The 50,295-nt window shown below is 65.5% G+C and carries 45 protein-coding genes, 1 tRNA gene, 1 pseudogene and 1 riboswitch; of the genes and pseudogenes, 17 read left to right on the plus strand and 30 right to left on the minus strand.

Annotated elements, in window-relative coordinates:
- A partial coding sequence (locus M9H71_RS22075) for a JAB domain-containing protein (RefSeq protein ID WP_455407071.1) occupies positions 1–581 on the minus strand: 581 nt, incomplete at its 3' end.
- Between the two features lie 99 nt (positions 582–680).
- The gene (locus tag M9H71_RS22080) at positions 681–923 is read right to left on the minus strand and encodes a hypothetical protein (protein WP_455407029.1); all 243 of its coding nucleotides are present in this window, start codon (positions 921–923) and stop codon (positions 681–683) included.
- A gap of 108 nt (positions 924–1,031) precedes the next feature.
- Between M9H71_RS22080 and ku the strand changes: the two genes are divergently transcribed.
- On the plus strand, positions 1,032–2,024 hold the full coding sequence (gene ku, locus M9H71_RS22085) for a non-homologous end joining protein Ku (protein ID WP_455407030.1): 993 nt from the start codon (positions 1,032–1,034) through the stop codon (positions 2,022–2,024).
- A gap of 274 nt (positions 2,025–2,298) precedes the next feature.
- On the opposite strand, the gene M9H71_RS22090 is transcribed toward ku, so the two are convergent.
- Positions 2,299–3,126, minus strand: coding sequence for a helix-turn-helix transcriptional regulator (locus M9H71_RS22090; RefSeq protein WP_455407031.1), 828 nt, complete (start codon positions 3,124–3,126; stop codon positions 2,299–2,301).
- A 98-nt stretch (positions 3,127–3,224) separates the two neighbouring features.
- Here M9H71_RS22090 and M9H71_RS22095 point away from each other — a divergent pair, with 98 nt between their 5' ends.
- A complete protein-coding gene (locus M9H71_RS22095; RefSeq protein ID WP_455407032.1) occupies positions 3,225–4,130 on the plus strand; it encodes an SDR family oxidoreductase in 906 nt (301 codons plus the stop codon).
- 117 nt (positions 4,131–4,247) lie between these two features.
- Here the strand turns inward: M9H71_RS22095 and map are convergent, their stop codons facing one another.
- On the minus strand, positions 4,248–5,072 hold the full coding sequence (gene map, locus M9H71_RS22100) for a type I methionyl aminopeptidase (protein WP_455407033.1): 825 nt from the start codon (positions 5,070–5,072) through the stop codon (positions 4,248–4,250).
- Between the two features lie 204 nt (positions 5,073–5,276).
- Here map and M9H71_RS22105 point away from each other — a divergent pair, with 204 nt between their 5' ends.
- Positions 5,277–7,070: a potassium/proton antiporter gene (locus tag M9H71_RS22105; RefSeq protein ID WP_455407034.1), complete on the plus strand. Its 1,794-nt coding sequence runs from the start codon at positions 5,277–5,279 to the stop codon at positions 7,068–7,070.
- A 21-nt stretch (positions 7,071–7,091) separates the two neighbouring features.
- Here the strand turns inward: M9H71_RS22105 and mepA are convergent, their stop codons facing one another.
- Positions 7,092–8,054 carry a penicillin-insensitive murein endopeptidase gene (gene mepA, locus M9H71_RS22110; protein WP_455407035.1) on the minus strand — a complete coding sequence of 321 codons (963 nt, stop codon included), beginning with the start codon at positions 8,052–8,054 and terminating at the stop codon, positions 7,092–7,094.
- A 378-nt stretch (positions 8,055–8,432) separates the two neighbouring features.
- Here mepA and M9H71_RS22115 point away from each other — a divergent pair, with 378 nt between their 5' ends.
- Entirely contained in the window at positions 8,433–10,667 is a 2,235-nt protein-coding gene (locus tag M9H71_RS22115; protein ID WP_455407036.1) for a putative bifunctional diguanylate cyclase/phosphodiesterase, read from the plus strand.
- Between the two features lie 15 nt (positions 10,668–10,682).
- Here M9H71_RS22115 and M9H71_RS22120 read toward each other — a convergent pair whose 3' ends face one another.
- From M9H71_RS22120 to M9H71_RS22155, 8 genes are all read right to left on the minus strand, one after another.
- The gene (locus M9H71_RS22120) at positions 10,683–12,440 is read right to left on the minus strand and encodes an alkaline phosphatase (protein ID WP_455407037.1); all 1,758 of its coding nucleotides are present in this window, start codon (positions 12,438–12,440) and stop codon (positions 10,683–10,685) included.
- Between the two features lie 152 nt (positions 12,441–12,592).
- Positions 12,593–13,930 (minus strand): argininosuccinate synthase, encoded by a 1,338-nt coding sequence (gene argG / locus M9H71_RS22125; RefSeq protein ID WP_455407038.1) that lies wholly within the window; start codon positions 13,928–13,930, stop codon positions 12,593–12,595.
- A 100-nt stretch (positions 13,931–14,030) separates the two neighbouring features.
- Positions 14,031–14,810 (minus strand): phosphatase PAP2 family protein, encoded by a 780-nt coding sequence (locus M9H71_RS22130; RefSeq protein WP_455407039.1) that lies wholly within the window; start codon positions 14,808–14,810, stop codon positions 14,031–14,033.
- Positions 14,807–15,307, minus strand: coding sequence for a hypothetical protein (locus tag M9H71_RS22135; RefSeq protein WP_455407040.1), 501 nt, complete (start codon positions 15,305–15,307; stop codon positions 14,807–14,809). The genes M9H71_RS22130 and M9H71_RS22135 overlap by 4 nt, the downstream gene beginning before the upstream one ends.
- The gene (locus tag M9H71_RS22140; RefSeq protein WP_230766810.1) at positions 15,307–15,900 is read right to left on the minus strand and encodes an HD domain-containing protein; all 594 of its coding nucleotides are present in this window, start codon (positions 15,898–15,900) and stop codon (positions 15,307–15,309) included. The genes M9H71_RS22135 and M9H71_RS22140 overlap by 1 nt, the downstream gene beginning before the upstream one ends.
- Positions 15,901–15,903: 3 nt before the next feature.
- The gene (gene rlmN, locus M9H71_RS22145; RefSeq protein WP_455407041.1) at positions 15,904–17,103 is read right to left on the minus strand and encodes a 23S rRNA (adenine(2503)-C(2))-methyltransferase RlmN; all 1,200 of its coding nucleotides are present in this window, start codon (positions 17,101–17,103) and stop codon (positions 15,904–15,906) included.
- Positions 17,104–17,287: 184 nt separating this feature from the next.
- Positions 17,288–17,863, minus strand: coding sequence for an invasion associated locus B family protein (locus M9H71_RS22150; RefSeq protein ID WP_455407042.1), 576 nt, complete (start codon positions 17,861–17,863; stop codon positions 17,288–17,290).
- 152 nt (positions 17,864–18,015) lie between these two features.
- Positions 18,016–18,852: an SDR family oxidoreductase gene (locus M9H71_RS22155; RefSeq protein WP_455407043.1), complete on the minus strand. Its 837-nt coding sequence runs from the start codon at positions 18,850–18,852 to the stop codon at positions 18,016–18,018.
- A gap of 231 nt (positions 18,853–19,083) precedes the next feature.
- Between M9H71_RS22155 and M9H71_RS22160 the strand changes: the two genes are divergently transcribed.
- A complete protein-coding gene (locus tag M9H71_RS22160) occupies positions 19,084–20,058 on the plus strand; it encodes an NADPH:quinone oxidoreductase family protein (protein ID WP_455407044.1) in 975 nt (324 codons plus the stop codon).
- Positions 20,059–20,189: 131 nt separating this feature from the next.
- Here the strand turns inward: M9H71_RS22160 and M9H71_RS22165 are convergent, their stop codons facing one another.
- Positions 20,190–22,325 carry an FAD-dependent oxidoreductase gene (locus M9H71_RS22165; protein ID WP_455407045.1) on the minus strand — a complete coding sequence of 712 codons (2,136 nt, stop codon included), beginning with the start codon at positions 22,323–22,325 and terminating at the stop codon, positions 20,190–20,192.
- A gap of 142 nt (positions 22,326–22,467) precedes the next feature.
- On the opposite strand from M9H71_RS22165, the gene M9H71_RS22170 reads away from it, so the two are divergent.
- Positions 22,468–23,088, plus strand: coding sequence for a TetR/AcrR family transcriptional regulator (locus M9H71_RS22170; protein WP_455407046.1), 621 nt, complete (start codon positions 22,468–22,470; stop codon positions 23,086–23,088).
- 19 nt (positions 23,089–23,107) lie between these two features.
- Here the strand turns inward: M9H71_RS22170 and M9H71_RS22175 are convergent, their stop codons facing one another.
- Together M9H71_RS22175 and M9H71_RS22180 are read right to left on the minus strand one after the other, a co-directional pair.
- A complete protein-coding gene (locus M9H71_RS22175; RefSeq protein ID WP_455407047.1) occupies positions 23,108–23,479 on the minus strand; it encodes a YkvA family protein in 372 nt (123 codons plus the stop codon).
- A gap of 82 nt (positions 23,480–23,561) precedes the next feature.
- Positions 23,562–23,864: a 4a-hydroxytetrahydrobiopterin dehydratase gene (locus tag M9H71_RS22180; RefSeq protein ID WP_455407048.1), complete on the minus strand. Its 303-nt coding sequence runs from the start codon at positions 23,862–23,864 to the stop codon at positions 23,562–23,564.
- Between the two features lie 135 nt (positions 23,865–23,999).
- Here M9H71_RS22180 and M9H71_RS22185 point away from each other — a divergent pair, with 135 nt between their 5' ends.
- Complete coding sequence (locus tag M9H71_RS22185) at positions 24,000–25,436, plus strand: TAXI family TRAP transporter solute-binding subunit (RefSeq protein ID WP_455407049.1); 1,437 nt, start codon at positions 24,000–24,002, stop codon at positions 25,434–25,436.
- Between the two features lie 9 nt (positions 25,437–25,445).
- Here M9H71_RS22185 and M9H71_RS22190 read toward each other — a convergent pair whose 3' ends face one another.
- A complete protein-coding gene (locus tag M9H71_RS22190; RefSeq protein ID WP_455407050.1) occupies positions 25,446–26,891 on the minus strand; it encodes a PepSY domain-containing protein in 1,446 nt (481 codons plus the stop codon).
- A gap of 4 nt (positions 26,892–26,895) precedes the next feature.
- Entirely contained in the window at positions 26,896–29,175 is a 2,280-nt protein-coding gene (locus M9H71_RS22195; RefSeq protein WP_455407051.1) for a TonB-dependent receptor, read from the minus strand.
- Positions 29,176–29,283: 108 nt separating this feature from the next.
- Positions 29,284–29,479: riboswitch (cobalamin riboswitch) on the minus strand.
- Between the two features lie 426 nt (positions 29,480–29,905).
- On the opposite strand from M9H71_RS22195, the gene typA reads away from it, so the two are divergent.
- From typA to M9H71_RS22220, 5 genes and pseudogenes are all read left to right on the plus strand, one after another.
- A complete protein-coding gene (gene typA, locus M9H71_RS22200) occupies positions 29,906–31,729 on the plus strand; it encodes a translational GTPase TypA (protein WP_455407052.1) in 1,824 nt (607 codons plus the stop codon).
- A gap of 176 nt (positions 31,730–31,905) precedes the next feature.
- Positions 31,906–33,174: a flavin monoamine oxidase family protein gene (locus M9H71_RS22205; protein WP_455407053.1), complete on the plus strand. Its 1,269-nt coding sequence runs from the start codon at positions 31,906–31,908 to the stop codon at positions 33,172–33,174.
- Positions 33,175–33,349: 175 nt separating this feature from the next.
- On the plus strand, positions 33,350–33,859 hold the full coding sequence (locus M9H71_RS22210; protein WP_013500092.1) for a GNAT family N-acetyltransferase: 510 nt from the start codon (positions 33,350–33,352) through the stop codon (positions 33,857–33,859).
- Between the two features lie 76 nt (positions 33,860–33,935).
- Positions 33,936–34,484, plus strand: a complete 549-nt coding sequence (gene ppa, locus M9H71_RS22215; protein WP_455407054.1) for an inorganic diphosphatase — start codon at positions 33,936–33,938, stop codon at positions 34,482–34,484.
- A 30-nt stretch (positions 34,485–34,514) separates the two neighbouring features.
- Positions 34,515–36,002, plus strand: a pseudogene (locus M9H71_RS22220) (M20 family peptidase); the annotation flags it as partial.
- Positions 36,003–36,119: 117 nt separating this feature from the next.
- Here M9H71_RS22220 and folD read toward each other — a convergent pair.
- The 3 genes from folD to M9H71_RS22235 all read right to left on the minus strand — a co-directional run bounded on the left by folD (position 36,120) and on the right by M9H71_RS22235 (position 37,835).
- The gene (folD, locus tag M9H71_RS22225) at positions 36,120–37,007 is read right to left on the minus strand and encodes a bifunctional methylenetetrahydrofolate dehydrogenase/methenyltetrahydrofolate cyclohydrolase FolD (RefSeq protein WP_455407055.1); all 888 of its coding nucleotides are present in this window, start codon (positions 37,005–37,007) and stop codon (positions 36,120–36,122) included.
- Positions 37,008–37,209: 202 nt separating this feature from the next.
- Positions 37,210–37,533, minus strand: a complete 324-nt coding sequence (locus tag M9H71_RS22230) for a DUF167 domain-containing protein (protein ID WP_455407056.1) — start codon at positions 37,531–37,533, stop codon at positions 37,210–37,212.
- Between the two features lie 11 nt (positions 37,534–37,544).
- Positions 37,545–37,835, minus strand: a complete 291-nt coding sequence (locus M9H71_RS22235; RefSeq protein WP_455407057.1) for a YggT family protein — start codon at positions 37,833–37,835, stop codon at positions 37,545–37,547.
- 202 nt (positions 37,836–38,037) lie between these two features.
- Here M9H71_RS22235 and M9H71_RS22240 point away from each other — a divergent pair.
- Positions 38,038–38,113, plus strand: a tRNA-Ala gene (locus tag M9H71_RS22240).
- Between the two features lie 311 nt (positions 38,114–38,424).
- Here M9H71_RS22240 and M9H71_RS22245 read toward each other — a convergent pair.
- The 7 genes from M9H71_RS22245 to M9H71_RS22275 form a co-directional block, all read right to left on the minus strand.
- Positions 38,425–39,237, minus strand: a complete 813-nt coding sequence (locus M9H71_RS22245) for an enoyl-CoA hydratase (RefSeq protein ID WP_455407058.1) — start codon at positions 39,235–39,237, stop codon at positions 38,425–38,427.
- A gap of 78 nt (positions 39,238–39,315) precedes the next feature.
- The gene (locus M9H71_RS22250; RefSeq protein WP_455407059.1) at positions 39,316–39,810 is read right to left on the minus strand and encodes a nuclear transport factor 2 family protein; all 495 of its coding nucleotides are present in this window, start codon (positions 39,808–39,810) and stop codon (positions 39,316–39,318) included.
- A 96-nt stretch (positions 39,811–39,906) separates the two neighbouring features.
- On the minus strand, positions 39,907–40,704 hold the full coding sequence (locus M9H71_RS22255; protein ID WP_455407060.1) for a glutamine amidotransferase: 798 nt from the start codon (positions 40,702–40,704) through the stop codon (positions 39,907–39,909).
- Between the two features lie 121 nt (positions 40,705–40,825).
- The gene (locus tag M9H71_RS22260) at positions 40,826–41,605 is read right to left on the minus strand and encodes an SDR family NAD(P)-dependent oxidoreductase (protein ID WP_455407061.1); all 780 of its coding nucleotides are present in this window, start codon (positions 41,603–41,605) and stop codon (positions 40,826–40,828) included.
- Between the two features lie 171 nt (positions 41,606–41,776).
- A complete protein-coding gene (locus M9H71_RS22265; RefSeq protein WP_455407062.1) occupies positions 41,777–42,307 on the minus strand; it encodes a tellurite resistance TerB family protein in 531 nt (176 codons plus the stop codon).
- Between the two features lie 135 nt (positions 42,308–42,442).
- A complete protein-coding gene (locus M9H71_RS22270) occupies positions 42,443–43,828 on the minus strand; it encodes a cytochrome P450 (RefSeq protein ID WP_455407063.1) in 1,386 nt (461 codons plus the stop codon).
- Positions 43,829–43,948: 120 nt separating this feature from the next.
- Complete coding sequence (locus M9H71_RS22275) at positions 43,949–44,950, minus strand: 2-hydroxyacid dehydrogenase (RefSeq protein WP_455407064.1); 1,002 nt, start codon at positions 44,948–44,950, stop codon at positions 43,949–43,951.
- 234 nt (positions 44,951–45,184) lie between these two features.
- Here M9H71_RS22275 and M9H71_RS22280 point away from each other — a divergent pair, with 234 nt between their 5' ends.
- A complete protein-coding gene (locus M9H71_RS22280) occupies positions 45,185–45,709 on the plus strand; it encodes an SH3 domain-containing protein (RefSeq protein ID WP_455407065.1) in 525 nt (174 codons plus the stop codon).
- A 119-nt stretch (positions 45,710–45,828) separates the two neighbouring features.
- On the opposite strand, the gene irrA is transcribed toward M9H71_RS22280, so the two are convergent.
- Entirely contained in the window at positions 45,829–46,293 is a 465-nt protein-coding gene (gene irrA / locus M9H71_RS22285; protein ID WP_455407066.1) for an iron response transcriptional regulator IrrA, read from the minus strand.
- A gap of 284 nt (positions 46,294–46,577) precedes the next feature.
- Between irrA and fabA the strand changes: the two genes are divergently transcribed.
- The 3 genes from fabA to fabI all read left to right on the plus strand — a co-directional run bounded on the left by fabA (position 46,578) and on the right by fabI (position 49,386).
- A complete protein-coding gene (gene fabA, locus M9H71_RS22290; RefSeq protein WP_455407067.1) occupies positions 46,578–47,105 on the plus strand; it encodes a bifunctional 3-hydroxydecanoyl-ACP dehydratase/trans-2-decenoyl-ACP isomerase in 528 nt (175 codons plus the stop codon).
- 68 nt (positions 47,106–47,173) lie between these two features.
- Entirely contained in the window at positions 47,174–48,400 is a 1,227-nt protein-coding gene (fabB, locus tag M9H71_RS22295; protein WP_455407068.1) for a beta-ketoacyl-ACP synthase I, read from the plus strand.
- Between the two features lie 176 nt (positions 48,401–48,576).
- Positions 48,577–49,386 carry an enoyl-ACP reductase FabI gene (fabI, locus tag M9H71_RS22300; RefSeq protein ID WP_455407069.1) on the plus strand — a complete coding sequence of 270 codons (810 nt, stop codon included), beginning with the start codon at positions 48,577–48,579 and terminating at the stop codon, positions 49,384–49,386.
- Between the two features lie 357 nt (positions 49,387–49,743).
- Here the strand turns inward: fabI and M9H71_RS22305 are convergent, their stop codons facing one another.
- Positions 49,744–50,127: a DUF3060 domain-containing protein gene (locus M9H71_RS22305; RefSeq protein ID WP_455407070.1), complete on the minus strand. Its 384-nt coding sequence runs from the start codon at positions 50,125–50,127 to the stop codon at positions 49,744–49,746.
- Between the last annotated feature and the right edge of the window lie 168 nt (positions 50,128–50,295).

The raw sequence follows: 50,295 nt of genomic DNA on the forward strand, positions 1-50,295 counted from the left end.
CAATGAGTGGGGTGGTTGTGCACCATGATCACCGCGGTCGCCGACAGCTCCAGTCCGCGTTTGACGATTTCCCGCGGGTACACCGGCGTGTGGTCCACGGTGCCGACCTGCTGCAATTCGTCGGCGATGAGCTGGTTGCGCTTGTCGAGAAACAGAATCCGAAACTGCTCCTTGTCGGCGAACGCCATGGTGGTGCGGCAATAGTCGATCACCGCCGACCACGACGACAGCACGGTGCGCTGCTTGACCTGTCCCTTGGTCACCCGCGCCGCTGCGGCGGCGATCAGCTTGATTTCGATAATTGCAGCCTCGCCGAGACCGCTGACTTCGCGCAACCGCTCGGCGGGCGCATGCACAGCCTCGGCGAACGAGCCGAACCGGTTGACCAAGGCTTTCGCCAGCGGTTTGACGTCGCGCCGCGGCAGCGCCCGAAACAACACCAGTTCGAGCAGCTCGTAGTCGGTCAGCGCCTCGGCTCCGGCATCGCGGAACCGCTCGCGCAGCCGTTCGCGATGGCCGTGATAATGCGGCGCCTCGGCAAATTCCGTCTGCTGTGATCGCTCGGCGTTGTCTGTCGGCATGTCCATGGCCGTGCATTTGATGCTACCACAACCATGCCGTGCCGGGCGGCATTTGCAACCCGAATCCGGCCCTTATTTCGGGCGCTTAACAGTTCTGGATCAGTCGGCGCTCGGCAGCCGGCGCATCGTGAATTCGATGGTGTCGCCTGGCAATTCGCGCCAGCTCTCGACGCCGCTCATATAGGCCGCCTTCGGCCACGCCTCGAGAAACGCCTTTGCCTTGGCGCGCGCGGCCGGCCTGGGCAGCACGAAGGTCTCGCGCAGAAAGCCGTCGGCCGGCGTGCTGCGCCGCGCCATCCGCGTCGCAAGATCGCGCGGCAAGTCCCGGGGACGATCGACCATGGCGGTGGCTCCGCTGACGCTCCTCGACACTCAAGATAGTCGGTCCGGGGAACGAATCCGAGTCCTTCCGGCTTTGAGTCCGGTTCGAGTAGCAGTGGAGTATGCGTCATGGCCCCGCGCGCCAACTGGAAGGGTTTTCTGAGGTTGTCTCTGGTGACCTGCCCGGTAGCGCTCTACCCGGCCACGTCGGACTCCGAGAAAATCAGCTTCAACCAGATCAACCGGGCCACCGGCCACCGGATCAAATATCTGAAGGTCGATGCCGAGACCGGCGACGAGGTGCCGGCCGACGGGATTATGAAGGGCTACAAGGTCGATACCGACAGCTATATCGAGATCACCAAAGACGAACTCGACAATCTTGCGCTCGAATCGACCCGCACCATCGAAATCGATCAGTTCGTGCCGCGCGCGGAGATCGACGATCTGTATCTGGTCCGCCCTTATTATGTGGTGCCGGACGGCAAGGTCGGCCACGATGCCTATGCGGTGATCCGCGAAACCATCCGCAGCATGGACAAGGTGGCGCTGGCGCGGGTGGTGCTGACCAATCGCGAGCATGTCATCGCGTTGGAGGCGCGCGACAAAGGTCTGGTTGGAATGCTGCTGCGCTATCCCTACGAGGTGCGCGAGGCCGGCGATTATTTTGACGACATCCAGGACGTCAAGATCACCAAGGACATGCTGGATCTCGCCAAGCATATCGTCGAGCAGAAGTCCGGCCACTTCCAGCCGGATCTGTTCGAAGATCACTACGAAAGCGCGCTCACCGAACTGATCGACAGCAAGATGGCCGGCCAGCCGGTCATGCCGCAGGCTCGTGCGCGCGGTGACAACGTCGTCGACCTGATGGATGCGCTGCGCAAGAGCCTCGGCGAAAGCGGCAAGTCTGCGCCGGCTGCTGCGCCCAAGAGCTCGGCTGCGGACAAGCCCGCCGCCGCAAAACCTGCGAAGGCCAAGAGGCGCAAGACGGCCGCCGGTCAAAAGGAAATGCTGCTTCCGATCTCCGGGCAGGGTGCCGGCAAGGCGAAGGAAGAACCGGCAAAGGGAAAGAAGTCGGCGCGGAGCGTGGCGGGTAGTAAAGCAAGAAAGGCCAGTTAGTTCACCACAGCCTCAGCGCCCGCGTCGCCCTCACCGCGCCCCTCTCCCGCTTGCGGGAGAGGGGCGCGCCGTGCATGGGAAGAGGATGACGGCTTTTTCCATACCTTGTTTGCCAGGACCGATGCCAGAGGATGTATTCCTTAACCCCGCCGGCAGCCGGCTCCCTCTCCCGCTTGCGGGAGAGGGCTGGGGTGAGGGCTGACGCGAGCACTGAGTGACTCCCGAGCGTGAGTGCGACGCGGTCGGCTGCTAACAGCCGGTTGCTAGCTCTCCCTCACTTCGCCAGGATTAGCTCCCGTACCTTCTCGGCCACAGCCGGCGTCGCCGGATTGTAGACGATCATGCCGAGTTCGGGGCGGCCTTCGACTGCGAAGGACGAGAATTCGAAGTCGAGCGGGCCGGCTTCGGGATGATGTATGCACTTGATACCCTCACCGTGGGCGACGATGTCGTTGTCTTGCCACAGCTCAGCGAACTCCGGACTCATCCGGCACAGTTCTTCGACGAGGCCGAAGACTTCGTCACTGCCGCTGGCGCCGGCCCGCGCGACATCGGCGCGGAAGGCGCCGACCACGAACCGCGCGATGGCGCTCCAATCCTCGCGCCGGACGCGCTTGCGGCCGCCGCCGAACATCAGGCGCAAGATGTTGCGTTGGCCGGGCTCTAGCTTGGAGTAATCGGTGAGCAGCGCCGCTGCAGCCCTGTTCCAGCCGACCACATCCCAGGTCGCGGTCTTGATGATGGCCGGGCTCCATTCCAGCGCATCAAGCACGCGCTGCAGCCGCGGCGTGATGCCTTCGGCTGGCCTGTAGCGCACCTCGGGCGGACGGCCGAGGGCGAGCATGAACAGATGCTCGCGCTCCGGCTCGGTCAGCATCAGCCCCTTGGCGATGCGGTCAAGCACAGCGGCCGACGGCGCGCCGCCGCGGCCCTGTTCGAGCCAGGTATACCAGGTGGCGCTGATATTGGCGCGCTGCGCCACCTCCTCGCGCCGCAAACCTGGCGTTCGCCGCCGCCCGGTCGCGAAACCGAAAGCGGTGGGGTCGAGCCTGGTGCGGCGGCTGCGCAGGTACGCACCGAGCGCGTTCGGTTGATCGGCCACGGGCAATCCTATTGAGAGCTATACCAGGATAACGTCACGACTTTAACCGGGTGAGACATACCGCCAAATTCGCCGCCGACCAAATCGGAGGTATCTTGATGCGTGTTTTCCTCACTGGCGCGACCGGCTTCATCGGCTCCCGCGTTCTCAGACAGTTGCTCGGCGCTGGCCACCAGGTGATCGGACTGACGCGGTCCGAGTCCGGCGAGCGCTGGCTCGCCGAAGCCGGGGCCGGCGTCCATCGCGGGACGCTCGACGACCCCGCCAGCGTCGCTCGCGGCGCCGAACAGGCCGACGCCGTGATCCACACGGCGTTCGACCACGAGTTCTCGCGCTACGTCGAAAATTGCGAGAAAGACCGCCGCGTCATCGGAGCGATGGCGCAGGTGCTGGCCGGTTCGAACCGCCCGCTGATCATCACCTCGGCCACGGCGATGGGCGCCACCGGGCCGGGACAGCCGGCCGTCGAACAGGCGGTCGACTGGGACCACCCGCTGCCGCGCGTCGCCAGCGAACAGGCCGGCCGCGACGCCGCCGACAAAGGTGTGTCGGTCGCGGTGGTGCGGTTGCCCCAGGTGCACGATCCGGAGAGGCAGGGCCTGATCTCGCCGCTGATCGCGATCAGCCGCGCCAAGGGCCTGTCGGCCTATGTGGGCGACGGAACGAACCGTTGGTCAGCCGCCCATGTCGACGACGTCGCGCGGCTGTATCGGCTCGCGCTCGACCATCACGAGCCCGGCGCGCGTTATCATGCGGTCGCCGAGGAGGGCATCAGCCTGCGCCTGATCGCCGAAACCATCGGCACCGGACTCGGCGTCCCGGTCCGCTCGCTCGCCCCGGACGCGGTCGGCGATCACTTCGGCTGGATGAGCCCTTTCATGGCTATCGACATGCAGGCGTCGAGCGCCTGGACTCGCGAGCGGCTGAACTGGACGCCGTCGGGTCCGGACCTGATCAGTGATTTGAAGGCGATGGATTACGGACGGGCTGCTGCAGCGAGTTAGTCAGCAAGCATAGGTTGGACAAAGCGAAGCGTGCCCACCGGCTCGCGGAACGCGGTACTCAACGAGCCATTCCGGGTTCGCGCTTGGCGGCGCGCCCCGGAATGACGGCTGATCCGCTCAGCTCTGGAACGGCGGCTTGTCGAGGCCCTTGGGAGAGGCGGTGAAGATTTCGCAGCCGTCTTCGGTGACGCCGATCGAGTGTTCGAACTGCGCCGACAGTGAACGGTCGCGGGTCACCGCGGTCCAGCCGTCGGACAGGATCTTCACATAGGGTTTGCCGAGATTGATCATCGGCTCGATGGTGAAGAACATGCCGGGCTTGAGTACCGCGCCTTGCCCCGGGCTGCCGACATGGATGATGTTCGGCTCGTCGTGGAACAGCCGGCCGAGGCCGTGCCCGCAGAAATCGCGCACCACGCTCATCTGCTGCGGCTCGACGAAGCTCTGGATGGCGTAGCCGATGTCGCCGGTGGTGGCGCCCGGCTTCACCGCCGCGATGCCGCGCAGCAGCGACTCGTAGGTGACGTCGATCAGCCGCTCGGCTTTGCGGGCGATCGGCCCGACCGGATACATCCGGCTGGAATCGCCATACCAGCCGTCGAGGATCATGGTCACGTCGACATTGACGATGTCGCCTTCCTTCAGCGGCCGGTCGCCCGGCATGCCGTGGCAGACAACGTGATTGAGCGAGGTGCAGGTCGAGTAGCGGTAGCCGCGATACATCAAAGTCGCCGGATAGGCGCCGTGGCTGAAGGCGAACTCGCGCACGAAGTCGTCGATCTTCGAGGTCGGAACCCCCGGTTTGACAATGTCGACCAGCTCATCGAGGCAGCGCGCCACCAATTGGCCGGCCTTGCGCATCCCGGCAAAGCCGGCGGGGCCGTGCAGCTTGATCTGCCCGGTCTTGCGCTGGGCGGTTTCGGTGGCGTCGACGTAGCTCATGCGGACCAGTCTTTTGAGGAAGCGGGTGATTTGACGCCAATCTAGTGATCGCGGCCCGTCGCAGCAAGCGCGGGCGCCGGCCGTCTGCGTCGCCTCCCGGACATGGCCGCGGTGAGGCGGCCCCGGCCGCAATGCTCTCTTGGCGACGCAATCCGGCAACGTTAAGGATGAACACGCACACCCTCACCAAATCGCAGAGAGGCAATGGAGTCCCTCGACTCGGTCAGCATCGCCATTCTGCTCGGCTCGGTCCTGGTGATGGCGGGAATCCTGTCGAGCCTGTTGGCTCTGCGGTTCGGTGCGCCGCTGCTGCTGGTGTTCCTGGTCATCGGCATTTTGGCCGGAGATTCCGGCCCCGGTGGGCTCAATTTTAACGATCTCGGCAGCACGTACCTCGTCGGCTCGGTGGCGCTGGCGCTGATCCTGTTCGACGGCGGCCTGAAAACGCGATTCTCCAGCATCAAGGCGGTGCTGGCGCCGTCGATGGGGCTGGCCACTTTCGGCGTGTTGCTGACGGCGCTGCTCACCGCGCCGGTGGCGAAATACATGCTCGATCTGAGCTGGGTCGAGGCGCTGCTGGCCGGTGCCGTCGTCGCCTCGACCGACGCGGCAGCGGTGTTTCTGCTGGTGCACGCCCAGGGACTGCGACTGCGTCCACGCGTCGGCGCCACGCTGGAGGTCGAATCCGGCACCAACGATCCGTTCGCGGTGTTCCTCACCCTGATGCTGGTCGAGCTGATCACCCGTGGTGAAAGCTCGATCCTGCATGTGCTGATCGAGTTCGTTCGCGAGGCCGCGCTCGGTGCGATCATCGGCGTGGTCGGTGGCCGTGTCGTGGTGATGGCGCTGAACCGGGTGGCGCTGCCGCAAGGTCTGCACGCGCCGTTCGTCACGACCGCCGCACTGGTGGTATTCGGCGCCGCGCAGATATCGCACGCGTCGGGATTTCTCGCGGTGTATCTGGCCGGCATGATCATCGGCAATCAGCCGACTCGCGCCCATAATTCGGTCGTGGCATTTCTCGATGCCGCCACTTGGCTGGCGCAGATCGTGATGTTCGTCCTGCTCGGCCTTCTGGTCTCGCCGCAGCGGCTGATGGGCAGCATCGGGCCGGCGGTGGTGATCGCGCTGGCGCTGATGCTGGTGGCACGCCCGATCGCGGTGTTCATCTGCCTCGCGCCGTTTCGGTTCAATTGGCGGGAGCGGCTGTTCATCGCCTGGGTCGGTCTGCGCGGCGCGGTCGCGATCTTTCTGGCGTCGATCCCGATGCTGGTCGGGCTGTCGAAAGCTTACTTGTATTTCGACGTCGCGTTCGTGGTGGTGCTGATTTCCCTGATGCTGCAGGGCTGGACCTTGGCGCCGGCCGCCCGCAAGCTGCACGTCGCGCTGCCGCGTACCGATCGCGGTCCGCGGCGCATCGAGCTGGATCTGCCCGGCCAGCTCGAACAACAGCTCGTCGGCTATGCGGTGCGGCCGAAGAGCCTTTATCTGAAGCGTGGTTTGATCCCGTCCTGGTCCAAACCGACGCTGGTGATCCGCGACGAACGGATTCTCACCCCGGAAGAAGCCGAGCCGATCACTCCCGGCGACTACATCTATCTCCTGGCGCCGCCGGAGAAGGCCGCGGCGCTCGACCGCTTCTTCGTCGACATGCCGCCTTCGGCCGCGCCGGACCCGCATCTGCTCGGCGATTTCATCGTGCCAGGCGAGACATCGCTCGGCGATCTCGCCGCTACCTACGGGATCAGCGTGACGCCCGGCCAGGAGGCGCTGACGCTGGCCGATTACTTCGACATCTATCTCGACCAGGCGCCGATCGTCGGTGCGACACTGCCGCTGGATTCGATCGTGCTGGTGGCGCGCAGCCTCGGCGGCGGCCGGGTCAATGTGGTCGGCCTGCGATTGCCCGAAGATGACGACGAGGCGCCCCCGCCGACCCGGCTCGCCAAAGTGAAGACCAAGCTGTCCGAGGTCTGGTCGTTGCTCGCCGGCGTTTAGCTGCAGCGTTCTCGAACGACCTCAGTCCGGTTTCTTGTCGGGCGCGGCGAGCACCGCCCGGCATTCCGCCGGCAGCTCCGACAGCGTGAGCTGGTGGCGCGGCTTCGGCGGCTTGGTCGGCGGCTTCGGATGCAGCACTGCGTCGCTGAACCAATAGGCGAAGTCGGAGACGCTGCAGCCTTCGCCGGCCGGCGGCTCCGGCTGAGACACGCAACCCTCCAAGCCGGGCGGACAGCTCAGCCGGATGTGGAAGTGGTAATCGTGGCCGTACATCGGCCGCACCTTGTGCAGCCAGGTACGATCGCCTTTCGCCTCTCGGCACAACGCCTTCTTGATCGCCGCGTTGACGAAGATCCGCTCCACCGCCGGCTCGCTGGCCGCGGCGCGGATCACCTTCCAATGCGTCGAGGTCCAGGCTGAGGGTTCGATATCGAGCCGGTCGCGGCGCACCATCATCACCGCCGACATCTCCTCGCGCTCGTTGCGCGACAGCCTCCGGTTCGGCATCGGGGTCAGCCAGATGTCGGCGTCGAGCCCGACCTGATGGCTGGCGTGTCCGGTCAGCATCGGCCCGCCGCGGGGCTGCGACATGTCGCCGACCAGGATACCGGGCCAGCCGGCCTGCATATGGGCCCGCTCGGCGACGCGCTCGATCAGTCGGACCGTGTCGGGCAGCGCCCAGTTCCGGTTGCGCGACAGCCGCATCACCTGCCAGGTCGGGCCGTTGATCGGGAGTGCCTCGCCGCCCGCCATGCAGCCCTTGGCGTAGAACCCGACCGGTTGCGGCGGCATCGCGGCCGGCCGCAGCTTGCCGGCGAACAATTCGCGCGCCGCAAGATGCGGATCGTTGGGATTTGCCAGCGGCGGCAGCGGCTTTGGATCGAGCGTGCCCTTGTCCTGAGCCTCGGCGGTCACCACCAACAGGCTCATCGTCGCCAGCAGCGTGGCGAGCCACTTCGGAGCATCAAGAATCGCACGGCGCATAGAGGCACTATACCGCACGGGGCGCTCGCCCGTGCCGAGGATCGAGCCGGCTGCGACGAACCGGCCGCGCGCGCTCGTGGGGTCTGGTTCGGCATGCATTTAAGGCTCTGCTAACCCTCTCCAATTCTGGCGCAATTTGGGGCGCTCGTGCCCCGCCCGCACATCGCTTAGGCAACGACCGGCCAAACCGGCTGAAAATCCTGTGATTGGGTCCCTCGACGGTCTACCCGCACCGTAGGGTTGCGCCGGAACTGCCTGTCTCGCGGGCAGGTTGGAATCGCCCGCATTTCGCGCGGCTGCGACATCCTTGCGGTTATACAATTTTTTCAGACACTTATTGCACAACAAGGGCGTCATTTGCGTGGTGAGGCGTGGTGAATGCCGCAAGTCCGGCTGAAAAAGAAGAAGACGGCTCCAAACCGTCCGGCCACCGGAGGCAACAAGCGTCGGTGCCATGCGTCCGCACCAAAGCTGACGTCGAAATCGCGGCGATCACCGAAGCCTGACGAGACGGTCGATCGGGAGCATGCGGTCGAGGCCGCGCTCGAAGAGGCGCGGCGGTCGCACGCCCGGCTGCGCGAGGCGATCGACATTCTTCCGCAGGGCATCGTCTTTCTGGATGCGGACGGACGCTACATTCTCTGGAACAAGCGCTACGCCGAGATCTACAAGGCCAGCGCCGATCAGTTCGAGCCCGGCGCGCGAATTCAGGACACGATGCGAATCGGCATCGCGCGCGGCGACTATCCAGAGGCGATCGGCCACGAAGAAGAATGGATCGCCGAACGGCTGCATCGGATGTTCAATCCGGGTCCGAGCCACGAGCAGGTGCTGGCCGACGGTCGTTGCATCCAGATCGAAGAGCGCACCACTTCCGACGGCGGCATCATCGGTCTGCGCGTCGACATCACCGAGCTGAAGCAGCGCGAAGCGTCGTTCCGGCTGATGTTCGACAGCAATCCGGTGCCGATGATCGTCTGTGAGCTGAACGACGAACGCATCCTCGCGGTCAACGACGCCGCGGTCGAGCATTACGGCTACTCGCCCACCGAATTCGCTTCGCTGAACATTCGCCGGCTGCAGGCTTTCGACACCGAGCTGCCATGGGCCGGCGATCGCACCCGCGAGGAACGCGCGGCCAAGACCTGGAAACACGTCAAGGCCGACGGCTCGCTGATCGACCTGGCGATCTACTCGCGGCAGCTCACCTACAACGGCGAGCCGGCGGTGCTGCTGGCGCTGATGGACATTACCGAACGCAAGCGCGCCGAGATGCGGCTCGCCTTCATGGCGCATCACGACGGGCTCACCGGGCTGCCGAACCGCAATTCGCTCCGCAAGCGGCTGGACGAGCTGTTGATCCAGACCCGCCGCACCGGCGAGAAGATCGCGGTGCTGTTCGTGGGCATCGATAATTTCAAGGCCATCAACGATACGCTGGGCCATGCCGTCGGCGACAAGCTGCTGCGTGGCGTTGCCCGCCGGTTGCGCTCGACGCTGCGCGAGGAAGATCCGCTGGCGCGGCTAAATTCCGACGAATTCGCGGTGGTCCAGACGGGTATCAAGCGGTCTGAAGACATCGTTCTGCTCGCCAAACGGCTGCTGCATGCGATCGCCGAACCGTATCTGCTGCAGGGCCACTCGGTGGTAGTCGGCGCGAGTATCGGCATTGCCGTGGCGCCGGGCGACGGCGACGATTCCGAGAAACTGCTGATGAACGCCGACATGGCGCTGTCGCGCGCCAAGAAGGACACCCGCGGCACTTTCAGCTTCTTCGAAGTCGGGATGGACGCGCGCGCCCAGGCTCGCCGCAAGATCGAGACCGATCTGCGCGCAGCGCTACAGCACGAGGTGCTGCGCCCGTATTATCAGCCGCTGGTCCGGCTCGCCGACGGCCGGATCACCGGCAGCGAAGCGCTGGTGCGCTGGCCGCATCCGGAGCGCGGCATGATTTCGCCCGCCGAGTTCATTCCGGTCGCCGAAGACACCGGCCTGATCAACGCGATCGGCGCGCAGATCTTGCGATCTGCCTGTATGGACGCTGCGCACTGGCCCGACGACGTCCGCGTCGCCGTCAATCTGTCGCCGCTGCAATTCCGTGTCGGCAATCTGCTCTCGGTCGTGATGGACGCGCTGAAGCAATCCGGCCTGCCGCCGCGGCGGCTCGAGCTGGAGATCACCGAGACCCTGCTGCTCGAAAAGAGCAGCCAGGTGCTGGCGACGCTGCATGCGCTGCGCGCGCTCGGGGTGCGGATCTCGATGGACGATTTCGGCACCGGCTATTCGTCGCTGAGCTACTTGCGCAGCTTCCCGTTCGACAAGATCAAGATCGATCAGTCGTTCGTTCGCGGGCTGTGCGACAATCGTGAATCCCAGGCGATCGTGCGCTCGATCATTAGCCTCGGCAACGGCCTCGGCGTCACCATCACGGCCGAGGGCGTCGAGAACGAGGCGGAGCTGAGCTGGCTGAGGGCCGAAGGCTGCCAGGAAGCGCAGGGGTTCCTGTTCAGCCAGGCCCGGCCGAACGTTGAAATTGCCGGGCTGCTGGATCTGCAGCAGAGCGGCGCATCGGCCGGTGCACAATTCGCGATGGGGTCGGCGCGGGTCGCGTAAGTTCCGTGCGGCCTGTTACTGTGTGTCGGCGCCGAGCCCGAGCGCGTCAGCCATCACCCGGAATACGTCGGTGTTTTCCATCGAGCCGTGGACGCGGTCGCTGCCGGGACCGGCGGCGGTCAGGATCACATCCTCGCCGGAATGCACGCTGGCGTTCATCATCGCCGGCAGATTGCCGATCCGCAGCACCGCACCCGGCACGCCCTTGTACTTGTCGTTGGCCTTGAAGGTGCCGGGTTTGTCGCCGGCCTCGGTGGGCTGGTTCGGGCCGTCGAGCTTCGGCCGCAGCGTCTCGTAGTGATCCGGCAGGCTGGCCGAGAAGATCGCCAGGCGCCGGCTGACATCGACGCGGTCCGGATAGCCGTCCGCATCGGGCGCTGGATAGTTCGGGAATCCGGCGCGGTCGTAGACGCCGATCCGCTCGCGCAGCGGCACGTCGTCGCCCTCGGCGAGATCGTCGCGCACGGTGCCGACCAGCGCGTTGGGATGGTTGTGATCGGCCACCACCAGGATCAGCGTGTCGTCGCCCCGCGCCTTGGCCCAGTCGCGGGTCTGGCGCACCGCGTTGTCGAGCATGATGGTGTCATAGACGGCGCGCTCCATGTCGAGCGCATGGGCGTACTTGTCGATCAGCCCGGATTCGACCATCAGGAAGAAGCCGGCCTCATTCTTCGACAGCACGTCGAGAGCGACCGCGACCTGCCGGGTCAGATCGGGCTGGTCAGGATTCTTGGCGACGCCGCCGCCTTTGAGAAAACGGCGGTCGAGCACGCCGTCCATATTGCCCGGCGCGAACAGGCCGAGCAGTTTTTCCGGACCGCTTTTCCTCACGGCCTCCAGCTCGGTCGCGTTGCTGGCGACCGAGTAGCCGGCGTCGCGGAATTTCGCCAGGTAATCGACATCGTCCTTGCGTTTGCCACCGGCGCTCTTCGGCAGGAAGTAAGCGGCTCCGCCACCCATCAGGACGTCCGGCTGCGCCGCATAGAACTGTGCGACGATGGCGTCGTAGGCGGCGCGGCGGCGGGTATGGGCGATCACCGCGGCGGGGGTGGCATCCTCGACTTCTGTATTGGTGACGATGCCGATCGCCAGGCCGCGCGTGCGATTGGCGAGCGAGGCCAGCGTCTCGACCTTGGGATCGTCGAGCGGGTCCGGGGTGCGGTCGGCATAGACGCCCATCGCGTTGACGGCGGCCTTGTGTCCGGTCGCATAGGCGCTTGCCGCATTGGCCGAATCGGTGATGATCGAATCGCTGCCCGCGGTCGACACCAGCGCCATCTGCGGCATGTCGTCGATCGCCAGCTTGCCGAGCGCGCGGCCCTGCTGGATGCCTTTCGACAGCAGCCGCGCCGCGACCCGGTGCGCCGGCGACAGGCCGTCGCCGATGAACAGGATGACGTTCTTGGCCTTGCGCGGCCCGGTGTCGTAGACGGTCCAACTCACGCTGCGCCGCGCCGTGCCTTCGCCGGCTTCGATGGTGTAGCGGCCGGGCTTGTTCAGCGTCACGTCGCGCAACAGCAGCGCCGAGTGCGGTTGCCCCGCCTCACGCGCGATCAGTTCCGGGGCCTTGCCGAACACCGACGCGGCGTCGGCGCCATTGACCGTGAGCGTCGCCTTGTCGGCCGCGACCTCGCCGGCAAACTCGACTTTGAGATCGAACTTCGCGCCGGCCAGAATCTCGGCGCGATCGATCGGATAGATCGTCTGGGCTGAAGCGGCAGAAACAACAAACAGCGACGCCAACGCCGCCGCGACAACATGCCTGATCATCATCACGGTCCTGATTGATGCGCGGGACCGTAGGAGCGGCAAATGACGGTTGGATGACAAAGGCGCGAGGCGGTGGCCGCATCGCTGGATGACGCGGAAGCGTCATTCCGGGTTCGCGAGCTGCGCTCGCGCCCCGGAATGACGGTGAGCTGCTATCAGCCCTTGTCGTTTTCCAGCTGCGGGATCGGGGTGCCTTCGCCGGACGACAGCAGGCCGGTCTTGGCGTAGAGGCCGAGCTTGGCGCGGGTGTCGGTGATGTCGAGGTTGCGCATGGTGAGCTGGCCGATGCGGTCGGCCGGAGTGAACGGCGCGTCCTCGACCTTCTCCATGCTCAGCCGCTCCGGCGCGTAGGTCAGGTTCGGGCTGACGGTGTTGAGGATCGAATAGTCGTTGCCGCGGCGCAGTTCGAGCGTCACCTCGCCGGTGACGGCGCGGGCGACCCAGCGCTGCGCGGTCTCGCGCAGCATCAGGGCCTGCGAGTCGAACCAGCGGCCCTGATACAAGAGCCGGCCGAGCTTCATGCCGTTGATGCGGTATTGCTCGATGGTGTCTTCGTTGTGAATTCCGGTGACGAGCCGCTCATAGGCGATGTGCAGCAGCGCCATGCCGGGTGCTTCATAGATGCCGCGGCTCTTGGCCTCGATGATGCGGTTCTCGATCTGGTCGCTCATGCCGAGGCCATGGCGGCCGCCGATGGCATTGGCTTCGTAGAACATCGCGACCGGATCAGTGAAGGTCTGGCCGTTGAGCGCGACCGGCTGGCCTTCCTCGAACCGCACCGTGACGGTTTCGGCCTTCACCGCGCAGTCGTCGCGCCAGAACGGCACGCCCATGATCGGAACGACGATCTTGATGCCCGAGTCGAGGTGTTCGAGATCCTTGGCCTCGTGGGTGGCGCCGAGCAGATTGCTGTCGGTCGAATACGCCTTCTCGGCGCTCATCTTGTAGGCGAAGCCGTGGGCGGTCATGAACGCCGACATCTCGGCGCGGCCGCCGAGCTCGTCGATGAACTGCTGGTCCAGCCAGGGCTTGTAGATCCGCAAGGCCGGATTGGTCAGCAGGCCGTAGCGATAGAACCGCTCGATGTCGTTGCCCTTGTAGGTCGAGCCGTCGCCCCAGATGTTGACGCCGTCTTCCTTCATCGCCGACACCAGCATGGTGCCGGTGACGGCGCGGCCGAGCGGGGTGGTGTTGAAATAGGCGATGCCGCCGGTCGAGACGTGGAAGGCGCCGGCCTGGATCGCCGCGATGCCCTCGTGCACCAGCTGGGTGCGGCAATCGACCAGCCGGGCCTTCTCGGCGCCGAACTCCATCGCCTTGCGCGGGATCGCGTCGTAGTCGGCCTCGTCGGGCTGGCCGAGATTGGCCGTATAGGCGAACACCTTGGCGCCCTTCTGCTTCATCCACAGCAGCGCCGCGCTGGTATCGAGACCCCCTGAGAAAGCGATGCCGACGTTTTCGCCCTTGGGCAGGCTTTTCAAGATCGTAGTCATTGGAAGTCCCAATTGGTTGAAGCAGTTGCGGTTGCTGGGCGAATATCAAACTTCGCGGCCAGCGGCACGCGTTTAATCGCGGCGAAAAGGCGGATGCGGCTCAGGCTGCCGGCGCCGGGCCGATGTCCTGGCCGCGCCATTTCTTCAGCCGCAGCCGGTACAGCGGCCAGAACGCCCGGGTCAGCGCGGCGTCGATCGCCTCGTCCGAGGTCCGGCTCCAGGCCCAGCGGTAGATCAGTGCGTAAAGCAGCCAGATCACCAGGAAGGTGACGAGGCCGGCGATGGCGACGTCGGTAAAGAAATGTCCGCCGAATGCCATCCGCAGGCCGCTGGTGACGGTGCCGAAAACGAAGGCGGCAGCATAGGCGTAAGGCCGTACCGAAGGCGGGGTCAGCGCAGCCGGCGCAAAGGTCCAATAGGCGGTGGCGCCCTCGCCGGAGAAGAACGAGCAGTTCTTCGGGCAGGCGCCGGAATTGTCCCACCATGCCTTGAACTGCCAGGGCCCGTTGAATTCGGTCACCGCGGCCGGCCGCGGCCGGCCCCAATGGCTCTTGAAGGTCATGTTGGTGAGCACGCCCGCCGACAGCGTGATGCTGATCAGCAGAAACGCCACCGTGCGGCCCGGCATCACCAGCGGCCGGTCGGGGCGGATCATCTTGTAGACCAGCGCGAAGATCGAAGGTGCCGCGATCGCCCAGGCGATCCACATCGCGAGGTCGCGGGCGAACTCAAGATCCGCCACCGAGCGCAGCGGGAAAGTCTTGGCGGCGGGGTCGTAGAACAGGCCGGCGAGCCAAAGATCGAGCCCCGGAAACAGCCCGAGCGTCAGCCCGATGACGGCGAACAGCGCCAGCGCGATGAGAAGTCCGTTACGGTTCATGGCGCGCGATTTACCGGAGGCGGTTCGGGTTGGGAAGGCGGCAAGGGCGCGCGCCGGCGCGGCGGATCGCGCCAGACGCCGGCGTTGCGGCCGGCGATCAGCCAATACACCATGCCGCCGACGATGCCGGCCCCGGTCATGATTTCGAGGTGGCGGCGGATGATGCCGTCGAAATGCAGCGTCGCCGGATCGAACGGCACCAGGCCGAGATAGCACGCCACCCCGACCAGCGCGCCGCCGATCGCATAGGCCAGCGCGCTGCGGATCGAGAACGCCTCGGTGATCAGCACCACCAACAGCGCCGGCAGCAGCGCGAAGCCGGACACGAAGATGAAGCCGAAGCCCATGATGATGTTGAGGGCGTCGGGGTCGATCGGCCCGTCGGCGATCTGGCTGAGCTCCGGAAACAGCAGCATCCCGACCACCACCATACCGGCGGCGATCGAGGCGAACAGAAAGCCGATCGCGATCACGAACAGGCGGCCGATCAACGCCATCAGCGGGTCGCTCCGGAAGATTGCTGCGCCGCCATCCGCGCCCTGGTGTCGGTATCGAGCACGGCGCGGATCGTTCCGAGCAGCGGGTGCACCGCGGTCTGCTTGGTGCCGTAGTCGAGGTTGAATGCGTAGTCGAACTCGGCCGGGTTGAGACCCTGCGTGTGCTGCAGGATGGTCTCGAGCTTATCGAGCCCCTTGGCGAGCCGGCCTTCAGGCGAGGCTCCGGTCTCGTAGTCGTGCCACAACCCCAAAATCTCGGCGCGGCGTTTGTCGTCGAGCGGCTGCGTCAGAGTTTCGATATCGGCGCGCTCCCGTGCAGCTCTGTCGTCGCCCTCGACTTGAGCCACGGCCGGCACGTCGCCGTGCAGGGCTTCGCCAAGATCGTGGACGATGCAGATCTTCAACAGGCGCGCGACATCGATGTCGCCGAGCCCGTCGGCCAGCAGCATCGCCATCAGGCACAGACGCCAGGTGTGTTCGGCGGTGCTCTCGGGGCGGCCGGTGGACGTGTACCCGCTGCGGATCACGCTTTTGAGGCGTTCGGCTTCGCGCAGGAAGGCGAGCACGCCTTTGATCTCGTCGGCGGGCAGCATGGATCAGTCCGTCATCGCCATCGCGCGGAGCGCGTTGCGTTCCCGCACCGACAGTTTCTCGGTCTCGGATTTGAGCTGGCCGCAGGCGGCCAGAATGTCGCGGCCGCGCGGGGTGCGCACCGGCGACGAGTAGCCGGCGTTGAAGATGTACTCGGAGAACTTCTCGATCTGGTCCCAGTCCGAGCACTCGTATTTCGAGCCCGGCCAGGGGTTGAACGGGATCAGGTTGATCTTGGCCGGAATGCCTTTGAGGAGCTGAACCAAGCGGCGCGCATCGTCGAGCGAGTCGTTGACGTCCTTGAGCATCACATATTCGAAGGTGATGCGGCGGGCATTCGACGCGCCCGGATAGTCGCGGCAGGCCTGAAGCAATTCCTTCAGCGGATATTTGCGGTTCAGCGGCACAAGTTCGTCGCGGAGTTCGTCGCGCACCGCGTGCAGCGAGATCGCCAGCATCACGCCGATCTCGTCGCCGGTGCGCTTGATGTTCGGCACCACGCCGGAGGTCGACAGCGTGATCCGCCGCCGCGAAATGCCGATGCCCTCGTTGTCGGAGACGATCAGCAGCGCGTCGCGCACCGCGTCGAAATTGTACAGAGGCTCGCCCATCCCCATCATCACGATGTTGGTGATCAGGCGGTTGCCGTTCGGTGTCTCGCGGTCGATCCAATCACCCAGCCGGTCGCGCGCCACCATCACCTGTCCGACGATCTCGCCGGCGGTCAGGTTCCGGACCAGGCGCTGCGTGCCGGTATGACAGAACGAACAGTTGAGGGTGCAGCCGACCTGGCTGGAAACGCACAGCGTGCCGCGGTCGGTTTCCGGGATGTAGACGCACTCGACCTCGTGGGCCTTCTGCCCGTCGTCCCCGCTCGGCAGCCGCAGCAGCCATTTGCGGGTGCCGTCGGCGGAGATCTGTTCGGCCACCACTTCAGGCCGGTCGATCGTGAAATGCTCCGCCAGCGTTGCCCGCATCTCCTTGGAGACGTTGGTCATTTCGGAGAAGTCGCGAGCCCCCCGGACATAGATCCAGTGCCACAATTGCTGCGCCCGCATCTTGCGCTGGGGCGGAGCCACCCCGATTTCGCCGAGCCGGTCGCACAATTGCGCCCGCGACAGGCCGATCAGCGACGGCTTGGCCGGCGGCACATAGGTTTCCAGCGGTGTCTTCTCGACCAGGGCCGAGGCTGCAGAAGGCGTCATCGCATCACGTCAGGTTGGCGGCCGGCTGTTCAGCGCCGGGCATGCAGGGCGGGCGAAAGTCGCCGGTCGCCGTGCATATAGGAACCCGCCACCCGGTTGTCGCCGGTCGGCGGGTCGTGTCTGGCGGAATGCTTTACCGAACGGGACGGCCGTCCTCAATAGTGACGGCCGCGGGGGTAGCGGCTCAGCCGCCGCAGGCCTGCGCCACCTTGTCGAGCGCCTGAGACAGGCCCTTCAGCGAGAACACGTCGGTGCTGGCGGTTCCCCGGGAGGACACGCCTTTCACGGTGATCTCGGCGCCTTTGCGCATCGCCTCGACCAGGCGATCCTCCTCGGCGGCATTCTTGATCCAGATGCCGTCGCCCTGACTGTACATCGCGAACGAGGCACTGCCGACGTCGATCGTCGATTCCGAGCCCGGCTTGAGCGGATAGCCGACCATCACCGACACTTCATTGACGACCTTTTCGGCCGGCCGAGTCGAGATGAAAGCGTAAGCGGGATCGCGCGGCCGGTTCGGCGGATTGGTCTTGGACGACGACGGCTTGGCGAGAGCAAAGCACACCTTCTTGCCGCCCGGCGAGGCGGTGTAGGCGCCCCAACTGCCGAACTGGCCAATCAGAGTCGGTTCGGCACCGCTCGAAGCCGATGCCGGCGTCGCGGCAGATTTGCTCCTCGCATCGCGCGCGTGCGCCGCGTCGGTCGCAGCAACCATCAACGGACCCGCCAGAGCGGCAATCAGCATTCGCCTCAAGATCATGGGCAAGTCTGGTCCCTCATTATTGTGACTGCAACATGGCTCGCGAGGCTCGCCTGTTCACGCTGCCCGGAATAGCCGGGATGGCCGATTCTGTGAAGGCGCCAAAGCGCTGATCATCATCCTCCAAAAGACCGTATGTATATGGCGTACAATCAGGATTTGGCGCGCGTCGCGCGATGAGCGCTCCACTGCTGATCACTCCACTGCAACAGATCCTCGGCGCCGGACGAGCGCAGATGCGCGCCGCCGTCCTGCACCACCATCTCGCCGTTGATGTAACCGGCCTGATCCGAAATCAGGAAGCTGGCGAGATTGGCGAGCTCGTCGTGACGACCGACGCGGCCGAGCGGCACACGCGCGGCCGGATCCGCGGCTCGGCCGTCCGGCTGCAACTGTGCGGTCGCGCCCGCAGTCGGAAATGCACCGGGCGCGATCGCCACCAGCCGAACGCGCTTCGGGCCCCACTCCACCGCAAGGCTCTTGGTCATCGCCAGCACCGCGGACTTCGCCATTGCCGACGGCACCGTGAAGGCGCGCCCGGTGATCGTCGAGGTGGACAGGATACTGAGCACCACACCGGCGCGTCCGTCATCGATCCAGCGACGCCCCGCACCGAGCGTGCAATACATCGCGCCGTGCAGTGTCGGCGCCAGGATCGCGTCGGCTGCGCGAGCGGAGAGCCGATCGGTCTGCGCGATGAAAGTAGCGGCCGCGTTGTTGACCAGTACATCGAGCGGCGCTCTGTTCCAGATCTCATCGAGCATCGCCTCGACGGCCTGCGCATCGCGCACGTCGCAGACGATCGTATCGACTTTGCCGCCGTGCGAGCGCAATCGCTCCGCCGTCTGCTGCAGCACCTCCGCGCGCCGCCCGCACAGCACCAGAGATGCGCCGAGCGCGGCAAATCGCGCCGCCATCGCGGCGCCGAGTCCGGAACCGCCGCCGGTAATCAGAATTCGTTTGTTCGCGAGCAGACCGGCTTCGAACATCGCGCGCCTCCTTGATTAACCGCGAAGCGGAATTGGTACGGACGTCGTCCCACACGCTGCGTCATGCCCGGACTTGATCCGGGCATCCATCACCTTTCGAGAACGGATGGATTGCAGGGTCAAGCCCGGCAATGACGACGCGGCAGAGCTCGCGGGCCGAATCCGATTGTCCCGCGCGTGCAAATCCGGCAGAACGGCAGGCAATCACAAACCTCGTACCTGGGTGGATACATGAAGGCCATTCTCTGCCAGCAATATTGCGGTCCCGACGAGCTCGTTTATGCCGATGTGCCCGATCCGGTCCCCGGCCCGGGCGAAGCGGTGATCGCCATCAAGGCGGCGGCGCTGAACTTCTTCGACATCCTGATGATCCAGGGCAAGTACCAGATCAAGCCGCCGTTCCCGTTCTCGCCGTGTGCGGAAGTCGCGGGCGTGATCGAGAGCGTCGGCGAAGGCGTCACCGATCTGAAGCCCGGCGACCGCGTCGCCGCGTCCTGCGGCCACAATGGCGCGCGCGAAAAGATCGCGCTGCCGGCCGCGTCGATCGTCAAGATCCCCGATAATCTCGATTACGACCGCGCCGCCGGCATCTTCATCATCTACGGCACCGCGCTGCATGCGCTCGAAGATCGCGCCAGCCCGAAGCCCGGCGAAACGCTGGCCGTGCTCGGCGCCGCCGGCGGCACCGGCCTTGCCGCGTGCGAACTCGGCAAGCTGATGGGCCTCAAGGTGATTGCCTGCGCCTCCTCGGACGAGAAGCTCGAATTCGCCAAGCAGCACGGCGCCGAGCTGACGCTGAACTACGCGAAGGAAGATCTGAAAGAGGGGCTGAAGAAACTCACCGGCGGCAAGGGCGTCGACATCGTGTTCGATCCGGTCGGCGGGACGTACGCCGAAGCCGCGCTGCGTTCGATCGCCTGGGAAGGTCGCTTCCTGGTGATCGGCTTTGCGGCCGGCGACATTCCGAAGATGCCGCTGAACCTCGCGCTGCTGAAGGGCTGCGACATCCGCGGCGTGTTCTGGGGTGCGTGGACGCGGATCAATCCAGAGAAGAACCGCGCCAATCTCGAGAAGCTGGTCAAGTGGGCGGCCGAGGGCAAGATCTCCTCGCACGTCGACCGCACCTTCCCGCTGGCGCAGACCGCCGACGCCCTGAAGGTTCTCGCCGGCCGTCAGGCGATGGGCAAGGTGATCCTGCATCCGTAAGAATGCTGAATCGTAGGGTGGGTTAGCGCGTCGCGCGTAACCCACCGATTCACGTCGCTGCACGAAGATGGTGGGTTACGGCGCAAGAGCGCCTGACCCACCCTTGTATCAGCAGCTACGAGTGATCGGCGTTACACCGGCATCAACTCCGGCCTCATTGCCGCGGCGGACTCGCTTGCGACCGGTTGCGTGCTCGCCAACAGTCCGGGCAGCAGCGCCTCGGCGGCTTCGGCGCCTGAAATCACCACGGCCTCGATCCCGGCACCGATATTGCCGCCGCCGGCGATCACCAGATTGCGCAGCGGCGACTTCGAGCCCTTGAGCTGGCCGGCGCGCGACATCCCGTAGATCGAGCCGAAGCTGGCCCAATCGTAGCGTGCGTAAGTCACTGGGCTCGCGTCGGTGCGATACACGATGTGCTGCGGCAGATTTGGGATCACGGTTTCGGCCGCCGCGATCATGCGATCGCCGAGCTCCTGCTTGCGGCGCAGATAAGCCTCCGAACGACGCCAGGACTTCCAATCGCGTTCGGGCTCGGGCGGAAACCAGCTCTTCGCCTCCGCATGCGGCACCAGATGAATCAGCGATAGGATCGAGTGCCCGGCCGGCGCCGCCGCTGGATCGAGCTTCGACATCATCGCCAGTCCGACCTGCATCGGTGCGTGGAGATGCACGGACGGGCGAATGTCCGGCACGCAGTCGAGGCCGAGATGTACGCTGAAGCATGAATTCGCCGGCGCCGCCTCGGTGATCCAGCGACGGGCGTCCCGTGGCAATGCCTCGCTCGGGATGAGATCGAGCAGCGTGTGCTTCAGGTCTGCGTTGGAGATCACCGCGCGGGCCCGCACCGTCGTGCCGCTGCCGAGCACCACGCCGGCGGCCGCTTCGTTCTCGATCAGGATACGCGCCACTGGTGTCTTGAGCTTCACCTCGCCGCCCCGCGCTTCGATCGCCGCGACCAGCGCGTCGGAAACGACGCTCGAGCCGCCGCGCGGATAGTAGCCGCCATGGAAGTAATAGCCGAAAATCGGCACCATCCGGGCGCAGGTCGGCGGTTCGCTGCCATCGCCGATATAGCCGGCGAGGCCGTTGATGAACGCCACCGCCGCGGGATCCTGGACATAAGCCGCCACCAGCTCGGCGAACGGCCGGTTCATCCAGCGATAGGCGTGCGGGTGGTTGCGCGGAAACGCCAGCAGTTCGTCGATGCTCGACGGCATCCCGGGCACGCCGCCGCGGCCGGCGGCGGTCGCGAACATGTCGTCGAAGATCGCCTTGATCTCGTCGAACAGGGCCGTGATGCCGGCGGCACTGCCGGGAAACCGCTCACCCAGCAGCCGGACGTAGTCGCGCCAGTCCGGCGGCACGTCGATCGCGCCGCTTGCAGTGTGGAAGCTGTGAGTCACCCGCTCCCAAACGATGCGATCGGCGACGCCGAGGCGCCGCAACAGGGTGGCGAACGGGCCGCCCGGCTGCACGCCGGAGAAGTCGTGCGGTCCGGCGTCGAAACGGTACAGAACCGGCCGGCCCTGATGATGCGCCTTGCGCAAGTAAGTGTGGCAATAGCCGCCGGCGACGACGTGCTGCTCGAAGACTTTCACGCGCAGTCCGGCGTCGGCGAGCAGCGCCGCGGCGGTGAGGCCGCCAATGCCGGTGCCAATGATCACCACGTCGCAGTCCTGCGTCTCGGACCGCGTGAAGGCCGGCGCCGGCCAGCGGTAGCTCTCGCGTGACGCCGCGATCCGGTTCAGGATCAGGTGGATCGCGGCCTTCGGTCCGAAGATCGAGATCAGTGCTCCGATGGTGACGATCGCCGTGATGACCTCGGCTGGCGCGCCGGCATAGCGGCAGGCGGCGATCGCGGCGAACAGCACCGCCCACAGGCCGGTGATGGCGGCGTTGACGACGAAGAACTGCGGCGTCTCGGCATTGTCCGGATGGGCGGCGCGCGAATAGTCCGAGGTCCACGGCCGTCGCGCTGCCAGGCTGAACGCACTGATCGTCGCGAGCCCGGCGAACGACAGCCACAGCGCGTTTCCGGCGGCGGTGGCCGGCGCGACCAGCTGCAGCGCTGCGAGAGCCGTGAACAGCACCAGCCCGCCGGCTTCGAGCACGAACAGTTCGCGCCGGTACGCCCGCCAGGCATTGCCCGCGAGCGACAGTCCGAGACCGAGCCAGATTGCCCACGAGGGCTGATGGAGCGCCAGCAGCGCCCAAAACACCGCAAACGGAACCAGGACCAGCTTCACCGTCAGGAAGGTCACCATGGCTGCCTCCGAGCCTCCGGTCCGGCGAGCCGTTGCGGCGTTGACGTCGCACCAGACTGCGGTACCATTCGGTACCAAACCATAGCACATCTGGTACCAATTGGTACCAGAATCTGCGCTTCTCCCGGAACGGCCCTAAGCGATGGAAGAAAAACAACAAAATATCGCCGACCCGCGCAGGGCAGCGATTCTCCAGGCGGCGTTCGAGGTGTTCGTCGAGAAGGGGTTCGATGCCGCGACCACGGCCGAGATCGTGCGCCGCGCCCGGACCTCGAAACGAACCCTGTACGAGTTCTTCGCCAGCAAGCAGGAGATCCTGACCGCGCTGGTGCGCTACGGCGCCGCCAAAATGCAGCCCTCGCCCGCGCTGCCGGAGCCCCAAAACAAAACCCAATTCCTGGCGGTGCTGGAGCAGTTCGGACGGGTCTTCCTTGGCGAGCTGCTGCACCCCGAGCGCACCGCGATGTACCGGCTCGCGATTGCCGAGGCGGGTCGGGGCGGAGGATCGATCGCGCGCGAGCTGGAGGCCACCGGCCGGGCTCCGGTGACTCAGGCGATCACGCGCTTCTTTGAGCAGGCCGAGAGCCGCGGCATCATCAGCGGCGACCAGACCGCGATGCTGATCAGCGTGTTCTTTTCAGTCCTGGTCGGTATGACGCCGCTGCAGGCTCTGCTCGCCGCGCCGCCGATCGGCTCCGACGCAATGGCGCAACGCGCGGCGCTGGCCACACAGGTGCTGGCACGAATGATGGAGCCGGCGTGAGGCGCAGGGCGAAGCGTCGTTACTCGTCCTGCAACTCGCGCTGCATAGCGGCGCGTGCGGCTTCGCGGTGCGCCGGCGTGATGTTGCTGGCGACCATCCGCAGCGCGGTGGCGAGGATCGCGGCGTCGTCGGTGAAGCCGAGCACCGGCAGGATATCGGGCATGAAGTCGAACGGCAGAATGAAGTACGCGATCGCGCCGAGCAGCGCGATCTGAACATGCCGCGGCGTCTGCCGATCGAACGCGCAGTAATAGGCGGCCAGAATATCCTCGACGAACGGGAGCCGAACCGCGACGCTCCTGATCTTGCGCCAGAACCGCCGACGCACCTGCTCAGGGTCTTGCGCGAGCCGGTCGGCAGGTTCGAACCCCACGCTGTGATCAGTCGTCATCGAAGCACTCCCGCGCGTGGCGGATTGGTTTGCTGGTCACTCCCGATTTGGTGATCTCAGGCGGGTCTCGCAAGCCCAGGCGTCATTTGCCGTCGCGACGCCCCGCGAACGCGTCCATCGCTTTGGCAAGCTCGATGTCGCGCTGCGTGAGTCCCCCTGCGTCGTGGGTGGTCAGCACCACCTCGACGGTGCGGTAAACGTTGCGCCATTCCGGATGGTGATCGGCCTTTTCGGCGGCGAGTGCCACGCGGGTCATGAAGCCGAACGCCTCGCTGAAATCCTTGAACTGATAGCTGCGGCCGATTGCCTCGCGACCCTCGAGCTCGCGCCAGCCGGTAAGTTCCCGCAACGCCGCTTCACGTTCCGTCGCCGATAATCGCTTCATGCCGCTCTCTCCCGCTGTCGCTTGCCGGCCGCTGCGACCATAATGCAGCCAAACGGCTCCGCTAGCGAGGCAGTTCAAATGGCGGAACCATGTCCGCCCCAGGGAACTGCTGGTCGGGATGGATTCGGATCGCGGATGAGCAGCACGCAGCGATGGTCAGGGTGGGCCGGCGGTTCCAATGCGATGGAGACCATGTCTCCGCGCTCCCCATGGCGAAGAATGCTGCTGATCGTGCTGGCAACCGTTCTTGCGCTGGTCGGCATCGGCAGTGCCGGTTACTATTTTGCGATGCGCCCGGTGACGCTGAAGATCGCGGTTGGGCCGCAAGCGGGTGACGACTACAAGCTGATCCAGGCGCTCGCCCAGGTGTTCGCGCGCGAGCGCAACACCGTCCGGCTGCGCCTGATGGTGACCGACGGCCCGGCCGCCAGCGCACTCGCACTGAAATCCGGCACCGTCGATCTTGCGGTGATCCGCGGCGACCTAACGGTACCGAAGGTCGCTCAGTCCGTCGCGGTGCTGCACAAGAATGTCGCGGTGCTGTGGGCACCGGCCAGCGCCGAGCCGAAGGGTAAGCGCAAGGCTGCCAAGAGCCCCGGCATTGCCGGCATCACCGATCTTGCCGGCAAGCGCGTCGGCGTGGTCGGCCGCACCGAAGCCAATGCCGGGCTGCTCAATGTGATCCTGCAACAATACGGCGTCGATCCGGCCAAGGTGCAGACCGTTGCCCTGCCGGTGGCCGATGTCGCGGATGCGGTTCGCAACGGGAAGGTCGACGCGCTGCTCGCCGCTGGCCCGCTCAACAGCAAGATCATCGGCGATGCCGTGGCGGCGACCGCCCATACCGGCCGCGAGCCGGTGTTCCTGTCGATCGAATCCTCCGAAGCGCTCGCGGCCAATCACCCGTCTTACGAGGCGGCGACGATTCCGGCCGGTGTGTTCGGTGGCGCGCCGGCCCGCCCGGACAGCGAGATCAAGACCGTCAGCTTCTCGCACTACATCGTTGCGCGCGAAGGGGCGTCCGACACCACGATCGCGACCCTGACCGAGCAATTGTTCACCGCACGTCAGATCGTGATGGGCGAAGTGCCGCTGGCCGCCAAGATCGAAACGCCGGACACCGACAAGGACGCGGTGATTCCGGTGCAGCCGGGCGCAGCCGCCTATGTGGACGGCGAAGAAAAGAGCTTCCTCGATCGTTACAGCGACTTGATCTGGTTCTCGCTGATGGGGCTCTCGCTGATGGGCTCGGCCGGCGCCTGGTTCGCCAGCTTCCTGCGCAAGGATGAACGCAACAACACGGTGTCGCAGCGGCAGCGGCTGCTCGACATGCTGGCGACGGCACGTCGCAGCAATTCGGCCGAGGAGCTGGACACCATGCAGACCGAGGCCGACGGGATTCTGCGGGATACGCTGACGGCCTATGAGAACGGTGCGATCGACAGCGCGGCGCTGACTGCCTTCAGCATCGCGCTGGAGCAGTTCCACAACGCCGTCGCTGACCGCAAGCTGCTGCTGGTGGAGGTGTCACCGCTGCCGCCGGTGCGGGGCGCCCGGCCGCAGGCGGTGTGAGCTTCAGGTTCAGCGCACCAGCCGCCGCCAGCCGATCACCACGCCGCTGATCGAAATCACAAGGCCGGCGAGCGACAGCCCGATGACCACCAGGTCCCATGCCGGCCGGTACGCCAGCAGCACCGGAAAGTCGAAGCTGTGCAGCGCATTGAACAGCCAGCGATAGCTGCGGGCGCTGGTGTCGCTGCGTCCGACGAGGTCGCCGGTGGCCGGATCGAAGTGAAGCCAGGTTCGCGCCGCATCGTCGAATCCGACTCTCAGCACCGGCAACGGGCGCTGCCGATGGTGCTGATACCAATAGGCGTCGTAGTGATCGAGCCGCTCCTGCAGCACCATGTTGGCGCCTGGAAGCGACTGCGCAGCCGCCGTCACGATCGTCTCTTGTGGCAGCCGCTTGGCCGTGCCGTCTTCGGGATCGGCGAGTGTCTGTCGCCCATCGCGATGCGCCAGCAGCATCAACGGCGTGCCGCCGATCCAGACGAAGCGAGCCTCGGCGACGCCGGGCATCGCGGTCGGCGGCAGCCGGCCGGCGATCGTCGGAGCGTCGTGGCCGGCATAGCGCTGCGCCATGTCGCGGCTCTCACCGCGGCGGGCGAAGGCCTCGCCCGGATTCATCGACAGCCAGCCGGAGAACATCCAGGTCAGTACTACCACGCCGCCGATCAGGCCGACAATGTGGTGCCACGCCATCCAGCCGCGATACGGCGTGATCCGGCCCGACGCATAGCGCCGTCGCAGCCCGGCGCGGAGCAGGCCGATCCAGATGCCGCTGACTGCCACCAGCATCAGCACGCCCGACACCCACAGCACGACCTGCCGCCATAGCGGGCCGTCCTGGCGCAGCACCGTGAAATAGATCCAGTGCGGGATCGCGCCGAACCAATTCCAGATCCGCTCCTGGCGCGTGGTGTCGAGCACGATCTCGCCGCCGCGGGAGGCGACATAGAGTTCGGTGCCGGCGGCATCGCCGAGCCCGATCAGGTACAGCGGCCTGAACGAATCGTAGCGCGCGGTTACGCTCCACTGGTCGCGATCGACCGTTTCGATCAGCCGCGGCGCGGCTGCTTCCGGATGATGTCGCGCCACCGCGAGCGCCTGGTCCGCGCCGATCTCGTCGATTGCACGGCCATCGACCGCCGAGATGGTGCGGCGCCGGCTGCTCCAGTCGAGCAGCCGGTACACCGGCTCGTCGTTCAGCATCACCAGCCGCAGCTCGCGCGGGTAGTGCTTCATGCCGGCCGCCTGCATCGCTTGGTTGGGCGACAGCACGACACCTTGCCAGGCGAGATCTGGCAAGGCCGCCCAGCGTTCTTGTTTGTCGTAATGCGGAAACGCGACGTACATCATCACCACGCCGGAGATGAACCACATCGCGAACAGCAGGCACCCGGCAATGCCGAGCCAGCGGTGGCCGAGATACAGCCACCGCTTCGCGCGCCTGACGACGCTGGACATCGCTTTAGAACTTCACGTTGTAGGAGAGTTCTGCGGTGCGCGGCATGCCGAGGATCCACTGCGACGTGCCGCCGGAGGTCGCATAGACGGTGTCGAACAGATTGTAGACCCGCAGCGCGAAGGTCTGCCGGCTGTCCGGCTTCCACATCAGACCGGCATTGACCACGCTATAGGCCGGCCGCACCAAGGTGTTGGCGTTGTCGGCCCATGTGTCGCCGACGAGCTGGATGCCGGCATTGGCCGACCAGCTCGGCGCAAACGCCCAGGTCGCCCAGATGTTGCTGACCACTTGCGGCACATTGGCCGGGACGTTGCCCGCGTAGTCCACCGCACGGCCGCCGACCACCTGGGTGAAGTCGTCGTATTTGGCCCGCAGCCAGGCGACGTTGGCATCGAGCCGCAGCGTGTCGGTGACCTTGAGGCCGGCCGAGGCTTCGATGCCGCGCGAGGATTGCTGGCCGATCTGCAGCGGGTTGGTGTTGGCGGGGTTCTGCGGATCGCGCGCCAGCAGGTTGTTCTTGACGATCTGATACGCCGCAAGTGTCCACTCGGCACGGCCGCCGGCGAGCTGTTGCTTGATGCCGACCTCGACCTGCTTGCCGGTCGACAGCGCGAAGTCGCGGTTCACGCCCGTCATGGTGATCAGGTTGGTGACCGGATCGACCGCCGTCGCATACTGACCGTACAGCGACAGATCCGGAATCGGATTGTACACCACGCCGACCCGCCAGCTCGGCGCCGAATAGGTCTTCTCGAAGCTGTTCGACGGCGTCAGGAAATCTGTGCGCTCGACCGTCGGATGATCCGAGCGGACGCCGCCGATCACCGAGAGCTGATCGGTCAGGCTGAGGCGATTTTCGGCGAACAGGCCGTATTGCGTCGTCTTGGTGTGGAAGCTCGGCCGGGTCGAGCTGACCCACTGGAAGTTGCCCGGATCGAAATTGTAGGGATTGACCGACGAGCTGCCGGCGTAGGGCGAGTTGTTGGTGTGCGTGAAGGCGATGCGGTTGACGTCGAAGCCGGCGACGAACTGGTTGGCGAGGCCGAACAGATGGCCTTTGAAGGTGGTGTCGAAGCGATTGCCGACCTGCTCCTGGTCGTGAAAGATCTCGATATAGGAGCTGCGGTTGATGTTCCCGGTGGTCGGGCTGAAGGCGTAGCTCTCGACGTCCTTCCAGTGCCGGTGGCTGCTGAGATAATAGGTGACGTTCTTGACCGAAACGCCTTCGGCGACGTCCCACTCGGTCTTGAACTGAGTCCAGTTGTCGCGATAGCGGATGCTGGAGTCGCCGACATTGTAGTTCTTGAACCGCAGCGATTCGTCGATCCGGCCGTTCACCAGCGGAGTGCCGAAATAGCGCGACGGGCTGCGGTCGGCGTAGTCCTCGCTCAGCGTGAAGGCGAGATTGTCGGCCGCCTGCACCCGCACCGAGCCCGAGACGGCGACGTTCGACATCGTATCGCGATCGACCCAGCCGTCGGACATGTTGCCGATCGCCGCCAGCCGATAGGTCACGTTCGAATTGATCGGGCCGCCCGAGTCGACGGCGAGACGCCGCAGCAGGTTGGTATCCAGCGAGATCTCGGCCTCGTTGCGTTGCACGTCGAGCGGCTTCTTGGAGATCACGTTGATGGCGCCGCCGATCGCGCCTTCGCCGTACATCACCGAAGCCGGGCCGCGCAGCACTTCGATGCGCTGCGCCGTCCAGGTATCGAACGGGAACGTCATCGTGCCCGAGCCGACATACATCCGGGTGCCGTCGTACAGCGACATCACCGTGCCGTTGCCGGTGAAGCCGCGGGTGGCGAAGGACAGGCCGCCATTGCCCGGCGCCGGGCTGGCGGTGAAGCCGGTGGCGTTCTGCGTCACCGCGTCGATGACGTTGTGCTGGCCGCGCTCGGCGATGGTCTCGGAGCGAATCACTTCGACGCTGGCCGGTGTCTGGAGCGGCGTCAGGCCGAGTCGGCTGCCGGTCGACGACGGCGTGCCGAGATTGAAGGTGGGGGCAGTGGCCGCACGGGTTGCGGCGGCTTCGGTCGGCGCCGGAGCGGGCGTGGCGGCAGGACGCGAGGCGGCGCGGCGCTGGCGCGACGATCCGGCCTGGGCGGTCGCTCGCGGCTTGGCCGGACGCACGGTCTGGCCCTCGACCACGATCGGATCGAGACCGCGCGGATTCGCCGAGGCGGTTTGGGCTAGGCCGTCCACCGGCCAGAGCAGGGGAACGAGGGCGACAGAGGACAGCAGGCGACGATTGCGCCCGAAAGGCAGAACGGCGGGAGTCATTTTTTGGCTCGCGGCTAACGTGGCACGTCACCGCGAAACAGGTCTGCCGCAGCCTTCTTGCGGGCTACGGTTCGACACGCACCAGGACACCCCGCCCAATGTGTTCGCGTGTGACCACGACTGACGGCAGGTCTCCTGGCTCGCGGGTCGTTGCCTTTCACCGCCTTCCCAGGACCAAGGCCCAGTGGCGTGTGGTGAATGGCTCGCCGCTTACAGTTGCGGGGGCAGCCGCGGAATAGAGCCGGATGGCCCGCACCGCGTTCCCTATTGATCCCTTTCGGGAACCGTCGCTATTCACGGTATTGGACTGACGGCAACGCTGTCAATGAACCGGGAGGAGAAAATCCAACCAGTCCAATGGCTAGCACCTGCGCGTCGAGCCCATCCGTGTCGGCGACGATCCATGTAACGTTATAACATTACATCATTTCGTCAAGCCTATTTGCGAGTCTTTCCCGAAAGCGCCTCAAGACCCCGCACCCGCGCGCCCGAGATTCGGGCATCTGTGCAGCGCCAACCGTCATTGTTATTTCGCGAATTCTGCGTATATTGCGTCGCAACGCGTGCTGGCGCCCGGTCTCGTTTGGCCGGGCCTGTTTTTTGCGATTGCAGATTGCGATTGTCCGGCGCGTTTCAGACACAGGCTGGCTGCGGTGCGTCCTTCGGCGATTCGCGCGGTGTGCCTGTGATCGCGCTGATCAGGCAACGCCCGCAGGACCGACAGAGAGCCATGAAGCTTCGTAACATCGCCATTATCGCCCACGTCGACCACGGCAAGACCACTCTTGTCGACAAGCTGCTGCAGCAGTCCGGCACCTATCGCGACAACCAGCGCCAGGTCGAACGGGCGATGGACTCCAACGATCTTGAACGCGAGCGTGGCATCACCATTCTGGCGAAGTGTACTTCGGTGGTTTGGGGCGACACCCATATCAACATCGTCGACACGCCCGGACACGCCGACTTCGGCGGTGAGGTCGAGCGCATCCTGTCGATGGTCGACGGCGTGATCGTGCTGGTCGACGCCGCCGAAGGCCCGATGCCGCAGACCAAGTTCGTGGTCGGCAAGGCGCTCAAGCTCGGCCTCAAGCCGATCGTCGCGATCAACAAGGTCGACCGCTCCGACGCCCGCGTCACCGAAGTGGTCAACGAGGTGTTCGACCTGTTCGCCGCGCTCGACGCGACCGACGAGCAACTCGATTTCCCGATCCTGTACGGCTCGGGCAAGAACGGCTGGATGTCGGACAAGCCGGACGGCGACCACAGCGAAGGCATGAGGCCGCTGTTCGAGCTGGTGCTCAAGCACGTTCATCCGCCGGTGGTGGAAGAAGGTCCGTTCCGCCTGCTCGGCACCATCCTCGAAGCCAACCCCTATCTCGGCCGCATCATCACCGGCCGCATCGCCTCCGGCACGTTGAAGCCGAACCAGGCCGTCAAGGTGCTGTCGCGCGACGGCAAGCTGGTCGAGCAGGGCCGCATCAGCAAGATCCTCGCCTTCCGCGGCCTCGAGCGCGTGCCGCTCGATATCGCCGAAGCCGGTGACATCGTGGCCATCGCCGGTCTCACCAAGGGCACCGTCGCCGACACCTTCTGCGATCCGGCGGTCGATACCCCGATCCAGGCGCAGGCGATCGATCCGCCGACCGTGTCGATGTCGTTCATCGTCAACAACTCGCCGCTCGCCGGCACCGAAGGCGACAAGGTCACCAGCCGACTGATCCGCGACCGCCTGCTCCGCGAGGCCGAGGGCAACGTCGCGCTGCGCGTCGTCGAATCGGCCGACAAGGACGCGATGGAAGTGTCGGGCCGCGGCGAATTGCAGCTCGCGATCCTGATCGAGAACATGCGCCGTGAAGGTTTCGAACTCAGCGTGTCGCGTCCGCGCGTCGTGCTGACTCGCGACGAGGACGGCCAACTGCTCGAGCCGGTCGAGGAAGTCGTGATCGACGTCGACGAGGAGTTCTCCGGCGTCGTCGTGCAGAAGATGAGCGAACGCAAGGCCGAGATGATCGAGATGCGGCCCTCGGGCGGCAATCGTCTGCGGCTGGTGTTCTACGCGCCGACCCGCGGCCTGATCGGCTACCAGGGCGAACTGATGACCGACACCAAGGGCACGGCCATCATGAACCGGCTGTTCCACAACTACCTGCCGTATCGCGGCGAGATCCAGGGCCGCCGCAACGGCGTGCTGATCTCCAACGATCAGGGCGAGGCGGTCGCCTACGCGATGTTCAAGCTGGAAGATCGCGGCCCGATGATGATCGAGCCGGGCTGGAAGGTCTACAAGGGCATGATCGTCGGCGAGCACACCCGCGACAACGATCTCGAGATCAACGTGCTCAAGGGCAAGCAGCTCACCAACATCCGCACCACCTCGAAGGACGAAGCGGTGCGGCTGACTCCGCCGATCCGGATGACGCTGGAAAAGGCGCTGGCCTATATCGAAGACGACGAGCTGGTCGAGATCACGCCGAAGTCGATCCGGCTGCGCAAGCGCCTGCTCGACCCCAACGAGCGCAAGCGCGCCGAGAAGAGCAAGCAGGCGGTCGCCTGATCGCCATCTCCGTCATTGCGAGCGCAGCGAAGCAATGACGGTGAGAGGTCGGTAATCGATCCGAACGCTGGAAGTTTACGCCGTTTCGATACCCGATGCCCGGCCCTCGCGCCGGGCATCGTCGTTTCCGGATCGGCTGACATCGAACCGACGTCACCGCCATGGTAGGCTCGGGCATGCCCCGCACCCGTTTCCCCTCCTCGGTCGATATCGCGATCGTCGGCGCCGGCGCGGCCGGCCTCGGCGCGGCGCGTACCCTGGAAGGCTCCGGCCTGTCGGTGATCGTGCTGGAGGCGCGGGACCGCATCGGCGGCCGCGCCTGGACCCGGATGGTGACGCAGGAGATCGCGTTCGACGTCGGCTGCGGCTGGCTGCATTCGGCCGACGAGAATTCGTTCGTCGGCATCGCCGGGCAGCTTGGGATCGGCATCGACAAGACCCACCCGCCGTGGAGCGAGGCGAGCTTCGGCGACGTGTTTCCAAAGCGCGACAGGGTGGCCTTCGGCAAAGCGCTCGATGCCTTCTATGAGCGGGTCTGGCGCGCGGCGAAAAAGAAAGCCGATGTCGCGGCCGCAACGTTGCTCGAGCCGGGCAATCCCTGGAATCCGATGATCGATGCGGTGTCGACCTACGTCAATGGCGCCGAACTCGACCGGATCTCGGTGCAGGACCTCGAATCCTATCGCGACACCGGCATCAATTGGCGCGTCCGGGAAGGCTACGGCACGTTGATCGCGGCCTATGGGGCGTCCTGTCCGGTGGCGCTGACCTGTGTGGTCGAGCAAATCGACCACGCTGGCCGGCAGATCAAACTCGAAACGTCGCTCGGCACGCTCAGCGCCGACCAGGTGATCGTCACCGTGCCGACCAATCTGATCGCCGACGAGGCGATCCGCTTTGCGCCGGCACTGCCGGCCAAGGTCGAGGCGGCGCGAAACCTGCCGCTCGGCGCCGACGACAAGGTGATGCTGAAGCTGTCCGACTCGAACGGCTTCCCGGTCGACGGCAACTTGCGCGCCGCCACCATGCGCCGTGCGATGGGGACGTATCACCTGCGTCCCTTCGGTTATGATTGCATCGAGGGTTTCTTCGGCGGCCGCTACGCGCGCGAGCTGGAAGACGCCGGCGTGGGGGCGTTCGCCGCGCAGGCGATCGACGAGATCGCCGACCTGCTCGGTCACGACATTCGCCGCAAGCTGTCGCCGCTGGCGGAATCGCGCTGGGCGCACGACCCATTCGCGCGCGGCGCCTATTCGCACGCGCTGCCCGGCCACGCCAGCGCCCGCGCGATGCTGGCCGCGCCGGTCGACGATCGGCTGTTCTTTGCCGGAGAGGCAACCTCGCCGCAGTTCTTCTCGACCGCCCATGGCGCCCGTGATTCGGGCGAGCGTGCAGCGCGGCAAGCGATCGATTGTCGCAGCAGCCTCAGCCTGTCGATGAACTAACTTTGATTCCGGCGCTGCAAAACGCAACAAATCCGCCCAGAAATCCGTTGCGCGATCGGCCGCTTGTCCGATTCCGGCACAGCCTGTCGACCGCCTGGTGCATAAAATCCACACGTTAACCGATAATTAACGTTGGAGCTTGAAGCCGGCGCCGCGACTTGCTTTGATCACCGTCATGAGCACGACCCTGATCGAGGTACGAGCGGCGAAGGCAGCGGATGCATCCGCGGTCGCGGCCACCCATGACGAAGCCTGGCGATCCGCTTATCAGGGTATCATTCCCGGCGCGGAGCTGGAAAAGCTGATCAACCGCCGCGGGCCCACCTGGTGGGACTCGGCGATCCGTAAGGGCAGCCGAATCAGCGTGCTGTGCTTCGGCGACAAGATCGCCGGCTACGCCAATTACGGTCGTAACCGCGCCCGCAGCCTGCAGTTCGAAGGCGAGATCTACGAACTGTATCTGCGCCCCGAGTTCCAGGGGCTCGGCTTTGGCCGCCGGCTGTTCGCCGCCGCCCGCCGCGATCTGGTGCAGAGCGGCCTGAAGAGCATGGTGATCTGGGCGCTGTCCGACAACGAGCCGGCGACCGAATTCTATCGCGCGCTCGGCGGCCGGATGGTGGCGCGTTCGTCGGAGCGGTTCGGGCCGAAATCGCTCGACAAGGTTGCGTTCGCCTGGAGCAACTGAACTTTTTGCGCTGGCGAACGCCGCGAGCGCGGGTTATTCGGGTGGTTCCTGAAATCAAATCAGTCTGGAGCTCTTGATGCGCATCGACGCAATCCCCGTCGGCGTGAACCCTCCGTATGACGTCAACGTCATCATCGAGGTGCCGGTCGGCGGTGAGCCGATCAAGTATGAAATGGATAAGGCTGCCGGTACTTTGGTGGTGGATCGGTTCCTTTATACCTCGATGCACTATCCGGGGAATTACGGCTTCATCCCCCACACCCTGTCGGACGACGGCGATCCCTGCGACGTGCTGGTCGCCAACACCCGCGGCATCGTGCCGGGCGCGGTGATGAGCGTGCGGCCGGTCGGCGTCCTGTACATGAGCGACGAAGCGGGCCACGACGAGAAGATCATCGCGGTCCCGTCGTCGAAGCTGACCCAGCGCTACGACCGCATCAAGACCTACTCGGACCTGCCGGAGATCACGCTGGCTCAGTTCCAGCACTTCTTCGAGCACTACAAGGACCTCGAGCCCGGCAAGTGGGTCAAGGTGGTGCGTTGGGGCGGTGCCGACGAAGCCCATAAGCTGATCCTTGAAGGCCTCGACCGGGCCAACAAGGCCAAGGGGCAAGCCAAGGACTGAGCGGCCGGAAAGAAGCACCGGCGAACAGGAGTTCTGATGCGCCGGCTGCTTCGATGGATTCGTAACCTGGTCGCGATCGCCCTGCTGGCGATCGCGGCTCTGGCCGGCGTGCTGGCCTACAACACCTTCCGGCACGGTTCGCGGCAGATCGATGTCGCCGCAGTCCCGCCGATCGCGATCGACGAGCAGGGCACCGCGCAGCGGCTGTCGCAGTCGATCCGCTTCCAGACCATCTCCAATTTCCTCAATCCCGAGCAGGACGCCGAGGCGCTGCGCGGCCTGCGCGCGCATATCGAATCCAGCTTCCCGGCGTTCCATGCGGCGGCCAAGCAGGAGGTCGTCGGGGGGCACAGCCTGCTCTACACCTGGGAAGGCAGCGACCCGCAGGCCAAGCCGATCGCGCTTCTGGCGCATCAGGACGTGGTGCCGATCGCGCCGAAGACCGAAGCAGACTGGCAGCAGCCGCCGTTCAGCGGCGCGATCGAAGGCGGCTTTGTCTGGGGCCGCGGCTCGTGGGACGACAAGGGCAACCTCTACGCCATGCTGGAGGCTGCCGAGCTGATGGCCAAGCAGGGCTTCCGGCCGAAGCGGACGATCTATTTCGCGTTCGGCCATGACGAAGAAGTCTCCGGCCTGCGCGGTGCCGCCAAGATCGCCGAACTCCTGGCCTCGCGAAACGTCCGGCTCGATTTCGTGCTCGACGAAGGGCTCCTAATCACCGACGGGGTGATGAAGGGCCTCGACAAGCCGGCGGCGCTGATCGGCGTGTCGGAAAAGGGCTACGCCACGCTGGTGCTGACCGCCCGCGGCACCCCCGGCCATTCCTCGATGCCGCCACGCGATACGGCGATCGGCATGCTGGCGGCGGCACTGACCCATCTCGAAGACAACCGGCTGCCGATGCGGATCCGCGGCTCGGTGGCCGAGATGTTCGACACCCTGGCGCCGGAGATGAGTGGCTTCAGCCGGGTCGCGCTGTCCAATCTGTGGCTGTTCCGGCCGTTGTTGCTGCGCGAATTCGCCAAGAGCGGCACGACCGCGGCGATGGTGCAGACGACGACCGCGCTCACGGTGTTCAATGCCGGCGACAAGGACAACGTGCTACCCGGCGTCGCCGAGGCCAGCGTCAATTTCCGCCTGCTGCCGGGCGACACCCAGACGAGCGTCACCGATCACGTCCGCAGCGTGGTCGCCAACGACAAGATCGCGATTCAGGGCTTCGCCGGCAATTTCGATCCGCCGCCGGTGACCGGCACCGGCAGCGCGTCCTATCAGGCGCTGAATCGCACCATCCGTGAAGTGTTTCCCGACGTTATCGTGGCCCCCGGCCTGATGATCGCCGCGACCGATTCGCGGCACTACGCGCAGGTCGCCGACAACATCTTCCGGTTCTCGCCGGTCCGCGCCACGCCCGAAGACCTGAAGCGCTTCCACGGCACCAACGAGCGAATCAGCATCAAGAACTACGCCGACATGATCCGGTTCTACGTGCGGCTGATGCAGAGTACGGCGGGTTAGACGGAAGCCTTTCCACGTCATTGCGAGCGAAGCGAAGCAATCCAGGGGCCACGCTTGCGGCCCCTGGATTGCTTCGTCGCTCCGCTCCTCGCAATGACGGGGAGATGTCTTGCCGGACTACACCGCCGGCTTCGGCAGGCCGTGGATCGCGCAGGCGGCCCGGACGGTGTTGACCAGCAGGCACGCCACCGTCATCAGGCCGACGCCGCCCGGGACGGGAGTAATGGCGCCCGCGACTTCCTTGGCCTCGTTGAACGCGACGTCGCCGAGCAGCTTGTCCTTGCCGCCGTCCTTGCCCGGCGTGCGGTTGATGCCGACGTCGATTACGGTCGCGCCCGGCTTGATCCAGTCGCCCTTCACCATCTCGGCCTTGCCGACCGCCGCGAACACCAGATCGGCCTGGCGGCACAGCGCCGGCAGGTCGCGGGTGCGCGAATGCGCGATCGTGACCGTCGCGTTCTCGTTCAGCAGCAACTGCACCAGCGGCTTGCCGACCAGATTGGAGCGGCCGATCACCAGCGCGTTCATGCCCTCGAGCGAGGCGTGCACGGTCTTGGCCATGATGATGCTGCCGAGCGGCGTGCACGGCGTCAGCGCGAACAGGCCGGAGGCCAGCCGGCCCGCATTGGTCGGGTTGAGGCCGTCGACATCCTTGGCAGGGTCGATCGCGTCGATCACCGCGTTGCTGTCGAGCCCCTTCGGCAGCGGCAATTGCACCAGAATGCCGTGTACGGCCGGATCGGCATTGAGCTTTGCGATCAACGCCATCAGCTCGGCCTGCGGCACGTCGGCGGGCAGCCGGTGCTCGAACGAGGCCATGCCGGCCTCCTGGGTCTGCTTGTGCTTGGAGCGGACATAGACCTCGGAGGCGGGGTCGTTGCCGACCAGCACCACCGCCAGGCCCGGCGTGATGCCGTGGTCGGTCTTCAGCCGCGCGACCTCGGCGGCGACGCGGGCGCGCAGCTCGGCCGAGATGGTTTTTCCGTCAATGATTTGCGCGGTCATGCCGTACCCTTTGTTATTCGATCGATGCGCTCCGCTATCGGCAGCGCGCTCCCTCTCCCGTGGGGAGAAGGTTGGGGTGAGGGGTTACGGTCTATCTTTAGGCCGTAACCCCTCACCCGACCGGCTTCGCCGGTCGACCTCTCCCTATGGGAGAGGTGATGCATCGTGTGCGGAGGTGCTATTGCCCAACTCGGATGGCGAATCAATCCGCCTTTGGCGCGGTCAGTTTCCGCAACGCCTCGCCGAGCTGTTTTGGATCGCCGTCGATCGCGATCTGTTTCTGCCGCGAGGTCGCGCCGGACAGCAGCCTCACATTGCGCTTCGGAACTCCGACCGCCTTGGCCAGCAGCTCCGTCACCGCCCGGTTGGCTTCGCCGCCGTCGGCGATCGCCCGAACCCGCACTTTCAGTACCGGGCGGCCGTCCGAGAGCGTCTCCAGCCCGTCGATGTCGTCACGTCCGCCGCGCGGGGTGACCCGCACAGCGACCGCAACGCCTTGGGCCGAATACCGCCAAGCCTCCGCCATGCCGTGCGCCGTTAGAACACCGCCGGGTAGATGTAATAGGTGATCACCCGCTGCAGGAACATGATCAGAAGGATCAGGATGATCGGCGAGATATCGAGGCCGCCGAGCGAGGGCAGCAGATTGCGAATCGGCGCCAGCAGCGGCTCGGTGATTCGGTACAGGAACTCGGACACCGCGCCGACGAACTGGTTGCGCGTGTTCACCACGTTGAAGGCGATCAGCCAGGACAGGATCGCCGAGGCGATCAGCAGCCAGATGTAGAGATCGAGGACGATGAGAACGATATCGAGAATGGCGCGCATGACGGGGGAAAACTCGCGGTTTCGGTCGCGGAAGGCTCGAGCCGTAGATATCGGTTCACCTCCGCCCAAACAAGGGAACTCGGCGGCAATAAACGGCGATGACAAGGACGTGTCAAAGGCGCCGGCACGTCCTTGACTTGGCGTTCGAGGGCAATGTAAATGGCGGCGTTCGCTGTACGGTGCTTCACGCGCCGGCCGCGGAGGGGCCATAGCTCAGCTGGGAGAGCGCGTCGTTCGCAATGACGAGGTCGGCGGTTCGATCCCGCCTGGCTCCACCAGCCTTCGCTGGCTTTGCCAGCTTCGGCCCGGCAAGCCTGACCATTCGTGGCGAAGGCTGCCGCGGCGTAGCCCGAAGGGCGAAGGCGGGCCGCTGATTTAGGCGGCCGCGCGCAGCTACAATCCCAGCACGACGTTCTTTCAAATACGGGTCCGCACGAGCGCCCTTATCGTCCGTCATGGCAGGGCTTGTCCCGGCCATCCACGTCTTTACTGAGCGTGGCCGCCGGAAGGCGTGGATGCCCGGGACGAACCCGGGCATGACGCTTGGTGAGGGCAATCCCTGATCTCAGCCGTCGTCTTCGCGGCGCCCTTACGCGCTCCTGAACTGCGGCGGGCGTTTTTCGACGAAGCTGGCGACGCCTTCCTTGAAATCGTCGCTGGCGAGCGAGATCGCCATCTCGCGATTGGCGTCGATCGTGGCTTCCGCCAGCGTCTGGAACGGCACCTCGTAGAGCTGGCGCTTGATCACCTGCATCGACTTCGGCGCGACGTTGTCGGCGAGGTCGCGGGCGTAGGCGTAGGTCTGCTCGCGGAGCTGATCGGCCGGATACAGCCGGTTGACGAGCCCCATCCGCAGCGCCTCCTCGGCCGAGACCCGGCGCGCCGACAGCAACAGGTCGAGCGCGTTGGCGTGGCCGACGATCCGCGGCAGCATCCAGGAGATGCCGTGCTCGGCGATCAGTCCGCGGCGCGCAAAGGCGGTGGTGAACACCGCAGAGTCGGCGGCGAAGCGGACATCGCAATACAGCGCGTGGACTAGGCCGATGCCGGCGGTGGCGCCGTTGAGCATGCCGATGATCGGCTTACCAATCGACGGATAGAACGCGTAGCGGGTCTGCCAGTCGGGGCGGCGGTTCATATCGAACGGCGGCAGATCGGCGGCGCGGCGCACGTCGGACGGATCGATGGTCTGCAGCACCTGCATGTCGGCGCCGGCGCAGAAGCCGCGGCCGGCGCCGGTCAGCACGATGACCCGAACGTCGCCGTCCGCGGCGGCCTGCTGCATCGCTTCCCGCACCTCGCGCTCCATCACCGGCGTCCACGCGTTCATGCGGTCCGGCCTGTTCAGCGTGATCGTGGCAATCCGATCGGCCACGTCATAGAGGATGTTCTGATAGCTCAACGGCGTCTCTCCCTTTGTTGATTGTTGTTGGGCGCACGACGAAGCGTGCGCGTCGTCGTCCGCCGCGGACGACAGATATCAGGCGTGGCGCGAGCCTTTGGCCAGATAGTCCTGGGTTTCGGGGCGCTGCTGCAGCCAGCCGCTCCACTTGCGGAACACCTTGGCCATCCGCTCAGGCGCGACGCCGAGCTGCGCCATCGCCACGCCGCCGTTGACCGACTCGCGGTACTCCGCGATCAGTCCGCCGCGCAGCACGAACCGGCTCATGCCGTCGATCACGACGCGCTGGCCTTTGAACTCGGGGACAGTGGATGTGAAGCTCGACAGCGACCATGCGTAGCCGAGGTCGCCGTTGCAGACTGGATCGAACATTTCCCAGCGATAATCGGCGGCGTCGCGATGAAACAGATCCTGCATCATCGCGGCGATCTCGGTGCGGCCGGTGTGCGGGCCGTAGATGTAGTCGTGATAGATCGCGTCTTCGGTGAAATGGCCGGCGAACTGTGCGCCATCGCCGGCTTCCGCCGCGCGGGTCAGGCTTTCCAGCAGCCGCGCGAATTCCTCGCTCGTCATACCCTCTCCCTTGCTGCTCCGGTCATGGCCGCCGAAGCTTGACGGGGAGACTAGCAACCGCCGCGCCCGCGAGGGAAGCGCATTTGCGGCAGGGGGCTATTCGGCGGCTTCGCGCAGGGCGGTCACCGGCTCGCCGAGCGGCGTGCGCGACAGCCAATGATCGAGGAAGTGCTCGAGCCAGATCCGTTCGTCGAAATCGTGCACGGCGCGTTCGGCAAAATGCTCGCGCCGCGATCGCGCGCCGGGAAGCGAGAGGCGCTCGTGCCCCATCGTGGTCCAGCGATGCATCATCGCCCAGGTGACGTCGGGATGAAATTGAAAGCCGTAGGCGGTGTCGCTGCGGATCGCCTGCACCGGAAAGTCGCCGCCTTTCGCCAACAGATCGGCGCCGGCCGGCAGTTCGAAGCCTTCGACGTGCCAGTGATACACTTGGCGCGGCCAATGCGCGCACATCGCGCGGCCGGCGGCCGTGGGGCGGATGTCGTAATAGCCGACCTCGGCGCGGCCGTGCGGATGCGGCGCGACCCGGGCGCCGAGCTGCCTCGCCAGCATCTGCGCACCGAGGCAGATACCGAGAAACGGACGTCGTTCCTTCAGCGGCACCGAGATCCAATCGATCTCGCGGCGGATGTAGTCCTCCGGATCGTTGGCGCTCATCGGTCCGCCGAACACCACAGCGCCCGCATGGTCGTCGAGCGATGCCGGAAGCGGATCGCCGAACCGCGGCCGGCGGATGTCCAGCGGATGGCCGAGGGCGCGCAGTGCATTGCCGACCCGGCCGGGAGTCGAAGTCTCCTGGTGCAGGACGATCAGCACCGGCCTCGGATCATTCGTTTTCGCAGGCTGCAGCGCGGGCGAAGCCACCCGGCCGTAATCGGTCAGTCGAACAAGCATGGGAGGATCAGTCCAGAGCCGTGTCGAACAGAATTGCCGCTCCGCCGGTCAGGATGTCCGGCGAAAGATGACAATTGCTTAAAGCAAGCCCTGGGCCAGATTGTGTCCCGATGCGTCCGCGTCAGCGGCGGCGCAGTTGAAATCCGCTGACGGCTGCAGCGATGAAACCGCGCGGGAAGAAGCGCAGCAGGAACGGCACGATCTTCACGCCGAGGCCGGGCAGCACGATCCGCTTGTTGTCCATCAGTCCCTGATAGGCCTGACGCGCGACCTCCGCAGGCGAAACGTTCAGCACGGCACTGTCGAAGCCCGGCTCGAAACCTGCCCGGTCCTGGAATTCGGTTTGCACCGGGCCCGGGCACAGTGCGGTCACGCGCACGCCCTTGGGGCCGAGCTCCTGGTGCAGCGCCTCGCTGAACGACAGCACATAGGCTTTGGAGGCGTAGTACACGGCCATTCCGGGGCCCGGCAGGAAACCGGCGATCGACGCGACGTTGAGGATGCCGCCGCGAAGCCGTGCGACGCTGCCCGCGAACCGCAACGTCAGGTCGGTGAGGGCTCTGATATTGACGTCGATGATACCAAGCTGGCCTTCGCGATCGAGCTCGACCGCCCGGCCGAAGAGTCCGTAGCCGGCATTGTTGACGAGGTACTCGACCTCGACACCGGCGGCGTCGAGAGCGGCGGTGATCTGCTCGGCGGCGTCCGGCTTGCCGAGATCGCAGGCAATCACGATCGGCTCCGGCCCGCCCTTGGCGAGGATCTCCGCCGCAAGGGATTCGAGCCGGTCGCCACGGCGCGCCACCAAGGCTACGCGATGAGCATTGTCTGCAAAAATTCGCGCCAGTTCGACACCGATCCCGGCCGATGCGCCTGTAATCAACGTCACACGTTCAGTCACGGCAATAAACTCTTGCTTAAGATGGGCCGAGCGGCCTCTGGGGAACAACTATGGCCTTATGCGGGAAGCAAGCAGCGTGCAAGGCCCATGCGCGGAGCGCGCGGCCGAAAGCCCGATCGTCTCGCCGGACAAGATGGTTCCTGTCGCACGGGTGTCTTAGAGATAATCCGGTTAGTTGGCGGGGTCGACCTCGGACACGGCCCCCATTTCCGTACCGCCGCTTGCAGCAACGCCGACCGCGAGCGGAGCTGAGGCTGCTACCTTCTGGCGCAGCGTGACGCGGTCACGAGTCGAGACCGCCAGAAGATCGGCCGCACGCCACACTACGTTCTCCTCGAACTCGGTGACATTGCCGTCGGCGTAGACCAGCTCCCACATCATTTCGACGATCCGCAGCCGGCCTTGCTCATTGACCGAACGCATGATCACGCTGGTGAAATGATAAAGATCGACGGCCTCGCCCTCGATCAGCGTCGCCGAGGCGATCAATCGGGTCGCGGTGGCGGCATCGAGACCGAAGCGCTGCTCGAGCAGCGAATGCAGCTTTTGCTTTTCGACCTCCGACGGGTCGCCGTCGATCGAGATCACATGAATCAGCAGCGCCGTCGCGGCGAGGCGGTAGCCGCCTTCATCGAGCGTCAACTCTTCCGGAGCGCTCGGCGCGACGACGTCGGTGATGAATTGGCGCAGTTTGTCCAGCATCGTCTCTCGTCTTTCGATGGGGGGCGACGGCTCGTCGCTCTATGGCGTGGAAAGGGAACGCCCGCAATCCTGCCACGGTTCCGGGGAGTTCCATGACGGTTTGGCAATGTGGGCGCGGCGTCACGGCAGCGCGGTTCAGCGGGGTATCAGCCGGAACTGCGGTGAGCGATCGGGCTGGGTGGTGACGACGCCGATCGGGATCACCGGCTCGGTATCGGTCAGTTCGATCCGGAACGTGCCGACGAGCTTGGCCAACGCCAGCGTCGCTTCGACCAGCGCGAAGTGCACGCCGATACAGACCCTGGGCCCGACGCCGAACGGCAAATAGGCGAACCGGTCCGGCGGCGGCGCGCCCTTCAGGAAACGCGTCGGCACGAACGCATTCGGGTCGCTCCAGAGCTTTTCGTGTCGATGCAGCAGCCAAGGCGCGATCAGCAGCACGTCGTGCTTGCGAATGGCAAAGCCGGCGACCTGATCGGGGCCCGCTGCCTCCCGCACGATCAAGAATGCCGGCGGATACAGCCGCAATGTCTCATCGAGCACCGCGCGGGTGAACGGCAGCCGCTCGACCTCCGCGACATCGGTTCCGACCCGGCGCACCTCGCTCGCCAGCCGTTCCTGAGCATCGGGGTCGAGGGCCAGCAGATACAGCGCCCAGAACAGCGCGGTGGCGGTGGTCTCGTGTCCGGCCAGGATCATGGTGGCGACCTGATCGCCGAGCTGAGCGTCGGTGAAGGCCTCGCCGGTTTCCGGGTCGCGCGCCGCCAGCATCAGTTCGAACAGATCGCGCGGGGGAGCACCGTCGGCCTTGCCGGCCGCGCGCCGTGCGGCGATCAGTTCGCCGATGAACCGGGTCCAGCGCCGGCGGAACAGCGCCCGCGAAACATCCTGCGGCGTCGGCCAGCCGAGCGGCAGCAGCAGATCGAGAAACCGCGGGCTCGCCAGCCTGGTGCCGTAGTCGATCACGAAGCTGCGCAGCGCTTGGCCGTGCGTGCCCATCTCGAACGAAAACATCGTCCGCCCGGCGATCTCCAGCGCCAGATGCTGCATGGCTTCGCGCAAGTCGATGGGAGTTCCGCAATTCCGGCGCAGCCCATCGACGACCTCGTCGGTGGCGGACGCCATGTGCGGCACCAGCGTCGCCACCGCGCGCGGCGTGAACGCCGGCGCCAGCGTTCGCCGCTGGTGCTTCCAGGCGCGGCCTTCGGCGAGCAGCAACCCCTCGCCGAGCATCGGCCGCAGCACGCGAATGCCGGTCGCGGTGCGGTGATAGTTGTCGAAGTTGTCGACCAGCACATGCCGGATCGCATCCGGCGTGTTGAGGATGTAGCTGGAATGGGTGAAGAACCGCCCGCGGACGACGTCGTCCTGGTAGGCGCGGTCGCCCCAGCTCGCGATCGCATTATGGCGGATCGCGGCGAGCCGGCCGAGCGCCGACAGATTTTCCGGCGCGCGCGGTGGCGTCGGCGGGATCAGCGGCGCACGGAATGTCGGCCGGTCGTCGATTGCGGCGATGCTCACCTCGAACCCACTCCCTCGTCGTTGTCCAACGAAGGTAGTGTGGGAAACGGGCAGGGAGAAGGCCGGTGGCGGAACCTGGTCGCGAGGCGATCGGCCGCAACCGCACCTCTTGAACCCGGGTCAGAGCATCCCGGGCAGGACGCGATCCGGCGGCTTGTGGTTGTCCAGGAAGGTGCGGATGTTGATGATCACCTTCTCGCCCATTTCGACGCGGCCTTCGATAGTGGCCGAGCCCATATGCGGCAGAAGCACCACCTTGCCCTGCTTGGCGAGCCGCACCAGCTTCGGATTGACCGCCGGTTCGTGCTCGTAGACGTCGAGACCGGCGCCGGCGATGTCGCCGGCTTCGATCAGCTTGGTGAGGGTTTCTTCGTCGATCACTTCGCCGCGCGCGGTGTTGACGATGAAGGCGTCCTTCCGGACCAGCTTCAGCCGCCGCGCCGACAACAGGTGGAAGGTCGCCGGAGTGTGCGGACAGTTCACCGAAATGATGTCCATCCGCGCCAGCATCTGGTCGAGCGAATCCCAATAGGTCGCCCCGAGCTCATCGGCGATCTTGGGGGCCACCGGCTTGCGGTTGTGATAGTGAATCTGCAGCCCGAACGCGCGGGCGCGCCGCGCCACGGCTTGGCCGATCCGGCCCATGCCGATGATGCCGAGCCGCTTGCCGCCGAGCCTGCGGCCCAGCATCCAGGTCGGCGACCAGCCGGGCCACTCGCCGCCGTCGGTCAAAAGCGCGGCGCCTTCGATCATCCTACGCGGCACCGCGAGGATCAGCGCCATCGTCATGTCGGCGGTATCTTCGGTCAGGACCTTCGGCGTATTGGTGACGGTGAGGCCACGGGCATGCGCCGCGGCGACGTCGATATTGTCGATGCCGTTGCCGAAATTCGCGATCAGCCGCAGCGAACACTCGGGCTGATTCAGCATCTCGGCGGTGATTTCGTCGGTCACCGTCGGTACCAGCACGTCGGCGGTGCGTGCCGCTTCGGCGAGCTGCTCGGCGGTCATCGGAACATCGTCGAGATTCAGCCGGGCGTCGAACAGCTCTCGCATCCGGGTCTCGATCGAGTCCGGCAGCTTGCGGGTGACGACGACCAGAGGCTTTTTCTTAACAGACATTCCAACGCTCTCTGACGAGCTTAACGAGATCGTTTAGTCCCCGTTAACTCAGCTGTTCGACACTCCCGCAGCAGCGCGACCACAGGGGCCGGTCCCGACCGTGAGGTCCCTTCCCGTTCCTTGGGTTACCGGATGCCTTCCGGCCTTCTCTAGCAGAAGACCGCGCCAAGACAAGGACCCCTGGTTTTGCCGGAGACGGCCGCGCCGCGAATCCTACGACGAAGAGGCGTGTCGATGACGATGAAATACCTGTTCGCTGCTACGGCGTTCGCAGGCGCAATGATTGGCGCGGCGACCTTCGCGCATGCCGGCAAGGAGTCGCCATTGTCCGCGAGCGGACTGCCGGTGCCGCGATACGTCAGCCTTAAGTCGGATCACGTCAACGTCCGGGTCGGCCCGACCAAGGACAACGACGTTGCCTGGGTCTACACCCGCGCCGGGCTTCCGGTCGAAGTCACCGCCGAATTCGAGAACTGGCGTCGCGTCCGCGACTCCGAAGGCGCCGAAGGGTGGGTCTATCACTCGCTGCTGTCGGGACGCCGCACCGCTGTCGTGATCATGAAGGACAAGGACGATCTGGCGACCTTGTATGAGAGCGCCAATGCGAGCAGCGCTGTGGTCGCGCGCTTGCAGGCCGGTGTGGTGGCGCAGGTCAAGCGGTGCGACATGAAGTGGTGCCGGATCACCGGCAGCGGCTTCGACGGCTGGATCGAGAAGCCGCAATTGTGGGGCGTCTACGCCGACGAGCAGGTGAACTGATCACCCGGTCAGGCTGAAGGAACGACCGAGTTGCGCTCCGCCAAAAACAACGGCGGCCTACGACCCGACGCCGCAGTCCGCCGACGAATCATCACCTAGAATTTGTCCAGACGGGCGCCTCAGCCCCTCTTGCGCAGCCGCACCACCACGTCGACCCGTGCAATCTCGTATCCGTCCGGAACGTCCGGCGTCGCCTTCAGCTCGACTTCGGCGTTGGGGATGTCGATCAGCTCGTGGTTGTTCTCGAGATAAAAATGCTGGTGCGCCGACACGTTGGTGTCGAAATAGGTCTTGGTCCCGTCGACGCTGACCTGTCGCAGCAGCCCAACTTCCGTGAGCTGATTCAGGGTGTTGTAGACGGTCGCCAGAGACACCGGCACCTTGGCCTGGCTGGCCTCTTCGTACAGCATTTCCGCGGTGAGGTGGCGGTCGCCCTTGCCGAACAGCAGCCAGCCGAGCGCCATACGCTGGCGGGTCGGCCGCCGGCCGACCGACTGCAGCATTTCGTTGACGTCATGCCAGGGGCAGCCATTGAGGCGCGGCTCAGCGTGCGAATGCGCGTCCTGAGCGGGTTCCTCTCGCAAAAATGCTACGTGTTCGCCGATATCCACGATTGCATACCCCTGCCGCACTACAACCTGCACTGTACAACGTGATTATAGGAAGCATTCCTTGTTGGTGCAAGCGCTTCGCAACTAGCGGAATTCGGTCATTTTGCTTAAGTAAGGTTACGGAGGTGCCGCTAGGCGGGGCAGTGTGCCTATGTTACAGACCCGCGCGCTCACCGGGCGCGTCCAGCGCCCATTCCCGGATTTCGCCGCGTGGGCAGCCAAATCCTCTCGATCGAATTTGAAGAAGGCATCGTCGCATGCGGGACCGTCGCTCCAGCTACGAATATGAAGACCTGCTGGCCTGCGGCCGGGGCGAGCTGTTCGGTCCCGGCAATGCGCAGCTTCCGCTGCCGCCGATGCTGATGTTCGACCGCATCACCACCATCACCGAGGATGGCGGTGAGTTCGGCAAGGGCCATGTGCGCGCCGAGCTAGACGTCAATCCGGACCTCTGGTTCTTCGCCTGCCATTTCAAGAATGACCCGGTGATGCCGGGCTGCCTGGGACTGGACGCGATGTGGCAGATGGTCGGCTTCTTCCTGGGGTGGGTTGGTGGCGAGGGCCCCGGCCGCGCCCTCGGCCTCGGGGAACTAAAGTTCACCGGGCAGGTGCTGCCGAACATCAGCAAAGTCGTCTACAATGTCGACATCAAGCGGGTGATGCGCTCGAAGCTGTGGCTCGGCATCGCGGACGGCTGGCTTTCGGCCGACGACGAGATCATCTACCGCGCAAAGGACCTGAAAGTCGGTCTGTTCAAGCAGACGGCACAGCCGGTTGGCGGTTAGCGGTCTGACCGACCGCGATCGGGCGCGTTGCCGTCCGTTGACGACCATGGAATGAACGAGGCGATCATATGAGACGTGTTGTTGTCACCGGGATGGGTATCGTCTCGTCGATTGGAAACAACACCCAGGAAGTCCTGGCGAGCCTGCACGACGCGAAGTCGGGCATTTCCCGCGCCGAAAAGCATGCCGAGCTGGGATTCCGCTCGCAAGTGCAGGGTGCGCCGACGCTGAACCCGGCCGACGTCGTCGATCGTCGGGCGATGCGCTTCCTCGGCGAAGGCGCGGCGTGGAACCACGTCGCGATGGAACAGGCGATCGCCGATTCGGGCTTGGAGGAGACCGAGGTCTCCAATCCGCGCACCGGCATCGTGATGGGCTCGGGCGGCCCCTCCGCCCGCACCATCGTCGAAGCCGCCGACATCACTCGGACCAAGGGCCCGAAGCGGGTCGGCCCGTTCGCGGTGCCGAAGGCGATGAGTTCGACCGCCTCGGCGACGCTCGCCACTTGGTTCAAGATCAAGGGCGTCAACTACTCGATCTCGTCGGCCTGCGCGACCTCCAACCATTGCATCGGCAACGCCTACGAGCTGATCCAGTGGGGTAAGCAGGACGTGGTGTTCGCCGGTGGCTGCGAGGAGCTCGACTGGTCGCTGTCGGTGCTGTTCGACGCGATGGGGGCGATGTCGTCGAAGTACAACGACACGCCCGCCACCGCGTCGCGGCCCTACGACGTCTCCCGCGACGGCTTCGTGATCGCCGGCGGCGCCGGGGTGCTGGTGCTGGAAGAGCTCGAACACGCCAAGGCGCGCGGCGCCAAGATCTATGGCGAAATCATCGGCTACGGCGCGACCAGCGACGGTTACGACATGGTGGCGCCGTCGGGCGAGGGCGCCGAGCGCTGCATGCAGATGGCGCTGGCGACCACGAACGGCATCAAGATCGACTACATCAATCCGCACGCGACTTCGACGCCGGCCGGCGACCCGCCGGAAATCGCCGCGATCCGCAACGTGTTCGGCAACGAGGACAAGTGCCCGCCGATCTCGGCCACCAAGGCGCTGACCGGCCACTCGCTCGGCGCCACCGGCGTGCAGGAGGCGATCTACTCGCTGCTGATGATGCAGAACGGCTTCATCTGCGAGAGCGCGCACATCACCGAGATCGACCCGGCCTTCGCCGACATGCCGATCGTGCGCAAGCGCATCGACAATGCCCAGCTCGGCGCCGTGCTGTCGAACTCCTTCGGGTTCGGCGGCACCAACGCCACGCTGGTGTTCAAGCGGCTGGACGCGTGATGTCGAGGCTCTCGCCGGCCCCGGCGAGACGACACATCCACATGCTACGATCCTCATGGTGAGGAGGCGCCTCTTGGCGCCGTCTCGAACCATGAGTTGTTGACCACTTCATCGTTCGAGACGCGCGCGATGCGTGCTCCTCAGGATGAGGTCCGAGCAGCGAGGAAGCGACGACAATGCAAGGACTGATGCAGGGCAAGCGCGGGCTGATCATGGGCGTCGCCAACGACCATTCGATCGCCTGGGGCATGGCGAAGACGCTGGCGGAGCACGGCGCCGAGCTCGCCTTCACCTATCAGGGCGAGGCGCTGGCCCGCCGGGTCAAGCCCTTGGCGCAATCGCTGAATTCCGACCTGGTGCTGCCATGCGACGTCGAGGACATCGCCAGCGTCGATGCGGTGTTCGACACGCTGAAGGAGAAGTGGGGCAAGCTCGACTTCGTGATCCACGCGATCGGCTTCTCGGACAAGAACGAGCTGCGCGGCGAGTACATCGACACCAGCCGTGCCAACTTCTCGCGCACCATGGTGATCTCCTGCTTCTCCTTCACCGAGGTCGCCAAGCGCGCCGCGGCGCTGATGCCGGATGGCGGCGCGATGATCACGCTGACCTTCGGCGCGTCCGAGCGGGCGATGCCGAACTACAATGTGATGGGCCTCGCCAAGGCTGCGTTGGAAGCCAGCGTGCGCTACCTCGCCTGCGATCTCGGTCCCAAGGGCATCCGTGTCAACGCGGTCTCGGCCGGTCCGGTGCGCACTCTGGCGGGCGCCGGCATCGGCGATTCCAGAGCGATGTTCGGCTTCATGGAAAAGCACTCGCCGCTCGGCCGCGGCGTGACGCTCGAAGAACTCGGCGGTTCGGCGCTGTATCTGCTGTCGGATCTGTCCGGCGGCGTCACCGGCGAAACCCACTACGTCGATTCCGGCTACAACATCGTGCTGATGCCGAAGCCGAGCGCGCTCAAGGCGGACGCCGACCAGGCGTAGCGGATAGCCGGGCTCTCGCCCGTCGTCTCCTATCAGTAGGCAGTCTGGGCGAAAGGCGCTTTGCGCTTAGTCCAGCGGGATGAGTTGCGGCGAACGCTACTGCCGTGCCTGGGGCGCCCTCACCCCTCCCTCTCCCGCAAGCGGGAGAGGGAGTCCGGCAGCGGCCGGGGCGAGGTCTCGCGTGGACTCGTTAGACTAGCTCATCAGATGATTGATGATAACGTTGAGTTCTATGCGTCTCCACCAGCGCGGCGCGCTCCCTCTCCCGCTTGCGGGAGAGGGGTGGGGTGAGGGCGACACGCGTCGCAGCATCCGCCATCCTCGCGAAGGCGGGGATGCAGCCGGCAGGCGCCCCGCTTACTTCTTCCGCTTGATCGAATTCAGCGCGCCGGACGAGCGGACTTCGGGATTCGGTGCGCCGTCCGCCGTCGACCACTCGACGATCTGCTCGACGCCACCGACGTCCAGCCGCGCCGGACCGGCCAGCACCAGCGTGATCCGGTTATTGGCGCCGGTGGCTTCCAGCTTGCCCGGCTCCTCGCCGGCTTCCAGCGTCGTCGTCACGGTGTTCTTCGCCACGCTCACCGCGACGTTTTTGGCACGGCCGCCGTCGACGACGTTGTCCGAGCCCGACACCGACAACGTCTGTCCTTGCTCGAAGCTGACCTTGTGTTTGCTGCCATGCACCGTGATGGTGCCGCATTGGCCGGTCAGTGCGATCTCGTTCTCCGCGCCGTACACGCCGACATTCTTACCCTGACAGTCGACATCGCGGCTGATTCCGATGCCCTGAATCGTAGTCGTCCGTGAACAATTTGGAAGCGGTTGATTTTGTTGGCTGATCGATTGTTGGCAAGTATTCGATTTTGCAGGAAAGCCGCGGGGTGACCGTGGTTTTCTTGCGTTTTG

The sequence above is a fragment of the Rhodopseudomonas parapalustris genome (genome assembly GCF_053772255.1).

Coding starts and splice junctions, on each gene's coding strand:
- M9H71_RS22230 (WP_455407056.1), bottom strand. CDS start 37,533: ATGGCGGAGGCTTGGCGGTATTCGGCCCAAGGCGTTGCGGTCGCTGTG.
- M9H71_RS22275 (WP_455407064.1), bottom strand. CDS start 44,950: ATGTCTGTTAAGAAAAAGCCTCTGGTCGTCGTCACCCGCAAGCTGCCG.
- M9H71_RS22105 (WP_455407034.1), top strand. CDS start 5,277: ATGGAGTCCCTCGACTCGGTCAGCATCGCCATTCTGCTCGGCTCGGTC.
- M9H71_RS22155 (WP_455407043.1), bottom strand. CDS start 18,852: ATGTTCGAAGCCGGTCTGCTCGCGAACAAACGAATTCTGATTACCGGC.
- fabI (WP_455407069.1), top strand. CDS start 48,577: ATGCAAGGACTGATGCAGGGCAAGCGCGGGCTGATCATGGGCGTCGCC.
- ppa (WP_455407054.1), top strand. CDS start 33,936: ATGCGCATCGACGCAATCCCCGTCGGCGTGAACCCTCCGTATGACGTC.
- M9H71_RS22170 (WP_455407046.1), top strand. CDS start 22,468: ATGGAAGAAAAACAACAAAATATCGCCGACCCGCGCAGGGCAGCGATT.
- M9H71_RS22195 (WP_455407051.1), bottom strand. CDS start 29,175: ATGACTCCCGCCGTTCTGCCTTTCGGGCGCAATCGTCGCCTGCTGTCC.
- M9H71_RS22185 (WP_455407049.1), top strand. CDS start 24,000: ATGAGCAGCACGCAGCGATGGTCAGGGTGGGCCGGCGGTTCCAATGCG.
- mepA (WP_455407035.1), bottom strand. CDS start 8,054: ATGCGCCGTGCGATTCTTGATGCTCCGAAGTGGCTCGCCACGCTGCTG.
- M9H71_RS22190 (WP_455407050.1), bottom strand. CDS start 26,891: ATGTCCAGCGTCGTCAGGCGCGCGAAGCGGTGGCTGTATCTCGGCCAC.
- rlmN (WP_455407041.1), bottom strand. CDS start 17,103: ATGACGCCTTCTGCAGCCTCGGCCCTGGTCGAGAAGACACCGCTGGAA.
- M9H71_RS22160 (WP_455407044.1), top strand. CDS start 19,084: ATGAAGGCCATTCTCTGCCAGCAATATTGCGGTCCCGACGAGCTCGTT.
- M9H71_RS22280 (WP_455407065.1), top strand. CDS start 45,185: ATGACGATGAAATACCTGTTCGCTGCTACGGCGTTCGCAGGCGCAATG.
- fabB (WP_455407068.1), top strand. CDS start 47,174: ATGAGACGTGTTGTTGTCACCGGGATGGGTATCGTCTCGTCGATTGGA.
- folD (WP_455407055.1), bottom strand. CDS start 37,007: ATGACCGCGCAAATCATTGACGGAAAAACCATCTCGGCCGAGCTGCGC.
- M9H71_RS22250 (WP_455407059.1), bottom strand. CDS start 39,810: ATGACGAGCGAGGAATTCGCGCGGCTGCTGGAAAGCCTGACCCGCGCG.
- M9H71_RS22175 (WP_455407047.1), bottom strand. CDS start 23,479: ATGACGACTGATCACAGCGTGGGGTTCGAACCTGCCGACCGGCTCGCG.
- M9H71_RS22080 (WP_455407029.1), bottom strand. CDS start 923: ATGGTCGATCGTCCCCGGGACTTGCCGCGCGATCTTGCGACGCGGATG.
- M9H71_RS22130 (WP_455407039.1), bottom strand. CDS start 14,810: ATGAACCGTAACGGACTTCTCATCGCGCTGGCGCTGTTCGCCGTCATC.
- typA (WP_455407052.1), top strand. CDS start 29,906: ATGAAGCTTCGTAACATCGCCATTATCGCCCACGTCGACCACGGCAAG.
- M9H71_RS22180 (WP_455407048.1), bottom strand. CDS start 23,864: ATGAAGCGATTATCGGCGACGGAACGTGAAGCGGCGTTGCGGGAACTT.
- M9H71_RS22210 (WP_013500092.1), top strand. CDS start 33,350: ATGAGCACGACCCTGATCGAGGTACGAGCGGCGAAGGCAGCGGATGCA.
- map (WP_455407033.1), bottom strand. CDS start 5,072: ATGAGCTACGTCGACGCCACCGAAACCGCCCAGCGCAAGACCGGGCAG.
- M9H71_RS22120 (WP_455407037.1), bottom strand. CDS start 12,440: ATGATGATCAGGCATGTTGTCGCGGCGGCGTTGGCGTCGCTGTTTGTT.
- M9H71_RS22165 (WP_455407045.1), bottom strand. CDS start 22,325: ATGGTGACCTTCCTGACGGTGAAGCTGGTCCTGGTTCCGTTTGCGGTG.
- M9H71_RS22140 (WP_230766810.1), bottom strand. CDS start 15,900: ATGCTGCCCGCCGACGAGATCAAAGGCGTGCTCGCCTTCCTGCGCGAA.
- argG (WP_455407038.1), bottom strand. CDS start 13,930: ATGACTACGATCTTGAAAAGCCTGCCCAAGGGCGAAAACGTCGGCATC.
- M9H71_RS22095 (WP_455407032.1), top strand. CDS start 3,225: ATGCGTGTTTTCCTCACTGGCGCGACCGGCTTCATCGGCTCCCGCGTT.
- M9H71_RS22115 (WP_455407036.1), top strand. CDS start 8,433: ATGCCGCAAGTCCGGCTGAAAAAGAAGAAGACGGCTCCAAACCGTCCG.
- M9H71_RS22135 (WP_455407040.1), bottom strand. CDS start 15,307: ATGGCGTTGATCGGCCGCCTGTTCGTGATCGCGATCGGCTTTCTGTTC.
- M9H71_RS22150 (WP_455407042.1), bottom strand. CDS start 17,863: ATGATCTTGAGGCGAATGCTGATTGCCGCTCTGGCGGGTCCGTTGATG.
- M9H71_RS22265 (WP_455407062.1), bottom strand. CDS start 42,307: ATGCTGGACAAACTGCGCCAATTCATCACCGACGTCGTCGCGCCGAGC.
- M9H71_RS22235 (WP_455407057.1), bottom strand. CDS start 37,835: ATGCGCGCCATTCTCGATATCGTTCTCATCGTCCTCGATCTCTACATC.
- fabA (WP_455407067.1), top strand. CDS start 46,578: ATGCGGGACCGTCGCTCCAGCTACGAATATGAAGACCTGCTGGCCTGC.
- M9H71_RS22205 (WP_455407053.1), top strand. CDS start 31,906: ATGCCCCGCACCCGTTTCCCCTCCTCGGTCGATATCGCGATCGTCGGC.
- ku (WP_455407030.1), top strand. CDS start 1,032: ATGGCCCCGCGCGCCAACTGGAAGGGTTTTCTGAGGTTGTCTCTGGTG.
- M9H71_RS22255 (WP_455407060.1), bottom strand. CDS start 40,704: ATGCTTGTTCGACTGACCGATTACGGCCGGGTGGCTTCGCCCGCGCTG.